Here is a 53,840-nt window from a genome sequence, read left to right as displayed (position 1 = left end):
GCCAGTTTCGCCAACCTGCCGATGGAGACGTCCTGGGAGAGCGTCACGTCGATGCTCCGCGAGGAGGGCGAGACGGCGCTGGCGGCCGCCGAGGACCGGGCGGTCGTCGACGGGGTCGTCACCTCGATAACGGAGGGGCCCCCCAGCCGCGAAATCGTCGACTATGCCCGCGAGAACGACTGCGACCTCGTCGTCATGGGCACCCACGGGCGGGGCGGGCTCAACCGCCTCATCCTCGGCAGCGTCGCCGAGCGCGTCGTCCGCGCCTCGGAGGTGCCCGTCCTGACCGTCCGCGTCGGCGAGGACGGCCGCTCGCGGGAGGCACCCTCCGACGAACAGCCCACCACCGCCGACCCCTCGATTTCGGAGGCGCTGGAGTAATCAGACCGGCCGCAGGTGCTCGCAGTCGCCCGCTGACACGCGTTTCTCTCCCTCGTCCGTCTCGACGACCAGGCTTCCGGGAAACTCCACGTCGACGGCCGTCCCGACGACGTCACCGCCGGGCGTCTCGACGCGGACGCGCCGCCCGAGCGTCGAGGAGAGGTCCCGCCAGGCCGGCAGCACCGCCTCGGTGTCGGCGCGCAACTCGTCGAACCGCTCCAGCAGGCGACGGGTCAGCGCCGCCCGGTCGACGTCGCCGACCTGCTCGCGTATCGTCGTCGCGGTGTCGGGCACCGCCTCGCCGTCGACGTTGGCGTTGAGACCGATGCCGACGACCACCCACGAGACGCGGTCGGCCTCGCCCTCCATCTCGGTGAGGATGCCGGCGAGTTTCCGCTCGCCGTCGTCGTCGGCGACCAGGACGTCGTTGGGCCACTTGATTCCGGCGTCGACGCCGACCTCGCGGACGGCTTCGGTCGTGGCGACGGCGGCCGCGAGCGTGTATATCGGCACCTGTGCGGGCGGGAGGTCGGGCCGACAGACGATGCTGAGCCAGACGCCGCCCGACGGCGAGGCCCACGCGCGGTCGAGGCGGCCCTTCGCGCCGGTCTGCTCGTCGGCCAGCACGACGACGTCCTCGGCGCCCGCTCCGGCCAGTTCGCGGGCGCGGTCGTTCGTACTGCCGATCTCCTCGTGGTACTCGACGTCGAAGGGCGCCGCCAGGCCGAACTCGACGGCCGCGCCGCCGAACTCCGGGGTCCCCACCAGGACGTAGCCGTCCTCGCGGCTCTCTATCTCGAAGCCCGCCTCCCGCAGCGCCTCGACGTGCTTCCAGACGGCCGCCCTGGACACGTCGAGTTCCTCGGCGATGGCCGGGCCACCGACCGGTCCCTCGGCCAGCGCGTCGAGCACTCGCTTTCGTGTCTCCTGCATACCGAGCGGTTTCGCGGCCAGCGGCTTAAGCGGCCGCGGTTGCGGGACGGCCCGGAGGCCCCGTCGCTCGCGGCAGCGGCGGCCGACCGGCGGACGGACGGCGCGAAAAAGCGGTCGAGAGCCGTTACAGCCGCTCGACGATGGTTGCGATGCCCTGGCCGAAGCCGATGCACATCGTGCTGATGCCGTACCGGCCGTCGCACTCCTCGAGCTGGTAGGGGAGCTTGCCGACCAGCGCCGACCCGGTCGCGCCGAGCGGGTGGCCGTGGGCGATGGCGCCGCCCCAGACGTTGGTCTTCTCCCAGTCGGCGCCGGTCTCCTCGAGCCAGGCGGCGACGACCGCCGCGAACGCCTCGTTGACCTCGAAGCGGTCGATGTCGTCGACCGTCATGTCGTTCTGCTCGAGAATCTCGTTCGTTGCCGGGATGGGACCCTTCAGCATCGTCACGGGGTCGACGCCGACGACGTGGGTGTCGACGATGCGGGCCATCGGCTCCCAGCCGTGTTCCTCGGCGGCCTCCTCGCTTGCGACGAGCAGTCCGCCGGAGCCGTCGACGATGCCCGAGGAGTTGCCGGCGTGGTGGAAGCCGTTCTCCGGACTCCGGAACGACGGCGGTAGCTGCGAGAGCTTCTCGACGGTCGTTCCGGGACGGGGGTGTTCGTCCTCCTCGACGACGACGGCGTCGTCGTCGAGTTCGGTCTCGACGGGGACGACCTGGTCGTCGTACTTGCCGGCCTCGGCGGCCTCGCCCCACCGCGACTGTGACTCGGCGGCGAGTTCGTCGAGGTACTCACGGGAGAAGCCGTACTCCTCGGCGATGCGCTCTGCGCCCTCGCCCTGGGTCGTCAGCTCGTCGAAGTGCTCGAAGTAGGTGTCGGTGACGCTGTTGCCGTCCGACCCCATCGGGACGCGGGTCATGTGCTCGACGCCGCCGGCGATGATGACGTCGTGGTGGCCGGCCGCGATCTGTCCGGCGGCGAAGTTGACGGCCTGCTGGCCGGAGCCGCACATCCGGTTGAGCTGGACGCCCGGGACGCCGTCGCCCCAGCCGGCCACCATCGGGGCGAGCCGGCCGATGTTGAGCCCCTGCTCGTCGACCGGGGTGACACAGCCGTAGATGACGTCCTCGATGGTCTCGGGATCGAAGTCGTTCCGTTCGCGGAGCGCCTCCAGCGGTTCCGCGGCGAGGTCCTGCGGGTGCGTGTCGCTGAACGAACCGTCACGCTTGCCGAACGGCGTCCGAACGGCGTCGACGATAACTGGCGTACTCATGAGACGGCATAACAAATGTGAAGCCCGCCCTTGTGCGTTGCGGTCCGAACAAACGGTCCCTTCAAGTGCGGCCACCGCGTCGGCTGTCGAGGGTCGAACGGCCGACGCCGGCGTCGGGGCGACGCACCGTTCCCGGCGTCTACTCCGAACCCGTCGCTTCCCCGTCCGCCAGCGGTCCGGGGTCGGCGTCCTCGTCGAGACAGGCGACGGCGTGGGAGACGCGCCCGTCGGCCGCGACCGTCGTTCGCACCCGGTGGACGTCACACAGGTCCGTGTTCCAGTAGCTCCGGGACTGGCTCCGGTCGGACAGTGTCACCGCGAGCGTGTACTCGCCCGCCGGGAACTCGTCGCCGAACCCCCGTCCCTCGCCCGGCCGGAGCGTGAACGACTGCTCGAAGACGGTGCGCTCGTCGGCGTCGGTCATGACCGCCCGGACGTCGTAGGGCCGGTCGTGGTCGTTCTGGACGGTCAGTTCCAGACGGTATCGGCGGGTCGGCGTTTCCCCGGCGTCGAACGGCCCGAAACAGCCGGCGGTCCCGACCGCGAGCGTCGTCCCGACGCCGGCGAGTACGGATCGGCGGTCCATACCGTTCGTTGGACCCGGGCGTTAATCTACGTTACACCGTTCCATCTGGCTCGGAGCCCCCTCCGTCGAACGGCCGTCGCGCGCCGGAAGCGAGACAATACCTTTTCCGCCGGCATCCGAAGTCCCGTCCATGACCACCGACACGGACAGTCACGCAGCGTCCGGTATCCCCGGGCGCATCGGCAGATACGTCAATCACGACGCCGTCCTCGTCCGGTTCGTCTCAATTTGGGTCGTCGTCGCGACGCTGTTCACGGTCGCGTGGGTCGGCAGCTACCTCCTGCTCCCCCGGGGCGTACTGCGTGGCGGCAATCCGGTGGCTTCCATGGAGTACGTGGGCAGCGTTCCCCGGGAGTTCCTCACGCTTTTCGCCTGGAACGTGGGTGTCTCCATCGTCGCCATCGGCGCGAACACGCTCCGGTCGGTGAACACGCCGCTCGGATACGTGATGCTGGCCGTCCAGGCGCCGGGATACGGCGCGGTGTGGGGAACGGGGTCGCTGGCCGTCGGCACCGGCGCGCGCGTCGTCCCGTCGCTCGCCGTTCTGGTCGAGCGGAGCGGGCCCCTCGAGATAACGGCGATGGTCGCCGTCGTCGTCGCCACCCGCGGTGTCATGCTCTGGCACCAGCGTGCCGGGCCGCGCTGGCGCGAGGAGTTCGAACGGGTGCGGTCGCCGCGGGACTGGTCGCTGAAGCGCAGCGAGTGGGCGCTGCTCGTCGGCGGCTACCTGCTGTTGGCGGTGGCTAACTACCGTGAGGCGCTCGCAATCGCGGCAATCGCGGGCTGAGGCCCCGGGGTCGGGACCCGCTCGCTCCGGCGCACCATCACAACCGCGACTACCGTCAGGCGAACCCGTACTCGACGTCAGTTATCCTGCCGCGCCAGTACGGAACCTCGCCGTCGGCCGTCTCCCAGCCCACCTCGGCCTCGGTGGGGATCACCAGCCCGTCGCGCTCGGCGTAGGCGGCGTAGCGGCCGACCCAGGGGGCGACCCCGTCCGTGTCCTGGCGGTACCGGTCGGCGGTGAGACGCCTGACGTACCCCTCCTCGTCGACGTGGAAGGTAGCCGAGGCGGTCACGTCGCCGTCCTCGATGCTCGCCCGGGCGGTCCGGTCGTCGATGCCCTCCCAGGCGGCGCCACCGGCGGGAAGCAGCGCCGTTGGGAACCACGGCGCCTCCGAGAGGTACCGCTGGAGTTCCGCCTCGTTCGTCCGGGGGTCGGGACCCGCACTTGCGACCGGGAGGGCACCCAGGACGTTCGCACGGAGCAGTCCCTTGCCGTCGAGGTAGGCATCCACGACCCGCACGGGGACGTGCGAGCGGAGTTCGACCTCGGCGTCCCAGACGTAGCCGGGCGGCGAGACGGTGTAGGTCTGCGTCGCGGTGAAGGGGTGCCAGGCAGCGTCGGCGCCGCCGAGTCGGAAGGTGCCCTCCTGTTGGAGCCGGACCGTCTCGACGTGCGGCTGGCCCGCCGACAGGACGGTCTCGAAGTACCGTCGGACCGGCGGCGGCGGCAGGTCGGCGACGTCGGCCGAGTCGTACGGTTCGGCGTCGACGGTGCGACGGCTCGCCCGAAGGCGGGACCGGTAGGCGTCGATTCGCTTCGACACCCGGCGCCGGCGGACGCCGACGGCGGCGGCCGTCACGGTTCCGGCGGCCGCCAGCGCTGCCATCGACTGCGCCCGGCTCCATCTGCCCATACCTCCCCGTAGTCGCCGGCAGGACAAAGGGGTGTCCCGGGAACGGGGGCGCTGGACGACCCCGGAACGTGGGAGCCGGGTCGCCGTTTTATTGTCGTCCGGCGTGACCCACGAACGGGAACGAAAGCGATGCATCTTCTCACGTATCTCCGCGAGGGCCGGTGGACGACGGCGTCCGGCTACCTGCTCTTCGTCGCGCTGATGGTCGCCGGCTACTACTACAACCTCACGTTCGTCCAGCTGGGGCTCATCGACCTGGGGACGCGACTGGTCGGCCTGTCGGAGACGGCCGTCTCGGGGTGGATGGCCGCGCTCGCGCTGTGTACGCTCGTGGTCGCCGTCGCTACGGGCGTGACGATGGACCGCCGCGGGTGGAGCAGGGACCTCCGCACGAAACTCCGCCTGCTGTTGGGCGTCGTCTGCGTCCAGTTCGCCCTGACCGTCGTCGCGCCCCACGTTCGGACGCCGGCGGCCTTCGGCGCGTGGATCGTCGCCTCGTCGGTCGGTCTCGGCGTCGGCTTTCCCGTCTCCTTCTCGCTGGCGGTCGAACTCGTGCCGGCGCCGGACCGCGGCTACGTCGCCGCTGCGATTACGGCCGTCGCGTACTTCGCCGCGAACGCGATTCCGCTGTCGTGGTCCGTCGGCGTGTTCAGTCGGGTGATGATCGTTGCGATGGTGCCGGGACTCGCCGTCCTCGCGGTGCTGTCCGCCGGCCGCGTCGACCGCGTCGAGACCGCCCTCTCGGAACTCGACGCCCAGCGGCGGGCGTTCGGCACCGGCCGGTTCTGCCATCCGGACCCCGTTCGAACCCGGAGTCTCGCATTCGCCGTCCCGGTCGTCCTGATGTTCGGCGTGTTCTTCGTCGACAGCCTCGGCTTCCTGCGCATCATCGACACGCCGGCGCTGCTGCTCAGTTCCTGGCAGTCACCGGCGCTGTCGACGCGACTCGCCATCGCCGTCGCCCACGTCGTCGGCGCTGTCGCGGCCGGCGTGATCTACGTCAACTACCCGCTGAACCGGATCTTCCTGTGGACCTTCGTGCTGTTCGCCCTGACGCACGTCCTCTACACGTCGGACCTGCGTATCGCGGCCGCGTTCCCGGCGCTCGTGCAGGGACCGTCCTCGCCGCTCAACCCCATCACGTACGCGGTGGCCGTGAGCTTCTACACGACGCTCAACTTCGCCCTCTGGCCCGACCTCTCGACGCCGGAGACCATCGGGACCCACGCGGCCGTCGGCGTCGGCGTCGCCGGGTGGCTCGCGACGTTCTCCAGCACCGCACTGGCGCTGTACTTCCAGGCGACCGAACTGACGCTGCTGTCGCATCTGAACGTCGTCCAGGCGCTCTCGCTGCTGTTGCTGTTCGGTCTCGGCGTCGGTCTCTACGTCCGCCGGATGGCCCGACTGCGACGGGAGGGAGCCGCCGCGTGAGCCCGACGGAAGCCATCCCGCTTTTGATCATCGTGTTGCTCCTCGTCTCGGTCGGCGGCGGCGACGTCGACCGGATGTCGGTGACGTTCCAGGGCGATCACAGTCTCGGGGAACTCGAAGACGTCCACGTCGTCGCCGGCGGCACGGCCAGCGTTCCCGCCGAGGCGACGACCGCGGGCGACCTCTACGTCATCGGCGGGACCGCACGGATCGAAGGGGAACTGGACGGCGACGTGACTATCCTCGCGGGGAACCTCACGATAGCCGACGGGGCGACGGTTACCGGCACGGTACAGCGGATCGCCGGCAACGCCTCGGTCGCCGAGGGCGCGACGGTCGGCGACGTGTCGGCGTTCGAGCCGGTCCCGGAACCCTCGCCCGCCCGCCGACTCGGTGGGTCCCTGGTACAGTTCCTCGTGGTCGGGGGGGCCGGCTGGTGGATCGCGGGCCGGCGACCGGAACTGCTGGAAACCGTCGGCGCCGCCGTCACCGACTACGCGCTGGTCAGCGGCGTCGTCGGGGCGCTGGCGGCCGCCACGTCGCTCGTCCTGTTCGTCTACATGGCGTTCACCATCGTCCTGATCCCGCTCAGCGTCCTCGGTCTCCTCGCCGAGGCACTGGTCGTCCTCTACGGACAGGTCGTCTTCGGTTATCTGCTGGGTACCCGGCTGCCGGTCGACCGCCCCGAGGTCGCAACGGTCGCGGGGATCGGTGTCTTCCTGGTCGCCGTCGAGATTCTCGGGGCGATTCCCTACGTCGGTGCCGCCGTCCAGTTGGGACTGATAGCCGTCGGGTTCGGTGCGACCGTGAACACGTACTTCGGACTTCGGCGGTTCGAGCCGGTGACGATTCCCGGACCCGGAGACCCCTGACGGTGCCCATCGGTCCGCCGGAGTCCGCCCTCACCGGCCGGTCGGTGATTCCCAGCGGGTGAGAAGCGCCGTGCGGCGTTATCCCTGCCAGAGACGTTCTGTCGGATATGAGAGACAGGTTCCTCCAGGGGAGTCTCGTGCTCCTCGTAACCCTGCTCGTGGTCCTGGCGGCGATGCCCGGACTGGCGGCCGCGGAGACGCGCACCGGCGGCTCCGTGGTCGTCGCCGAGGGCGAAACCGTCGACGGTCTCGAGACGTTCGCGGGGTCGGTCGTCGTCCGCGGGACGGTCGAGGGCGACCTCTCGGCGTTCGCCGGCGACGTCACGGTCGCCGAAACCGGCCGCGTGACCGGCGACGTCGCCAGTGCCGCCGGGAGTATCCGGATCGCGGGCGCCGTCGACGGCGACGTGAGCGGAGCCGCCGGCGATGTCACTGTCGCCGAGACCGCCACCGTCGGCGGTAATCTCGATGCCGGCGCCGGCACCCTCCGCATCGACGGGACAGTCGACGGCGACGTCACCGTCGGTGCGGAACGGATAGTACTCGGCCCGACTGCGAGCGTCGGAGGCGACCTCACCTACGACGGTCGGCTCGAAGGACCACGGAGTGCCGTCGCCGGCACCGTCGAGCGCGACTCGTCGCTGGGCGGTCCGGGCGTCTTCGAGCCGGTCGATCCGGGTGTTTCGGAGTGGGTCTTCGGCGTCTACGGCTTCCTCGTGAACCTCGCACTGGGCGCGATACTGCTCGCGGCGTTCCCGGGGTTCTCGCGGCGGGTCGCCGACAGCGCCATCGAGACGCCGGTCCAGGCGGGCGCGCTCGGTCTCGGGCTGGTGGTCGCCGTCCCGATCCTGCTGGTGTTGGTCGCGCTGACGATCGTTGGAATCCCCCTGACTCTCGTCGGGTCGGTGCTGTTCGCCGTACTCGTCTGGGTCGGGGCGGTCTACGGCCGCATCGCCGTCGGCACCTGGCTGACCTCCTACACGACCGTCGAGAACCGCTGGGTCGCGCTGCTCGTCGGGTTTCTGGTCGTCGGCGTCGCCGTCCGGGTTCCCTGGGTCGGCTGGATTCCCGAACTGCTCGTGTTCCTGCTTGGGTTCGGCGCGCTCGCGCTCGCCCTGAACGAGCGGCGTCGTCGCAGTCGCCGGACGGCCGAGGAGGGCGCTCCGGCCACGGATACCGACTCCGATACCACCGCAGCCTGACCGCCGTATTGATTCGACACGATATCACCCGAACTGACGTCACCACGAACGATGACCGACACCGACACCACGACGGACGCACACGAGACCGGTGCCGAGACTCGACGGAATGCGGCCGAACTCGCCCGGAACACGATCGAAGAACTCCAGCACAGCGCACACGCCGACCGCGTGTACGGCGACCCCATCGAGGTCGACGGCAAGACGGTCGTCCCGGTCGCCCGGATCGTCTACGGTTTCGGCGGCGGGTTCGGCAGCGGCGCCGCCGACGAGGGAGAGACCGGGAGCGGCGGAGGCGGCGGAGGCGGCGCCCGGGCCACCCCCGTCGGTGTCCTCGAGGTGACGCCCGAGACGACCCGGTTCATCCGGTTCTCGCGCGGGTGGCGCCTCGCGGCGTTGGTACTCGCGGCCGGGGTCGGCTACCTCCTCGGACGACTCACCTGGGAGTAAACTACCCGAGTCGGCGCCGCGTCGCGTCGGATTCCCGGCCGGAAGAACGGGACGACGGCCGACGACGATCGAACAGTAGGCCGAAGCGCGAACGTCCGACGACATGCGTACCAGTTTCAACACCACAACTTCGGAGGATGGATTCGATGCGTGCCTTCTATTCAGAAGAGTTGAGCCTGAATCGAGGATTGGCAACTGATTTCCCGCTTATTTAGACGCGGCCTCGGAGGAAGACTAGATCAGCGTCCTGTTTCGCGCGTTCATACTGGTCTGTCGCCCAGTCAAGTGCATCTGTGGTGTCATTCATGAGGATTCCACGCACGCCTTGATCCGTGAAGACGATGATACCTGCTTCGGCTGAATCGACGATCCAGAGCCCGAAACTGAACGGGATCGACGCAGTATGCAGACTCACGTTCTCGTCATCCAGCAGTTCATCCGTGAGTATTGGAAACGCGGCACGGGTACGCTCGAACACCTCTGGTGGGATGAGCAGTTCGAGCGAGTAGTTCTCACCACGACTCACGCACTCGTAGAAGTCTTCGGCAAAGCCAGTTACGACAACCGGTGTCGCAACGGTAACATCGTGCCCGCCTTCGACACTGTCGAGCAGTGTTTGCATGACTGCATCCGGCATCGATGGGTCGCTCTCGTGGACATCAGCTCCGATAACGAATGTACAGTCGACTGGACTCCCGGAAGAGAGTTCGTTGAGCAGTGGTGCCGCGTCAGTAAGATTCTCCAAGCGTTCGAGATACGCTTTTCGTGTCCGGTAGCTGTATCGTCCGAGGGGTGTAGGTTTCCACACCCCGTTTTCGTACGTCGCGAGGTCAGCATCGGCGAGTTCACGGAGTGCGCGGTCAAGTGTTGACCGTGACCCACCCAGCTCATCTTCAAGATTACACTTCGGGCTTGGTTGATCGATGAGAACGCGGAGGTACGAGTGACGCTTGACGAGAACGGAATCAAGGCAGTCATCGGGTGGGAGGGGCACGGGAGGAGGTAACAGACGGAATGGCCTTAAACTTCTCGCATCTATTTAACAATTTAACCAACGTCTCTCTACCCGGGAAAAACTCACATCGTGGGGGTTGGGATCAACTCGTGAGAGGAGGGGTTATGGACTGGAGTGGGATCGCAACCGATGTGGAGGGGGTCCCTGTCCCATAATGAATTCATTAGTCGGTGAGATGAATACAATAGCCGAGTGTATGCCAGGTGTGGTGTATCTACATGCCAGACGATAACCACGAGGTCGAACGTTACCAAGACGAACTGAGCAAGCAAGTAGATGATGGAGATGGGTGTGCTGAGATGTGGGAAGCACTCTCTGGTGAACGTGAATCTGGAGGGTCTTCTGTTAGGAGGCGGAGTTTCCTTGCTACGATCGGGATGGCGAGCCTTCTGCCAACAGGTGTCGTGGCAGGAAAAGAGGAGACTCCAAAAGTCAAGGAGTTAGGGAGAGATGAAGCAAAGAAAGTGGTCTCTCGAATGCGTTCAACTCAAGAGGCAAAGGCACTCATAGACCATTTCAAAGAGAAGGGCTATTCCCCAAACTACAAAAAGGCGAATGTTACACAGATCAACTTAGATAGTACAGATGCGTACGAAACGGTGGTACTTCCGTTCAAAATCACTGATGAAGATGTTTTAGAGGTTCGTCTCTTGTGGTCAAGTATTCGATCTGCCGCAAGAGGGTATTTAATCCGAGAATCGGGAGAATATGAACTAAATATCTATAGAATAGAAAATAATGGAATTACCACTCGTATACTGACTGACTCAGACCTGGAGATGGAGTCGACTCGGGGGGATCTCACAATCCAGCAATCATATAACTGTCCTCCCTATTGCCCAACTGCCCCGAGCGCGTTCTATTGCAGCGGCAGCGTGAATTGGGACTGTGTAGCAAATGTAGGGGGCTCAGCCGGAATCACATGCTACGCCTGCTATGTAGAACCTTCGAGATTAACTTGTATCCCTTGTATAGCAGGTATCGTTCTTCAAGGGTATAATTTCGTAGATGATTGCTGTGACGGCACTTGGGAACCAGTGTATTAAATAAACCTCGAGTACAGATAAACCGGCGTGATATATTCCATAACGGCTTTGCTCTCGTAGGTACTCAATTATCATAACAACAATGCAGCGATACACGACACACAAAAAAATCGCAGCATACGTTCTCATCCCAATCTTGATAGCATATACCGTATATTTCGTCTGGAATTTTAGTGAACTCGCTGAATCTGGCATTCTATCAATCATCGGCCCTGTCCTTGCCATAGTGATGGGTGCGTTTGGAGTATTAATGGTGCTTACAGGTCGATCAGCCAAGGAACTTCTCAGTAGGGGAAGTCAGAAAGAATAAGCGTTAAGCGCTGGTAAACCACTAGGCTGCATTGAGATTGTCCGTTAATTCGACTGTGTTTAATCTCAATAGTGCGTGGAATTTGCTGTGTTGCAGCTTTCTTGATCCAGCGGGGAACGTTATCGAGACAATAGGATTTCAACAGAGCCGAAATGCTCAGTCACAGACTACCCGTATGCCTTCGCCAAGCGCTCGAAGCATTGACTTTGATATCTCTGTCACAAGTATTGTATAAGTGATTCTGACGAATCTCGTTCTAAAGAGATTCCTCGTATGCGCTATCTGTGCGAAGCGTACCAGCTTGGGATCGTCATCCGGAACGATCTCCATGAGACCGACCTCGCCACCGCGTTCGAGAATATCGATCACTCGATTGATTCAGTCGAAGATAGGTATCCAGCGTGGCATCCTGCCCCGTTCTCCTTTCGCGCAATGGTCCTTTCGTTCATCTTCATGGAGATTACGGGGGATTCATACGCCGCTTTCACGCGACGACTCACACGACAACCCGAAGTCGCGACAGTCTTGGGATTCAACCGTGTCCCTGATGAATCGGCGTTTTCCCGAGCGTGGCGGAATCGATTCGACGACGCTGTCCAAGAATACGTGCAGACCGCGGCTCACTTCGTCGTCAAAGTGCTCTATTGAAAATGCGGTACGGGAGCGGGATCATAGCGTTTTGGCGAGCTTCTTGAGGTTGTTGAGCGCGAACAGGAGAACGATTTCACGGAACTGGCGGTACCAGAACCGCGAACGCAGGGCGGAGTCCTGCGTTCGCTTGACTGTCGAGTAGGACGTTTCTGCCATCCATCGCTGCGTGTAGCCCTTCGCTCGGATGAGCGCGTTATTCACAGTTGCCTTCGCTGTTGAACCGCGGTAGTGAACGAGGTACTCGATATCATGTGCGGCGATCTCGTACTCAGTGTGCCAGTCTTGGAAGCCGTTATCGGCGGCGACGGCCCGCAGGTCGTCCGCGTTCCGGCGGACGACCCGCGGGCCAGCCCTTGTATCGTGTTCCCGCTCGATACAGCAGTGCACATCCAGCACCGCCAACGCTTCTGTATCGGTTAGCGTCGTCGCTTTGATCGTCTTGACGCTTCGTCCCTGTCGCTGGAGGTAGTACTGTGAGGCTTGTTCTCGTTCAAAGAACGTGCTGTCCAGTGCGACGTGACCAGACTGCGGGTGTTGCTGCGCGGAAATGCGCAGCAACGCCCGCCAGACGTGCATCGCATACCGGTCGAAGGAGTGGTAGAACGTGGTTGGATCAGGCGGCGCGTCCGGGTGAATGCCGAGGCGGTCGCAGACCGCCGGCATGAGACTCAGCCGGTCTACGAGTTCGGCGTAGCTGTGTCCCTCTTCCTTGCGAATACAGTGAGCGACGATATGCGCCTCGCGGGCAAGCCCGCCGGAGTCGGGCTTGCCCGCTCGATTCCCCAACGCTTGTTTAGCCACACGTAGTGCTGTCTCAACGAGGTCGAGCAACGCGACGCCCATAATCGCCGTCTCGACCTCATTTCCTCAAACCGTTACGGAGTAATCACGTCGCCGTCTTCCATTTTCAATAGAGCACGTCAAAGAAGTCCACAATCTCGACATCCCTGCGCCTGAGGTTCAACCCAAAGCAGAGATCGTTGACGAGCCTCCAGTAGAGGAGGACTCAGCGAAGGATGAATCGTTCTCGCAGGATGAGATTGTCCAAACGACGCGACTCGCCCGTGATCACGCCTTCGGCCACTTCGACTCTGACCGGGCCGCGAACGCGTCCTACGCGGACACGCGGTTCTTCGAGTTGCAGACCTTCATGGGGATGGTTAGGTGCGGCACCGCACAAGGTGCTGCACGGTTCCAGTATCGGCGTGGCGAGGACTACGGCCCGCATGGCGATACCCACCTCCGTGCTGTCAAACAGTTCGCTCCCGAGGAACTCGTGGATGGATTCAATGAGACGACGGATCGCTTGCTCTGGGTCATCGCCTCCGAAGCGTCCTTCCGGTGGCCTGTTACTGCCGCCATCGACATCACGACGGGTCCCTACTACGGGGATGTTGCGGACATGCCGATGGTGAGCGGCACAAAAGACAGCGAGGGACGAGCGTTCAAGTTTGCGACCCTCTCGATCATCGGGCGGAACATCCCGCTCGTACTCGCAGTTGAGCCGGTGCGAGAGAGCTCGGCGTGGGACGAGAACCCACCGAATCAGATTCATCGTACTGTGCGGCGACTCGTTCGACGCGCGAAAGAACACGTCCCCATTGAGACAGTCCTCTGCGACCGCGAGTTCGAGTCCATGCGCGTGTTTCAGACCCTCTCGAATCTCGATGTGAACTACCTTATTCCGAAACGCATCACCAGTACTGAACGTAAGGTGATTGAGCAGATGGAAGAGGATGATCAAGAGGTGGCTGTTGAGTCGGCCTCCGTCCACGTCGAGGCGGGGTCACACCCGATGCGGTTTCTGTACGTCCCGTCGACCAGCGGCGAAGGAACGACGGTGTTCGCGACGAATCTCCGAGTTGAGCCAGATGACGCCGAGACATTCTGCCGACGGTATAGTCGCCGCTGGCAGATCGAGAACGAGTACAAGAGCATCAAGGGTGATTTCCTGGCGAAAAGGTCCTCAAAGGACTACCGTGTCCGGCTGTTCTACTTCGTGTTCGCCGTCCTCCTCTACAACATCTGGCGACTCACCGACTTCCTGCTGAAAGCAGGCGTCGATGGAGAGATGGACTACGTACCCGTGTTGACCGCGGGCGAATGTGTCGAAATCGTCGTCTCGGCGTTGATTCCGCCCGACTGACCAGCTGAACCCCCGCTGAGTTCGCTGCTCGAAAGTGACGACACTATCCAGTAACGCTAGAATTCACGCAATTTTGCACCTCTATCCGATAGTCACGGCCATAACAGTTCGATATCCTCCCTTGCCCGCCGAGAAAAACCACGAGTAGACGGTGGTCTAGAAATAGCCCATCCTCCGAATCTGTGCAACACCGGCGGCACAGTTCTGTATAGCGGCATACGATGTATCGTCCCGCGAACACCCCAGGAACCCGTCGCCGACGGACGCACGCCGGCAACCAGTAAACTACAACACCACCGCGGCACAACGCCCGAACATGAGCATGTCACTCCAGCGGGACTGCCCCGTCTGCGACGAATCGCGGGAGTTCTACCGGGCCGCCAGCATGAAGATCCAGCTCGGAACGAAGAAGAAGTGGCACTGCCCGGAGTGCGACTACGGGTTCGTCACCGTCGACGGCATCGACACCTCGGCGGCCGCCTCCGCGTAGCGCCCCCCGTTCGTGTACGTCGTTCCACACCGAAGGCCATCCTCCCGACCGCACGGTTCCCGACGCCTCGACCGTCGCTGTTGTTTCCGGTCCGGGTCGTCTCCTCGGACATTCGGAGTTCAATCCGGTCGTCGTGCTCTGTACGTCGTTCGGTGAGACGCCCCGGTCGCCGTTCTGGTGTAGCCCGAAGAACGCCTCGACGCGCTGGTCTCACTTTTCGGCGTGTCGGCGGCCCCCTGTCCTCGGTTCCCGCCCCGGCCGTTCCGCTCGGTACCGTCTCGCCATCCGGGCGGGCGGCTTCGACGCCTTCCGGGCTCGTCCACCCACCGACGGACGGGTAGAAATAGCAGATTTTTAACTATTTCCGACGGATCAGCGTGACGAGGGGCGAACCTGTAAACCGTATGTTGCAATAGCAAATCGGCGGTGGTCCCGCCGTGCGTCGGCTGTGGCTCCCGGCGTTTCCCGCGTCCCGACAACGTTTTTCAGGAACCGTCGCGTCGTCGGTCGCATGAAACCGGGATTACTCCTGCCGCCGGCGGACGTGATGGACCCGCTGGGAATCGCGACGACCGCCGAGCGCCTCGGCTACGGGTCGGTATGGCTGCCGGAACTGTGGGGCAGCGATGCGTTCGTCCAGCTCGGACTCGTCGCCCGGGAGACCGAATCGGTCACGCTGGGGACCGCCATCACGAACGTCTTCTCGCGGTCGCCGGCGAACATCGCGATGGCCGCGGCGACCGTCGACCGCTACTCGGACGGTCGGGCGTGTCTCGGCACCGGCGTCAGCACGCCGAAGGTGATTTCGGACCTCCACGGCCGGGAGTACGACCGGCCGGTTCGGCGCGCCCACGAGACCATCGAACTCGTCAAAGCCTACCTCGCCGACGACGAGGAGCCGGTCAGCTACGACGGCCAGCTGTTCGAGGTGTCGGACTTCGACGGGCTGGGTGCGGACGTGCCGGTCTACCACGCCGCGCTCGGGCCGGCGAACCGCCGGGTCGTCGGTCGCGTCGCCGACGGGTGGATACCCCACATGCTGCCCTTCTCTGAACTGGCGCCGGCCTTCGAGACGATACGGGAGACGGCGACCGAAGCCGACCGAGACCCCGGGGAGATTACCGTCGCGCCGTACGTGCCCGCCGCCGTCAGCGGGGACAGCGAGGCGGCCCGAAACGCCATCCGGGGCCACGTCGCCCACTACGTCGGCAGCGGCGAGGGCTACCGAAACGCCGTCGCCCGTCGGTTCCCGGAGGAAGCCGAGACGATTGCGAGCCTGTGGCAGTCCGGCGACCGCGACGACGCCCGGGCGGCGGTCACCGACGAGATGGTCGCCGACCTCGGGGTCGCCGGCACCCCCGACGAGGCGAGCGCGCGACTGGCGAAGCTACAGGACGGCATCGCCGAGTTGCCCATCGTCACGGTCCCGAAAACGGCGACCGACATGGCACTCGAGACCATCGACGCGCTGGCGCCGGAGTAACACGGTGGCGGACGGTCGCCCGCGACCCGGCCGTCACTCCTCGTCGAGTGCCTGCCAGGAGAGCCGCGGGTTCCGCGCGGCGGCGACCTGGTCGATGCGGCCGGCGGCGGTCCGCTCGGGAGCGGCCTCGAGCGTCGCCTCCTCGTCGGCCCGGGCGGCGTTGAACGCCGCCGCGAGCTGGTCGAGGGTGCGCTTGCTTTCGACCTCGGTGGGTTCGGTCATCAGCGCCTCGTCGACGATTTCGGGCCACTTCGTCGTCGGCGGGTGGACGCCGTAGTCAAGCATCCGCTTCGCCGCGTCGGCGGCGTCCTGCTCGCCGGCCGACGCGACGAACTCGTGGTGGAACGGGCCGAACGGCACCTCGTACTCCACCTGCTCGGCCAGGTAGTTGGCGTTCAGGACGGCCTTGGCGCTGGCGTCGGCCAGCCCCTCGTCGCCGAGGCGGGCGATGTAGGCGTAGGCCTTCACCAGCACGAGCCAGTTGCCGGCGTAGCCGTGGACCTTGCCGATGGAGTTCTCGGGCGCGTACCGCTCGTACCTCCCGTCCGACTTCCGGACGTGCGGGTCGGGGAGGAACTCGGCCAGTTCCTCGGTGACACCGACGGGGCCGGCGCCGGGGCCGCCGCCCCCGTGCGGCGTCGCGAACGTCTTGTGGACGTTGTAGTGCATGACGTCGAAGCCCATGTCGCCGGGGCGGGCCCGCCCCAGCAGGGCGTTGAGGTTCGCACCGTCGTAGTACAGCAGGCCGCCGACGTCGTGGACCATGTCGGCTATCTCCCGAATCTGCCGCTCGAACAGTCCCAGCGTGTTGGGGTTGGTGAGCATCAGCGCCGCCGTCTCCTCGGAGAGGGCCGCCTCCAGCGCCTCGAGGTCGACCCGTCCGTCCTCGCCGCTCGGGAGCGTCACGACGTCGTAGCCCGCCATCGCCGCCGACGCGAAGTTCGTCCCGTGGGCCGAATCGGGGACGATGACCTCGCTGCGCTCGTCGTCGTTGGCCCGGTGGTAGGCCCGCGCGACGAGGATGCCAGCGAACTCGCCGGCGGCGCCGGCGGGTGGCTGCAGTGTGACCGCGTCCATCCCGCCGATGCGGCCGAGGTAGTCCTGGAGTTCGTACTGGAGTTTCAGGGTCCCCTGGACGCTCTCGGCCGGCCGGTCGGGGTGGACTAGTCCCTTCGGGTGAACCGCGACGTCCTCGGTGAACTTGGGGTTGTACTTCATCGTACAGGAGCCCAGCGGGAAGGGACCGGACTCGACGCCGTAGTTCATCTCCGAGAGTCGGGTGTAGTGGCGGGCGAGTTCCGGCTCCGAGAGCGCCGGTAGTTCGAGGCTATCGCGGGTGAGGTCGTCGGGCAGCGGCGAATCGACATCGACCGATTCGGTGGACTTCTCCGAGAGCAGCGGCTCGTAGGTCCGCTCGTCGTCGGTCCACCGCGCCTGGTCGTAGCCGAGCGGTTCGTCGCTCATCGTGCGGCCTCCCGGAGCGCGGCGACGAAATCGTCGATGTCGGCGTCGTTCGTCTCGGTCACACAGACCTGTATCTCGTGTTCGCCGACGACGTGGACGGCGTACCCGTCGCCCCGGAGGTCGTCGGCGACCGCCGCCGCCGGCTGGTCGGTCCGTGCGACGAACTCCCGGAAGTGGTGGCGGTCGTGGACCGGCGCTCGAACGCCCGCGATTTCGTCGACGCGTGCGGCGAGGTCCCGGGCGCGCGTGACGCAGTCGTTCGCGAGGTCGACGAGACCGTCGGGACCGAGCCAGGCGGCGTGCATCGCCACCCGCAGAGCGACCCACGCCTGGTTCGTACAGATGTTCGAGGTCGCCCGCTCGCGTCGGATGTGCTGTTCGCGGGTCTGCAGCGTCAGCGTGTAGGCCCGGCGGCCGGTCGCGTCCTCACCGGTACCGACCAGTCGACCGGGAACCTGCCGGAGGAACTCATCGCGGCAGGCGAACAGGCCGATTCCCGTCCCGTAGGCGGCGGGAACGCCGAGCGATGCGGCGTCGCCGACGACGACGTCGGCGCCGACGCTCGCGGGTTCCTCCAGCACCGCGAGCGCGACCGGGTCCGACCCGAGGACGAACAGCGCGTCGTGTGCGTCGGCCAGGTCGCCGACCGCGCCGGCGTTCTCCTCGACGGTACCCCGAACCGTCGGGTTCTCGGCGTAGACGACGAGCGTCTCGTCGTCGACCGCCGATGCGAGCGCGTCGAGGTCGACGTTGCCGTCGTCCATCGGGTAGGATTCGACGGCGAGGTCGTGGCCGGCGACGTAGTTCTCCAGCGTCCGGCGGCGCCCCGACTGGAGCCGCTCGGGAACGAGGACCCGGCTGCCGGAGGTCTCACGGACCCGCGCCGCGAGCGTCGCCGCCTCCCCCAGCGCCGACGCGGCGTCGTACATCGAGCAGTTGGCGACGCCGAGACCGGTCAACTCGACCAGCATCGACTGGTACTCGAAGAGCGCCTGCAGAAAGCCCTGGGCGACCTCCGGCTGGTACTGGGTGTAGCTCGTCAGGAACTCCGAGCGGTCCGCGAGGTGATCGACCATCGAGGGGACGTAGTGGTCGTAGTGGCCGCGGCCGAGGAACTCCGCGAGGTCGCGGTTGGCCGAGAGCGTCCGGTCGACGAGCGTCCGGACCGCCCGCTCGCTGTGGGCGTCGATGCCGAACTCGCCGTCGAAGCGCACGCCGTCGGGGATGTCGAAGAGCGCCTCCTCGCTGTCCGCGCCGACCGCCGAGAGCATCGCCTCCCGCTCGGCGTCGGTGTGTGGCGCGTAGGGACTTCCGTGTGCTGTCATAGGAAACTGAGCGTACGCCGACTTGCGCTGCATCGGTAATGAGAGCCCCGGTTCCGGGTCGTTCGTGGGGCACCGGCGCTCGTGGGACCGGTTCGGGGCCGGAGCCGCTCGGCGCGCAGTTTTAAGTTGGTGGGTGGGCGACTCTCCGCACATGACGACGTATCTGGCAGCGACCGACAGCGAACGGACGAGCAACCGGCTCAGACGGTACCTGAGCGGGCGAGTGGAGGACGGCGACACCGTCTACGTCATCAACTCGCTGAAGGGCGGCGACGCCACGACGGAGAGGGACACCGCGGCTGGCGAGACGGCGATGGCGGAACTCACCGAGAACCTGCCGAACGCCGAGGGCCACCAGCTCGTCCGCGGGAACGATCCCGGGACCGACGTCAAGAAGTTCGCCGCCGAGCACGCCGTCGACGAGATCGTCATCGGCATCCGCCAGCGGAGCCGGACCGGGAAGATAGTGTTCGGCTCCACGGCGCAGACGGTGCTACTGTCGGCAGATATACCCGTCGTCGCCATCCCCCTAGACACATGAGCGCAGACGAACTCGAAACCGCACTGGCGGAGCTCCGTACCGCCCGCGACATGGTCGACGGGGAAGCCGAAGAACGGCTCGACACCCTCGTCGGGAAGGTCGAACGGGCCCTCGACGCCGGCCGCACCCTCGATCACGGGGCGCTGGCCCGGATCACCCGGACGCTGGAGGAGGTCGCCGAGGACGCCGACGAGGAGACGGCGAGCCAGTTACTGGACGCCAAGCAAGCCGTCTCGACGTACCGCGAGGGCGTCCCCGGCGCCTAGTCGTCGAACTCCGGGGCCCCCTCCTCGAGGAGTTCCTCGGCGAGTATCGGGACGAACGTCCCGATGTCGGTGACCATCCCGACGGCCTGTGCCGATCCGCGGTCGAGCAGTTGCGTCACGGTCGCGGGATTGATGTCGACGCAGACCACCCGCGTCGTCGACGGCAGGCAGTTGCCCACCGCCACCGAGTGCAGAAGCGTCGACAGCATCAGCACCATGTCTGCCTCGTGGGCCTGCTCGCGGATGGCGTTCTGTGCCTCGACGGCGTCCGTGATGGTTCCGGGCAGCGGGCCGTCGTCGCGGATGGAGCCGGCGATGACGTAGGGGACGTCGTTGGCGACGCACTGGTACATCACGCCGGAGTCGAGTTGCCCGGCCTCGACGGCCTCCTCGATGCCGCCGGCCCGGATTATCTCGCTGATGGCGTAGATGTGGTGTTTGTGGCCGTGGCGGGCGTGGTCCAGCGTCTCCGTGTTCACGCCCAGCGACGTGCCGTATAGGTCCCGTTCGACGTCGTGGACGGCGAAGCCGTTGCCGATGGAGAGGTAGTCGACGTAGCCGTTCTCGACGAGGCGAGCGAGGTCCTCGCGGGCGCCGGAGTGGATGAGCGCAGGCCCGGCGACGACCAGCACCTCGCCGTCCTCGCGTTTCGTCTCCTCGATGGCGCCGGCTATCTGCTCGATGGTCGACTCCGAGGGCCGCTCGGCGGAGACGCCGCCCTGCATGAACCCGAATGCGCCCTCGGTGTCGCGGGGCCGTTCCGGTGGCTGGACCCTGATGCCCGACTCGCCGGTGACGACCATGTCGCCCTCCTCGATGGCGTTGAGTACCTTCGTGTACGCACGAACGCCGTCGCCGGTTTCCTCCAGGACCACCGCACAGTCCATTTCGATGTTCTCGACGTCGACCCACTCGCCGTCGTGGCGGACCTGCGTCGGGTGGTTCGTCGTCGAGTAGAAGCCGTGCGGGACGACCCTGTCGTCGGGCGCCGGTTGCAGTTCGGCGTCGGAAGGGTCGGCGGGGTTGGCGCCCTGCTGGTGGAGGTCGTGGACGATGCGCTGGAGGTCCTCCTCGGTGTCGGCGGTGACGAGCAGGCGGGCGTACGACTCCTGGTCCTTCCGGCGGCCGATGTCGAACTCCTCGACGTCGAAGGAGCCGCCGTGGTCCATGACGGTGCCGAAGGCCGCCTGCATCATGCCCGAGTCGATGATGTGACCCTCCAGTTCGACGACGCGAGAGACTGCCATGGGGACGACCAGGGGGGCGCCGGATAAGTCGGTTGTGGGTCCCCGTTGGGCGAAGATATGTACGAAATTGGGTAAACGGCTATTATTACCTCTTCGGTAGCGGGTGACATGGCAGGTGCCACAACGACGCAGTCGGAGGTACAGACCGCAGGCGGCCAGCAGAAGACCATCGCGCTCGTGTTCGGGTCCGTCTTCGCCCTCGTCGGGATTCTCGGGCCGATACTCGGCGGTGCCAACGGCGACCTCATCGTCTTCGGCCGGAACTACCTCCACGACGCCATCCACCTGGCCAGCGGACTGGCGGGGCTGGCGGCCGGCGCCTACGCGGGCGGGAAGTTCGCCGGCGACTACCTGAAGGCGTTCGGTGCCATCTACCTCGTCGTCACCGTGGCCGGCTTCGCACTGATGGGCGTCTTCGCGGAGCTGATCGGCCTCAACATGGCGGACAACGTGCTCCACCTCGTGCTCGCCGTCGCGCTGCTCGGCGCCGGGTTCGGCCTGGAGTAGACCGGCGACTCGCTTCCTTCTTTCGACCGATTACGTCGGGAGCGGCGGCGCCCGGGAACGGCGCCGGCCTCACTCGCCGTCCCGGTACCCCACCGACCACCCGTAGTCGGTGGCGTCACACAGTCGCTCGTAGAGACGACGCAATCCCGGCGGTTCGGTCGCCGGAAGGACGTGGAACTCGATAGCGCCGTCGCGGACGGCCACGCGGAACGTGTCGCCGGTGTCGTCGTCGTGGACGACGAACAGCGGCATCGGCAAATCGAACCAGTCGCCGTAGCGGTAGACCTCCGCCGCGAGCACCGACTCCAGCAGGTCCACGAGCGCTGCCTCGTCGGGATCGGCGTCGGGGGCGAGGACGAACACCGTCTCGCCCTCGTACTCGACGCCGCCGCGGCGCGGGTACCGCCGGGTCGGCCGCTGCCGGATGGCGAACGCGGGCGTCTCCTCGTCGGCCACGGGAAGGCTACGGCGCCATATCGTTTAAACTCGTGGGCGTCAGGGGTCGACCGGACAGCCTGCCACCTGCCCGCCGCGCATCCCGTCGGCCACCCAGTGGATGGACAGCAGGAGTGCGACCAGCGCCAAGAGCGCGAACTCCAGACCGTCCAGCGGGAGGAAGAGCACCGACGTCGAGACGCCGAAGAGCGACAGAATACCGACCAGGAGTGCCGACCCGCAGGCCGCACAGCCGGCACCCAGCGCGCCCAGGACAGCCCCGACGGCGCTGCCACCCCCGCCCGACAGCGAGAGGCCGTGCTTCCGGAGGTGGTAACTCACCATCGCCACGTCGACGCCGAAGAGCGCCGCGACGGCCACGAGGAGTCCCCCCTGGACGGGACTGAAGGCGGACCCGACGAACGGGTAGAGCCGCGTCAGTATCGTCACCCGCGCGCTCGTCGGCAGGGTGCCGGTGACCGCCAACTCGACGAGCGGGAGGTTCAACGAGAAGACGAAAAGCGAGAGCCCGACCGCCGCCGCCAGCACCGCGACGACGGCGTAGGCCGGAACCGACAGCACCAGCCTGACCGTCCGGCCCATCAGCCGCCAGTCGTCGGTCGAACTCGGCAGCGTCGGGAGGTGCGACCGAACGTTCATGGCTCGAACCCCAGCGCGCTGGCGAACACCTCGAAGTCCTGCGGACCCGACACCTGCGTCCGGAACTCGTCGTCCCGGAACAGGAAAAACTGCGGCGTCGAACCGACGCCGGCGGCCTCGGCGGCATTTCGGTTGCGCTGAATGAGGGCGTCGTGTTCGCCGTCGCGGGCCGCCTCGACGACCGACGCGGCGTCGACCGACGACACCCCCTCGAGGTACGACTCCGACAGTTCGAAGACGTTGTCGGAGTCGAACTCCGGCTGTCGTTCGTAGTAGTAGTCCTTCAGCCCCCAGAAGGCGTCTGTGTCGGCGTCGTACGTCGAGGCCATGACCTGGCTGGCGGGTTCGCTCCAGGGGTACGTGATGTCCAGCGTGCGGTAGACGAAGGCCGCGTCGCCCGGCTCGACCAGTTCGGACTCGATGGAGGGGAAGGTCTCGGTTTCGAAGCGCCGACAGGAACTACAGGAAGGGTCCTCGAAGGCGACGATGGCCGCCGTCGCGTCGAGAGAACCGAGCGTCGGCTGGCTCTCGACGCCCGTCGTCGCGGGGTGGGCGTCGAACGACTGGGTGTCGTCGCCGCCGAGACAGCCGGCGACTGCGGTGGCCGCCGCCCCCGCCGTGCAGGCGAGCAACGACCGCCGGGAGTGGTCCATGTCCGTGGGTTTCGCGCCCGAGCCATATCGATTCGTCGGACGTGTGCCCCGACCGCACGAGCGTCTCACAGGAGTCTGACGCACATTTATACGACCGCCAGGCGCAGAGACCGGTATGGTAACGCTCGAACGACCCACTCCGGACCTGGGGACGGAACGGGACGTCGTCGGCAAGCGCGTTCTGGCCTTTCTCATCGACGCCATCGGGGTCGGCGTCGTCCTGAGCATCGTGACGAACTTCGCGTTTCTGGTCTCGGAATCGCTGGGGTTCCTGTTGAGCGGCCTCGGAACGGTCGCCTTCTTCGCTTACTTCATCTACCTCGAGGCCGAGTACGGACAGACCGTCGGGAAGATGCTGATGAACATCGTCGTCGTCACCGACGACGGCGAGTTCATCTCCTACCGGGAGTCGGCGATACGGACGCTCCTCCGTCTCGTCGACGCTCTTCCGTTCTTCTACATCGTCGGTCTGGCGGCCATCTACGTCACCGACCGCAAACAGCGGGTCGGCGACATCGTCGCCGACACGGTGGTCGTGAAGACGAAGGACAAACCGGACCCGCTGTAGGCAGGCCGGTCATTCAAATACCAGCACGCGACCAGACGCCCCGTGACCTGACGGGAGACCGGCGGCAGGTCCGGACCGGAGCGTGGGACGCCGCCGCCGGACGGAGACGTTCCACCTGTTCGCTCACCCTGCGTCACCTATATCGAACCCGAAGCCGTAGGGCCGTTCATGTGCGGCCGCTACACGCTCTTTGCGCCCCCGGAGGAACTCGAAGAACGCTTCGACGCGCGGTTCGACTTCGAGTTCGAACCCCGGTACAACGCCGCCCCGAGCCAGGAGTTACCCGTCGTCACCGGCGACGAGTCCGACGTCATCCAGCGCCTGGAGTGGGGACTCGTTCCCCGGTGGGCCGACGACGACACCGACCGCCACATCAACGCCCGCGCGGAGACGGTTGAGGACAAGCCGGCGTTCCGGCAGGCCTACCGGGGCGCCGACGGGGACGGCGAGACGGCCGGGGGACGGTGTCTCGTGATCGCCGACGGCTTCTACGATTGGGCCGACACCGGCGACGGCAAGCGACCGTACCGCGTCGCCCTCGAGGACGACCGCCCCTTCGCCATGGCCGGTCTCTGGGAGCGGTGGACGCCGGACACCGTCCAGACCGGACTCGGGACCTTCGGCGGGGATGGTCCCGACGAGGAACCGAACCCCGTCGAGACGTTCACCGTCCTGACGACGGAGCCGAACGCGGTCGTCGAGCCGCTGCACCACCGGATGGCGGTGGTGCTGGACCCCGGCGAGGAGGCGGCCTGGCTCGACGGCGGGGAGGTCCCGCTGGACCCGGCGCCCGCCGATGAGTTCCGGGCCTATCCGGTCTCGACGGCCGTCAACGACCCGTCGAACGACCGATCGGAACTCGTCCGAGAAGTCGGCGGCTGACGAGCCGAACGCATAAACCGACGGGCGACGACGGTACGCTCGATGAGTCTCACCGACCGCCTGCCGCTCGTCGGCGGCGACGGAGAACCCGAGGTCGGGCCGTTCCTGGACCGGGCCGCCGCGTGGGCGACGGACCTGACCTACGACGACATCCCGCCATCGGTCCGACGGGCGGCGAAGGCCCAGCTGACCAGCACCGTCGGCGCGGCCGTCTGGACCCTCGACCATCCGCTCGGTGGCAGCATCCTCGAAGCCGCCACGGCGCGCGACGACGGCGACGGTGCGACCCTCGTCGACGGCGAGACGCTGTCACCGACGGGTGCAGCCAGGGGGAACGCCGCCCTCTCGATGGCGCTGGACTTCGACGACACGGTGCTGGGCGGTCACACGGGCCACAGTAGCGTCTTCGTTCCGCTGGCGTACGCCGAAGCGACGGACGCAAGCGGTCGGCGCGTCCTCGTCGCCCACGTCGCCGCGAACGAGGTGGCGGCGAGGCTCGCATCGGCGGCCGCCATCGGCCCGTTCCGCGGCCAGCAGACGGCCTACGTCCACGCCGTCGCGGCCGCCGTCGGGCGCGCGGTCGTCGAGGACGACGAAGCCGGAACGCTGGCTCACGCGCTGGGGACAGCACTGCTGCAACCGCCGTGGCCGCTGGAGCCGCCGTTCCTGGGTGCCGACGCGAAGGTCTGGAGCGCGAGCGAACCGATCGGCACCGGTCTCGCAGCGGTCGACAGCGCCCGAGCGGGTCTCACGGGGGCGCCGAACCTCACCGAAGCGGAGGGCGGCTTCCTCGAGGCGTTCTCCGAGTACCCCCTCGGGGAGTTCCTGGGCGGGTTCGGCGAGCGCTGGCACACCCGCACCCTGACGGTCAAGTCGGTCCCGGGCTGTGCCTACGTGACGGCGCCGATAGAGGCCGCCCTCGAGGCCAGGGGTCGGTTGGACCGCGGCCGGACGACCGTCGGTCGCGTCGACGTCTACGGCTCGCTGTTCACGACCGAGGTCGACGAGCGCGCGGCGCCGTACGTCGACGGCCCGGACAGCCCCGTCGCCGCCCTCTCGTTTACCGTCCCGTTCAACGTCGCGGTCGCGCTGATAGACGGCGAGCACACCCCTCGACAGGTCGGCGAACGGAGGACCGACGAGGACGTCTGGCGACTGGCCGACCGGGTGTTCCTCCACCACGACGCCGACTTCACGGCTTCGGCGCTGGACTCGGAGGTGCCGGTCGGGGCAATGCTCCGTCGCGTCGGCGTGCCGGTCGTCGGCTACGCCGCAAAGACGGTCGGTCCGCTGGCTGCACTGCAGCACCTCCCGACGCTGGCCGGGTTCGTCCGCAAGCGACCGTTGCTGACGGACCTCTCGGATGCGGACAAGCGGATGGGTGCCCGCGTCGAGGTGACCACGACCGGGGGGCGGACCGTCGAAGCGACGGTCGAACACCCCTCGGGATTCGCCGGCAAGCCCCTCTCGGAGGTCCGTGCCGTCGCGCGCAAAAAGTACTGGAGTGGGCTCGTGGCGGCGGGGCTGCGCGAGTCGACTGCCCGCCATCGCGCCGGCGAACTGCTGGCGCTCGACGACGCCGAACGCGTCTCGCTCGCGGCCCTGACCGGGCTTGGAGAGGCGAGATGAAGCCGGACCGCGTCGGCGCGGTCGTCAACCCCCACGCCGGCAGCGGCGACGCCGCCTCCCTGTTCGTGACCCTGGCGGAGTGTTTCCCCGACGCCGAGGTCGACGCCGAGATCACGACGGGGCCGGACCACGTCCCGGTCGCAGCAGTCGAGCAGGCCGCCCGGTCCGACCTGATCGTCGCCGTCGGCGGGGACGGGACGCTTCGGGAGGTCGCCGCGGCGCTCGTCGAGGCGGAATCCGAGACGCCGCTGTTCGTGGTTCCCGCCGGTCGCGGTAACTCCACGTACCGTCACCTCTACGGTGACGACGACTGGCGCGAACTGGCCCGGGGGCTGTCGACCGGTATCGACGCCCGACCGCTGGAGGTCGGGCGGATAGAGAGCACGCCACCCGTCTCACAGACTCACTTCGTCCTGGGGTTCACGGCGGGGCTCTTCCGCAGCGCGCTCGATACGGCCGAGCGGTTGCGGGGACTGCCGGGACCGGTCGCCTACCTGCTGGCGACTGCAGGTGCTGCCGTGGCCGACGACCCGGTCGACGTCTCGGTCGCCGTCGACGACGAGCCACTCTTCGAGGGTCCGGCCAGGCTCGTGGCCGTCGGCGGCGGACGCTATCGAGGCAGCGACTTCGAGTTGCTCCCGGAGTCCCGGCCCGGAGACGGGACGCTGCACGCGCTGGCCGTCGAACCGACCGACCTCCGGGACTCGCTTGCGCTCCTCCGGTCGGCCCGGGCCGGACGGCTCCTCGAGCATCCCGCCGTCAGCTACCGAACCGGGACGACGGTTACCGTCGAGTCCGAGGCCGCCGTCCCGGTCGAGGTCGACGGGACGCCAGTCGACACCCCGCTGGAATCGGCCCGTCTCTCGGTCGTCCCCGCGGCCGTGTCTGTCGCCTACCCGACGGACGGCGGGTGAGTGCCGCGTGTTCGGCGGCGTCCGAAGCACCCGGCGGACGCCCCGGCAGGGATTTCTCGGCCACGGAACGACGGAAAGAGATTTATGTTTCAGGCGTGTCTAATGTTCACAAATGTCGTCGGAGTCGGGCCTGCCGGAAAAGGAACAGCGTCGAGAGGAGATTTCGGTCGTGTACGTCGACGACTACGAGGAGCTGTGTGAGCTGACCGCCGAGGGTCTCGAGGAGGCCAGCGACCGACTGGCCGTCGAGACGACGACGGACCCGTCGGCGGTCACCGACCGCATCGAGGCGGTCGACTGCGTCGTCGCCGACTACGCCATGCCCGAGATGGACGGCCTGGAACTGCTCCGCCGCGTCAGGGTCCGCAGCGAAGACCTGCCGTTCATCCTCTACACGGGGAAGGGCGACGAGGCCGTCGCCAGCGAGGCCATCTCGCTGGGCGTCACCGACTACCTCACCAAACGCGGCGGTCCCGAACGCTTCGTCCGACTCGCACACCGCATCGAGAACGTCGTCGACGCACGCCGCGCCGCCGACGAGGCCGAGAAGACCCGGTCGATAGCCCGGACGGCAATCGAGCGCGAGCGGACGCGGCTCCGGGCTCTCCTCGAGTACTCCCCCACCGTGACGGGCGTTCTCGACGGGACCGGTCGCTTCGAGTTCCTCAGCCCCTCCATCGAGGAAATTACGGGCTACACACCCCGCGAGCTGCGCGGCGAAGTGGCCTTCGAGTACGTCAACGACGACGACCGGGAGCGCGCCGAGCGGGCGTTCGCCCGGGTACTCGAGTCGCCCCGGACCACCCTCTCGGTAGAGGTCCGCTTTCGGGAGCAGAGCGGCGGGTGGCGCCACGTCGAGGTCCGGGGGACGAACCACCTCGAGAATCCGGCCGTCGAGGGAGTCATCATCAACGCCCGCGACCTCACCGAGCGAAAGCGGACGGACGAACGGCTCCGCCGCGAGCGGGACCTGACTGAGCGGGTGTTCGAGGTCACGCCGAGTCCGCTCTTGCTCATGGACGAGGACGGCCACATCCGCCGGATGAACGACCGCGCTGCGGAGGTGTTCGGAATGGAGCGGTCGGCGCTGCAGGGACACGCGCCGTCGGAGTCGTCCGTCTCCTTCCGGAACGCGAGCGGGGAGGAGATCGTCGACGCGGAGAACCTCTGGGAGGTCGTCTCCCACGCCAACCGGACGGTCCACGACGCCGAATGTGAGGTGTCGCTCCCGAGCGGCGACTACGAACTGGAGGTCAGCGCCGCCCCGCTGCCGGAAGTCGACGAGGGGTTCGTCGTCGTCGCGGTCGAAACCGCCGAACGGCTGTCGTAATCACCGGGACGACGGCCACAGGATTTAATACAAACTTGCCGCATCTTTCGGCGAATGGTAACGCCGGGTGAGAGGGGCGAAACGAGGAGACGGCGCGCCGAGCGTGCCGAGTCGATCTCCGTAATCTACGTCGACGACTACGAGGAGCTGTGTGAGCTGACCGCCGAGGGTCTCGAGGAGGCCAGCGACCGACTGGCCGTCGAGACGACGACGGAGCCGTCGGTGGTCACCGACCGCATCGAGGCGGTCGACTGCGTCGTCGCCGACTACGCCATGCCCGACGTGGACGGCCTGGAACTGCTCCGCCGGGTGCGGGAAATCGACGAAGACCTGCCGTTCGTCCTCTATACGGGGAAGGGCGACGAGGCCGTCGCCAGCGAGGCCATCTCATTGGGCGTCACCGACTACCTCGCCAAACGCGGCGGACCCGAACGTTTCGTCCGCCTCGCACACCGCATCGAAAGCGTCGTCGACGCACGGCGGGACACCGAGGCTGTCGAGCGGACCCGCCAGCGAGCACGGGCCACCGTCCGGCGGGAGCGGGCGCGGTTCCGCGCACTCGTCGAACGCTCGCCGGCGGCCACGGTCGTGCTCGACGAGACCGGTCGCTTCGAGTTCCTCAGTTCCTCCATCGAGAACCTGACGGGCCGCAAGCCGGAGGAACTGCAGGGGGAGTCCGCGTTCGCGTACGTCCACGAGGCCGATCGGGAGGGGGTCGTCGAGGAGTTCAGACGGAGCCTCGCCGATCCCGCCTACCGGCCGACCGTCGAGTACCGGTTCCGCCACGCCGACGGCGAGTGGCGCCACCTCGAATCGAGTGGCGTCAACCGACTCGACGACCCTGCCGTCGAGGGGTTCGTCGTGAACACCGAGGACGTCACCGAGCGCAAGCGAACCGAACGGCGGTTCCACCGCGAACGTGGCCTCGCCGACCGCTTGCTCGGAATCGCGCCGTCGCCGGTCCTGGTCGTCGACGGCGAGGGGGAAATCGTGCGGGCAAGCGACCGGGCGGCCGACCTGCTGGAGACGACCGCGGACCGACTGCTGGGACTGTCGGGATCGACGTTCGACGTCGCGGTCCGGGACGCGGGCGACGGCGACCCGCCGGCAGACGAGCGCCTCGGTGCGGTCGCCGACGCGACCGGGCGGGCGGTTCGCGGCGTCGAGTACGAGGTCGGCGTTCCGAGCGGGTGGTTCCGGCTCCGGGGCGACGCCGCGCCGCTGACGGAGGGCGACGGTGCGGTCGTTGCCGTCGAGGCCGTCGAGTCGCTCGGACGACGCCGATAACAACACGTAAGGGGGCGGCGGCCGGCGGCCCCGACATGAAACTGGCGCGCATCGAGACCGCCGATGGCCTCCTCGAAGGCGAATACGAGGACGACGGTACCGTTCGCACCGACGAGGGCGTCTACACGCCGGAGGAGTACGACCTGCGCCCGCCCTGTGAGCCCTCCGTGTTCTACTGTGTCGGCCGCAACTTCGGCGAGAAGGTCGACCAGATGGACTACGAAGTGCCCGACGAGCCGGACTTCTTCATCAAGCCGCCGGTGTCGCTGCACCCGCCGGAGACGCCGATCCCGTACCCGACGTTCTCCTCGGAGCTGACCTACGCCGGCGAACTCGCGGCTGTCATCGACACCCACTGCAAGGCCGTCACCGAAGAGGAGGTCGACGACGTGGTGCGCGGCTACACCATCCTCAACGACCTCGACTGTCTGGACCAGGAGCGACGTACCGCGCGGAAGGCCTTCGACGCCTCGGGTCCGCTCGGCCCGGTCGTGGCGACCGACGTCGACCCGGTCGGACTGGAGATGGAGACTCACATCAACGGCGAACGGCGCCAGCACGACAACACAGAGAACATGTTCATCAAGCCGCGGGAGGTCATCTCGTTCCTTTCGGAACGGTTCACGTTCACGCCCGGCGACGTCATCTCGTTCGGTAGCCCCGCGAATCCCGGCCTGCTCGAACCCGGCGACGAAATCGAGATTCGCTACGAGGGGATCGGCACGCTTCGGAACACCGTCGAGTGAGGTCGCCGGTCGCGGGACGCGCCCCGCCAGTGGCCGCTACTCGGTGCCGATGTCGACGACGAGCAGCGGCCGGTCTGCGGCCTTCACGACGCGTTCGGTCGTGCTCCCGAGGTTGAGTCGTTTCTCGCGTCCGGTCCGACCGTGGGTCCCGAGCACGAGCAACTCGACGCCGGCCCGCTCGGCGTAGGCGAGTATCTCGCGGTGGGGGACGCCCTCGGGGGTGGCCGTCGTCGTCTCGACGCCGGCCGAACGCGCCCGCTCGGCCAGTTCCTCGACCGCCTCGGTCGCCTCGTCGGTGAGTTCGGTGCGGACGGACTCCTTCTCGTCGGCATCGGCCGCGAGGACGACCCTGTGGTCGACGACGGAGACGACGTGCAGTGCGGCGCCGTAGGCGTCGGCGGCGCCGATAGCGTGTTCGAGGGCCTCCGCGGCGCCGTCGCTGCCGTCGGTCGGCAGGAGAACGGTGTCGTACATGTCCACGGCTCGCACCCCCACCCACTTGAATCGCGCCATCGCCGGCCATGGGGGAATGACGGCGGCCGCCGACGGCCGGAAACCCTTTTGTACCGCGGTGCACCATTCAACCCGTGGACGAAGACCGGAGCATCGAGGACATCCTCGACACCATCGGCGACCGACACGCCCGGACGGTGCTGGCCGCGATCAGCCGAGAGCCCCGCTCGGCGAAGGAGCTCAGCGAGGAGTGTGACCTCTCGTTGCCGACCATCTACCGCCGGCTCGAACTCCTCGAGGAGCACGACCTGGTGACCGAACGGACGACCGTCGCCGAGGACGGTAACCACTACAGCATCTACGAGTGCAAGTTCGACAGCACGGTCATCCGGCTGGAGGACGACGAGTACAACGTCCGTATCTACCGCAAGGAGAACCTCCCGGACCGGTTCACCCAGCTGTGGGACGACCTCAGCGCCGAGTGACGGTCGCCGCCACGTACTTTTAATACGTCCCCAGGGGTTCCCGGCACATGGTCAACGTCCTGCAGGGGGTCCTCATCCTGATGCGGCTCATCCTCTTCGGACTCTCGCTCGGGCTGACGCTCATCAGCTTCCAGGCGTACTCGAAACGGGAAAGCGAGCGCCTGCAGTACGCCTTCATCGGCTTCGCCTTCGTCAGTATGGGCATCGCGGTGACCAACCTCACCACCCAGGTCGCCGTCGGCGGGAACCTCGGCCAGCAGCTGTACTACCTCCAGATAGCCGAGACGGTGCCGTTCATCGTCGGCTTCGTGATGATCTACCTCTCGCTGTACCGCTAGGGCCACGTCTCGATTGCCACGGCGCCGGACCCACAGAAGAGACAGGAGTCGTCGTGCCGCAGCGCGGCCAGCTGGCGGCCGCAGTCCAGACAGTGCAGCAGTTCCCGGCGCCCCGAGCGGAGTTCGGCGCGGATGGCGTCGGTCTGCGGCGGGATGGCGTGGTCGGGCCGGCGCAGGTCTCGGTCCTCGGACACGGGGCTCCTACGGACCCCCGAGGTAAGTAGCTCACCCCACCGGCGGTCACCGGATCGGCCAGTCACGACCCGCGGCGGGACGGCCCGACTCACCGCTCGATACGCCCCGGACTTACAGGTGAGGACGCGGACAACCGTCTGTATGGCCACCGACCACGCCACGCCGGTCGACAGCGAGACGGCCGACGCCGAGACGACGGCCTACGTCTCTCCGGCAGTCGATTTCGTCCTGTTGTTCGCGTCGGCCCTGGCGGTTCTCCTCTCGACCGCCGTCGTTATTGTACCCTGAGACGTTGGCGGGTGTGTGGCCGAAGACGACGCAGTGGGAACGAACGGAGGGGTCGAGACGGTCGTCGAACGCCAGCACCTGCTGTGGATTTTCGCCGTCCTGCTGTACGGCGTCGGGGACACGGTCACGACGCTGTGGGGGCTGTCGACCGGCGGCATCGCCGAAACCGGCCCCGTCGTGGCACCCTTCCTCGAGACGTACGGTCGCTACGCCCTGGTCGCGGTCAAGCTGGTCGTCTTCGTCGGCTTCTATCTCGTCTGGCGGCTGCTCCGGAGTCCGGGGCGGGCCGCAGTGCCGGCCGCGCTGGCCGTCGTCGGCGCCGCCGTCTCGACGTGGAACCTCCTCGTAATCGCCGGACAGGTGTGACTGCTGGAGGTCACGCGACGGCTACAGAACGAGACCGACGGCCGTGTAGGCGACGCCGGCCGCGAATGCGGCGAGGAGGACGAGCGTCATGAGGACGACCACGGGCGACAGCTGTTTTTCGTCTTCGACGATGAGCCGGTCCATGGGGGCAGCGAGGAGGCCGGGTGGAAAAAGGGTTGCGTCCTCGCGCGGACGGAAACGTTCATCCGTCCGACCGCGCTGTACCCTCGTAGATGTCCCCGAACGGCCGTCGACCGGGTGGTGACGCGGATGGGTGATCGAGCGGAGACGACCGCGACCCTCGTCGTGGTCTGTGGGCTGCCCGGAGCCGGCAAGTCGACCGTCTCGAGGACCATCGCGGAGCGGGTGGACGGCACCGTCCTGCGGACCGACGTCGTCCGCAAGGAGATGGTCGACGACCCCGACTACACCGACGAGGAGACGGCGGCCGTCTACGACGAACTCCTCGCCCGGGCGGGAGAGCGACTCGCGGACGGCGAGGCGGTCGTCCTCGACGGGACGTTCAAGCGCCGAAACAGGCGTATCGAGGCGCGCGAGGTCGCCGAGGCCGTCGGCGCGGGGTTCCGGCTGGTCCGCGTCGAGTGTGAAGAGCAGGTCGTCGAGCGCCGTATCGCCGAGCGCGACGGCGTCAGCGACGCCGACCTCGAGGTCCACAGGCAGTTCCGCGAGCGGTTCGAACCCGTCGAGATGGACCACCTCGCGGTGGACAACTCGGGGACCGAGGCGGCGACGCGGGAGCGAATCACGGAGGCCTTCGGTTCGGGCGAGCGGTGAACCGGTCGGAACGACCGGCAGGAAACGCTGGAGCCTACTGGAAACCGATGCGGCCGCCCTGCCGGCGACTTGCCTCGGCACCGCCGCCGCGGAAGTCGTCCTCGACCTGCTCGTAGTAGTCGCGGATGTCGTCGGTGATGGTCGGCCGGACGGAGTCCAGCGCCTGCCGGAAGTGCCGCATCTCGACCACCTCGGCGTCGTCGTCCTCTCGCAGCGCCTCGATTGCGGCCTCGCGGGCGATGGACTCGAGGTCCGAGCCGACGTAGCCGTCGGTGATCTCGGCCAGTTCGCGCAGGCTGACATCGGGCGACAGCGGCGTGTCCCCGGTGTGAATCTCGAGGATGCGCTCGCGTCCCTCGACGTCGGGTTCGCCGATCATCACCAGCCGGTCGAACCGGCCCGACCGGATGAGCGCCGGGTCGATCATGTCCGGGCGGTTCGTCGCGCCGATCACCATCACCTCGTCCATCTCCTCCAGCCCGTCGAGTTCGGTGAGCAGCTGGTTGACGACGCGCTCGGAGACGTTCGAGCCGGTCTCGCCGCCGCGGCCCGGGGCGAGGGAGTCCAGTTCGTCGAAGAAGATGACCGTCGGCGCGACCTGGCGGGCCTTCCGGAAGGTCTGGCGGATGGCCTTCTCGGACTCGCCGACCCACTTCGAGAGCAGTTGCGGGCCGCGCACCGAGATGAAGTTGGCGTTGGTCTCGTTGGCGACGGCCTTGGCCATCAGCGTCTTGCCGGTGCCGGGCGGGCCGTACAGCAGGACGCCGGCGGGCGGCTGGATGCCCATCCGGGCGAACTTCTCGGGCTGGTTCATCGGCCACTCGACGGACTCCTTGACCTGGTTCTTCGGCTCGTTGAGGCCGCCGACGTCGTCCCAGGAGACCTTCGGTAACTCGACGAGCACCTCCCGCATCGCCGAGGGGTCGACCTCGTTCAGGGCCCCCCGGAAGTCGCTCCGCTTGATTATCATGCGGTCGATGAGGCTCGGCGGGATGTCCTCCTCGTCGAGGTCGATCTCGGGGAGGTACCGCCGCAGCGCCTTCATCGCGGCCTCCTTGGTCAGCGACTCGATGTCGGCGCCGACGAAGCCGTGGGTCTCGTCGGCCATCCGGTCGAGGGTGACGTCGTCGCTGAGCGGCATCCCGCGGGTGTGGATCTGGAGGATCTCCTTGCGGCCCACCTCGTCGGGGACGCCGATCTCGATCTCGCGGTCGAAGCGGCCGGGGCGCCGGAGGGCGGGGTCGACCGAGTCGACGCGGTTGGTCGCCGCGATGACGATGACCTGGCCCCGCGATTCGAGGCCGTCCATCATCGTCAGCAACTGGGCGACGACGCGGCGCTCTACCTCGCCGGTGACGTCCTCGCGCTTCGGTGCGATGGAGTCCAGTTCGTCGATGAAGATGATAGAGGGGGACTCCTCGGTCGCGTCCTCGAAGATCTCGCGGAGTTGCTGTTCGGACTCGCCGTAGTACTTCGAGATGATCTCCGGGCCCGCAATCGAGAAGAACGAGGCGGACGTCTCGTTGGCGACGGCCTTCGCCAGGAGCGTCTTGCCGGTGCCGGGCGGACCGTGCAACAGCACCCCCTGGGGCGGTTCGATGCCGAGTTTCTTGAATATCTGGGGGTGCTTCATCGGGAGTTCGACCATCTCCCGGACGCGCTGGATCTCGTTTTCGAGACCGCCGATGTCCTCGTAGGTGATCCCGCCGCCGGTCTTCTCGAAGCCGGAGATGGGTTCCTCGCGGAGTTCGACCTCGGTGTCCTCGGTGATGAGACAGACGCCGTCGGGGTCCGTCTCGACGGCGATGAGCGGGATGGCCTGCCCCGGCGACCGCATGAACGGGTGGTTGGTCGAACTCATCACGGGCACGATGTCGCGCTCGACGACGGGCCGCTTGAGTATCTGCCGTTTGACCATGCCGGCGGCGTCCGAGCCGAACTGGACGGAGGCCTCCTCCGGCGGCGCCAGCACGAGTTTGTCGGCCTTCGTCGCCTCGGCCTTCCGGATTTCGACGCGTTCGCCGATGCCCACGTCGGCGTTCTGCCGCGTGAACCCGTCGATGCGGACCGTGTCGGTGTTCCAGTCCTGGCGGTCGGCCCGCCAGACCTTCGCCGCGGTGGTGTCGGCGCCCTCGATTTCGATGATGTCGCCAGGCGACAGTTTCAGGTGCAGCAGCGTGTCGGGGTCGAGACGCGCGATCCCACGCCCGGAGTCGTTGGGATACGCCTTCGCAACCTCGAGTTGGACCTCGTTCATTTCGATATACAGAGTCGGGTCCGCCCGGAGATATGTTTTTTGCCGTGGCGACGCCGACGACGCCTCGAGAACGGAACGGCCGGCCGGGAGGCAACCGTCGGTGCGGCCGTACCCGCCAACCGAACCGCACCGCACGCTTTTTCGCGCCGGACCCCCGACTCGGAGGTATGACCACGCTCGCGTTCGACGGTCGAACCGGCGCAAGCGGCGACATGATACTGGGGGCGCTCCTCGCCGCCGGCGCCGACCGCGACGCCCTCGCCCCCGTCGAGGACGCCCTCGACGTCGAGTACCGAACCGAGCGAGTCACCAAGAACGGCATCCGCGCGACGAGCGTGGACGTACTGCTGTCCGACGACGGCGAGGCGGCCGACGAGCACGAGCACGGAGAGGACCACCACCACGAACACGACGAACACGGTCAGGGCCACGGTGAGGACCACCACCACCACGAACACGACGAACACGGTCAGGGCCACGGTGAGGACCACCACCACCACGAACGCGACGAACACGGTCAGGGCCACGGTGAGGACCACCACCACCACGAACACGACCACGCCGAAGGACACGGTCCGCACCGGACCTACGCCGAGGTCGTCGAGGTTCTCGAGGGGATGGACCTCCCGCCGGGCGTCGAGGACGACGCGAGGGCCGTCTTCCGGTTGCTCGGGGAGGCCGAAGCGCGGGTGCACGGCACGGCCCTCGAGGAGACGGCCTTCCACGAGGTCGGCGCCGACGACGCCATCGCAGACGTCGTCGGCGCGGCGCTGCTCGTCGCGGACCTCGACGTCGACCGGGTGGTGACGACGCCCGTCGCAGCCGGCGGCGGCGAGGTGGCGATGAGCCACGGCACCTACCCGGTGCCGGCGCCCGCGGTCACATACGTCGCCGAGGCCGCAGCCTGGCGACTGGAAGGCGGCCCGCTGGAGGCGGAACTGCTGACGCCGACCGGCGCGGCGATACTGGCGCACTTCGCGGAGGGCGTCGACTCGCTCCCCCCGATTGACGTCGAGGCGTCGGGCTACGGTGCGGGAACGAAGTCCTTCGCGGACTACCCGAACGTGCTCCGGGCGACCGTCGGGCGGACCGAGGCCGGACTCGTCCGCGACGACGTCCGCGTGCTGGAGACGAACCTCGACGACGCGGCCCCGGAGGTGCTCGGCGGCCTTCAGGACCGGCTGACAGAGGTCGGCGCGCTCGACGTCACGATACTGCCGACGACGATGAAGAAGTCCCGGCCCGGCCACCTCGTGAAGGTGATCGTCAAACCGGAGGACGCCGAGAGGGTCGCGAGACGACTGGCCGAGGAGACCGGGACGCTCGGCGTCCGGGAGGCGGCGGCAGGTCACCGCTGGATCGCCGACCGGGGCTTCGAGACGGTCGACGTCGAGGTCGGCGGCGAGAGTTTCGAGGTGACGGTCAAGGTCGCGGCCGACGCCGACGGGACGGTCTACGACGTCAGCGCCGAGTACGACGACGCGGCCCGCGTGGCCGACGACGCGGGGGCGCCGGTCCGGGAAATCATCGCCCGCGCCGAGGCCGCCTACCGGGAGCGGTAGGCGCGACCGACCCTGCTGAAACCCATCGCTGGTGGTGGTTTTGGCGGTCGTGCCCAATACGGGGTGCGTATCCATCGACACGAGACGGTTCTACGTGAGGGACTTCAGCGAGCTACCATCCCGAGATACAGGAGGAGTATGGCGATCAGATACAGTGTCATCCCGCCGACGACGCCCCACGTCAGTACGTTCGACGGGTCGAAGTTATCCCAGGCACGGACGACGCCGATCAAGACCAGCGTGAAGCCAAGTATTTGGCTCTGGACCAGTATTCGGGCGGCGCTCCAGCGTGGGTCGAGGACGACGACGCCGTTGACGACACCGAAGAGTGCGAACCACCCCGCCAAAATCCGGGCCGTCAAAGGGGAGACGGTCCAGGGCCACACATCGATCATGAACACCGGGGCGACGAACAGGGCGATGGCACTGACCGTGACGATAACTCCGATGCCACCACCGAGCACCCGCACCGCTCGTGGAAGACGGGGGTCGCCTCCCGTCGGTTCCCCGGAATCGGTCCGTCGATTGAGTGCCCAGATAGCCGGAATGAGGAGAGGGGTGACTGCGTAGAGGAAAACCCAGAGGCCGAACGTGAAGTGACTGTGGTTGAAGTTTTCCCAGTGGAGCACGGTGGCGATAGCCATCAACCATGTGAAGGTAGCGATCCCGAGGAAGACCGGGGCGACCGTGTGCCAGTCGTCGACGGTAGAAACCCGATAGAAGAAATACACCCCCGCCCCGTAGCCTGCGCCCATGATGAGCGGTGTCATATCGGGCCTGATGGTCCACGCGAAGTACGTGGTGGTCCGACCGGGCAGTCCGTAGAGGACCAGAGACGCCGCGGCTAGAAACGGGATGATGAAACGCGCGACCCACCGGGTAATCGGGAGGACCCGTCCGTCACGAGTCGGGGTACCCATCCATCTCCGAAGAACCGTTCTTGGCTTGGTCATTGTTACCACTCATATCACACACTCGTTCGGCGGACGAGAGTATATGCGTTCCCTCCCAGTTGGTTGATATACGCCCTGTGTCTGGGGGTTGACAGCTCACCCGATTCGGATATCCGCGGCCCGTTCCCTCCTGTGTGATCACTTGTGGTAGTGGAAAACCGATACTCGGAGGGAGACGGGCTGCGAAGACGCGAGTGAAAACCGACGGACGCGCCGAGATAGAAAACTGGACGTGGTGCTCCCTCGCTTCGGGTGACGAGTAGCCGTCCGTAGGTACGATTCGAGGGGTAGACCTGTACGGTGTCAGTCTGCGCTGGCGGCAAGATCCAGATACGGAAGCACATCCGTGGCCCGGTCGCGTAGATCAACGACCTCCCGCTCCTGGTCGTACTCGACGATGCCGGCGTCGGTCAGTTTCGGGAGGTGGTTGTGGACGAGGCTCGTACAGATGCGCTCGTAGTGCTCGTGGGTATGCTCGCCTTCGAGGAGTGCAATCTGGTCGGCCAAGTCACTCACGGAGGTAGTTCCAGTCTGCGTGGCGAGGTACTGTATCGAAATTCGGCGGCGATGGTGAGACAGTAACTCGAACACCGCCGACACAGCTGGTTCGGTGTCGACGCTTTCGGGTTTTCTGTCGTCGGCTTTGGTCGGCATAGGGATTTCATACTCCGCCGTTCGTCACGATGGTTCGACTGGTTCCATCCAGTACGATTGCAGCGGCGTACGATCGCCTCTACGGAACGGTGTAGCTTAATCCTATCTTAGGACGTCACGATGCTAATTCAACGTTTGGAGTATCTCTGAGCCAGTTACAGATGTGTTGCTCAGTGCTTCTCGGCAGCCAGCGTCATTCGTCGACGAAGTCACCACCGTTGTCGGGCGGGACACTTCCGGTGGTTTTCTCGACGACGACCCGCCAGTCGGGTACCAGATCCGATGGCGAGGTAATCTCCCATGTGCCTTCAACCTCCGTTCCCCTGGCGAAGGAGTCCCTCAACAGCGTAGCGAGTGTCTGCTCGAACGCCTCCGATGGGGACTCCGAACATCCACTGTTCGATGATGCAGTCATTGTAGTAGTGGGCACGACCAGCAGGATAGCGAACTATGACTCCCGGCGCCCGTGCCGCCCTCTAGCCATCGTGAATATTTAAACTTCGCTGCCGGGAGCCTTAATTCGACCTGGCATCACTCCCCGGCGGAAGTGAGCAACCGCGCTGGGAAGTCGTTTCACTCACTATAGAACGAAGCAACCCGTTTTTGCTGAACTGAGGCTCTGTATTCGGCAGTCCGTTCCTCTCGGAGTTACGGACATCGCCTCGCCATGTGAAATAGCGGGCCCTCGTTCCAGCTCGTGAACGACGTACTTCGATAACGAGTGCGCGAAACTGCTTCCGCCAGAGGCGTGACTGCACCGAACTTCCGTTCGATTGCCGCGTTGACGGGGTCGTTCACGTTCCGGCCCCCCGGCCGACGGGTGCGGTAGGTACCCGTTTCCCCGGATAGGCGCCGGATTACTATCCCGTCGAGTAACCCATTTCGGCCCGAATGTCGAGCAGCGTCGTCAGTCGCGTCATCCCGCCGGGGATGGCGCTTTCGGTGCCCCGTGCGGTGGCGATGACGGTCGCCGAGGCCGCCGCCGTCGCCGTCTACATCGTCGTCATCAGCTCCCAGCAGGGAATCGGGGGCGTCTACACGACGCTCGCGGTCGGCGGCGGCGCCGTCCTGCTCGTGGGGCTGTTCCTCGAGGACGCCATCGCGCTCGCGGGCACCGGCGAGTGGAACGTCTGGTACGCCGTCGGCCTGGCCGTGACGGAGGTGGTCGTCTGGACCCAGTGGGCAAACGTCGTCACCGGCGGGCTGTGGTCGGCCCGCGGCATCGGCCCCGCCTTCGTCGTGCTAGCGACGCTGCTCGTGTTGCAGCACGGCGTCGAGAACGCACTCATGGGCACGGAACCGCCCCTCCGACCCCGTCATCTCGTCACCGCGGCGGTCGAGGCCATGGCCGCGACCGTCGGGTGGGTGCTGATCGTCGAGGGTGCGCTGCTGGCCGGCGTCGGGGCGCTTTTCGCGCTGTTCGTGGTCGAGCACATGATCCGGCTGACGGCGCCCCCGTACCTCGACGGCCCGAGCGCCGGGTGACGGCGTCGTCGGGGCCGCCGGACCGCTACCGGTGCCGTTCGAGCGCCTCCGCGATGGTCAACTCGCCCGTGGCCACCCGGCGGGCCAGTTCCTCGTCGATGCTCCGGTCGTCGTCGCTTCGCTCCCGCGAGCGGTCCTTGATGCGCTGGAGTTCGCCGGCAGTGGGCTCGACGTCGCGCTCCTCGATGCGCTCGCCCTCGATGCGGGCGATGTTGACCGCCGCGAGCACGTCGCCCATCCCCCGGGCGCCGGTGCCGAGGTGCGGCGTGGTCCCGGTCTCGTCGACCAACTCGACGGGGACCGCGAGGTCGTCCACTATCTTCGCCCCCTGCAGGCGGGCGCCGTCGCCGATCCGGACCAGCGGATCGGCCGCGTCGTCGACTTCCTCGGCGACGAGATCGGCGGCCTCCTCGGCCGGCACCTGGAAGGCTGCCACGACGGCCTCGCCGTGGAGGACGGCCACGCCCGGCCGGTCACCGGGGTCGATTCCGACGACGGTGCGGCCGTCCTCGCCGCGGAGCAGCGCGACCGCCTCCTCGACGGCTCGCCGTGGGTCGGCGGGGTCGGCCCGAACAGTGGGCACGTCGGGGTGTTCGTCCTCCGGACCGACGACGGCGACGCGGGCGTCCCCGGGCAGTTCCGCGCCCGGTTCGACGGTGGTGAACCGGACGTCCCGGTCGCGGAGTTCGGCGACGACACCGTGGTAGACCTCGAAATCGTCGGTGGCGACGACTATCACTACCCGTGGGTCGGTCCGTGCTGGCTTGAGCCTGACGCCCGCTCGAACTGCCGGGGTTTATACCAGAACGCGGCCAACCCGTCGGTGTGAGCGAGCCGATCCCGACGGGGTGTGAGACGGTCGACGACCTGCTCGGCGGCGGCTTCGAGCGCAGCGCCGTCACCCAGCTGTACGGCCCGCCGGCGGCCGGGAAGACGAACCTGGCGCTGTCGGCCGCCATCGAAGTCGCGGCCGGCGGCGGCACGGCGCTGTACATCGACACCGAGGGGCTGTCGGTCGAACGGTTCGAGCAACTCGCCGAGGCGAAGGCCGCCGACGTCGACGGCACCGTCGAGGACATCGCCTCCCGGGTCATCATCACGGACGCCCTGGACTTCGCCGAACAGCGGGAGGCGGTCCAGGACGCCGCCGACCTCGCCGAGGGGGTCGATCTCGTCGTTCTGGACAGCGCGACGGGTTTCTACCGGCTCGAACGGGTCGGCGACGACGACGGCGGCGAGTCGCTGCGCCGGGTCGCAAAGCAGGTGACCCACCTGCTGTCGCTCGCTCGCCGCCACGATCTGGCCGTCGTCATCACGAATCAGGTGTACTCTGACCCCGAGTCCGACTCCTCGAGGGCCCGGCCCCTCGGCGGGCACACCCTGACCCACTGGTCGGGCGTCGTCCTCCGTCTGGAACGGTTCCGGGCCGGCAACCGCCGGGCGACCCTCGAGAAACACCAGTCGAAGGCCGCCGGCGACACCGCCCGGTTCCGCATCACCGAGTCCGGGATCGAAGGCATCGAAGAAGACAGTATGTAGGATCGGATCGCGTCCCCGGACGCTTGGCTCATTAAAGGGTACCGGTGAAGTGGCTGCTTTACCACTCAATGCAGTTCAAGTATACATTCAGTACTGGGTGTCGTCTACGACGATAGAGTCGTCCTGTTCAATTTTCACGGTGTGATTTGGGAGTTCGAACTGGAGCCTCCATGACTCACTCTCGTGCTCGTTTAAATCTCGGATGGCGCCTGTAGGAATGTGATCTTCGAGCATAATCTCCAGTTGGTCTGCCTCTTTGTCCTTCGCGTCCGCAACCGCCTCAATAAGTGCCTTTAAACCGCTCATTTGTGATCGTTACTGTTCCGCAGTCCAAGTACGTTCTACCGGGTATATACGGCGATATAAATTCTTATCAGCAGATCTCGAAACGGAGCCTCTAGGGATGTTTCCAAGAGAATTTCTCCGCTCAAACGTGGATTCGTTCAATTTGCAGCCTCGGCCTTGCAGTTGTGTCGTACCCACGCTGGAACAAAAACCGCATCGGTAGCTACTACCGCTCCCGTCGCCGCCGGTCTCCGGTTCCAGCGGTCGTCGCACTCGCCAGAGCACCCTTCAGGACGGCGTCCTCGCCGAGCGCCGCCAGTCGGATCTCGGGGACGTTCGAGACGACCAGGTCGGGGACGCGTTCCCGCAGCGGCCCGACGACGAGGTCGGGGTTCTTGAGGGCGACGGCGCCCCCGAGGGAGACGACGGCGGGCGCGTAGGCGTCGACGACGGTGGCGACGCCGAGGGCGTTCCACTCGGCGACCGCCTCGATAACCCGGTCGGCGAAGGCGTCCTCGCCCGCGGCGGCGAAGACGTCCGCCGCGGAGAACTCCGGCGCCGACAGCGGCAGGTCGGTCGCCTCGTCGCCATGGAGGTGGCGGGCGTAACGGGGGATTCCACGCCCGGAGCAGTACGCCTCCCAGTGTCCCCGGCCGCCACAGCCACACGCCATCTCGCCGTCTGGGTCCAGCGTGAGGTGACCTACCTCGCCAGCGTTGCCGTCGACTCCCGAGAGAACGTGTCCGTCGACACAGACGCCCGCGCCGATGCCCGAGGAGACGGTCAGGTACACCACGTCGTCGAGGTCGTTCGCGGCGTGGAACCGCTCGCCGACGACGCCGGCGGTGGCGTCGTTGTGGAGCGAGACCGGGGCGTCGAGGAGATCCCCGAGGGGGTCGATCAACCGGACGGTCCCGACGGAGTCGGAGAGGTTCGCGGGGTCGGTGACGGTCCCCGCCGAGCGGTCCAGCGGGCCGAAGCTACCGACCGCGGCAGCGGCGACCTCGGTCGGGTCGACGCCGGCCGCCCCGCAAGCCGCTCGCACCGCCCCGAGGACCGCCTCGGTGACGTCGACACCGGGTCCCTGCGGCGTCGGGCGTCGGTCCCGCCCGAGGACGGCCCCGTCATCGCCGCCGACTATCGCACGGACGTTCGTCGCGCCGAGGTCGACGCCGACGTAGCGGGCCATCGACCGGGTGGCGGGCGCGGTCGGACTTAACTGGTCGGACTCGCGTGAGACCGAGGCGGGAGGTCAGCGGCCCGTGATGTCGGACTCGTAGACGACGCCGCGGTCGCCGTCGACGGTGACGACGGTGCCGGCCGCGACGTCGAGGGCGGCGTCGCCGACCATCGGCACGCCGAGTTCCCGGGCGACGACCGCGGGGAGGCTGGTGGTGCCGCGGTCGGCGGCGACGACGGCACCGACGGCCTGGAGGTCGCCGGCGAACTCGTCGTCGAACGGCTCCGGCAGGACGACGACGGCGCCGTCGGGACAGTCCGACAGATCGCCGTCCGGCGCGAAGAAGACGGGGCCGGCGGCCCGCCCCGGGCTGACGCCGCGACCGATGGCCAGTGCCTCCGCCGCCAGGTGGACCTTGAGCGTGTTGGTGGTGTCCGGTCCCTCGAGGTCCGTCATCATGCCCGCCAGGACGACGACGGTGTCGCCGCTCGCCGCGACGCCGGCCTCGACGCTCTCGGTCGCGGCGCGCTCTATGAGTTCCGCCGCGTCCTCGTCGACGAAGGGCAGACACCGCGGCTGGATTCCCCACCTGAGCGCAAGCCGGCGGCGGACGCTCTCCTCGGGTGTGACGGCGACCACCGGTACCGAGGGGCGGTACTTGGCGACCTTGTCGGCGGTGTAGCCCGACTCGGTGACGGCGACGACGGCCGTCGCGCCGACGTCGCGGGCGAGGTAGCGCGCCGACCGGGCCAGCGCGTCCGTCCGGGTGTCGCCGGCCGCCGGGACGCGCTGCTCGCGGGACTCGGCGTACTCCTCGCTGGCCTCGACATCGCGGACGATGCGGGCCATCGTCTCGACGACCCGGACGGGGTGGTCGCCGACGGCCGTCTCCGCCGAGAGCATCACCGCGTCCGTGCCGTCCAGTACCGCGTTGGCGACGTCGGAGGCCTCCGCACGCGTCGGCCGGCGCTCGTGGACCATCGAGTCCAGCATCTCCGTGGCCGTGATGACGGGGATGCCGGCGGTCGTCGCCTTCCGGATGGTGCGCTTCTGGATGAGCGGCACCTGTTCGAGAGGGCACTCGACGCCCAGGTCGCCCCGGGCGACCATCACGCCGTCTGCGGCCGCGACGATGGCATCGAGGTTCTCGACGGCGTCGGCGCGCTCGATCTTGGCGACGACCGGGACATCGGCACCGAACGATTCCAGCGTCTCGTTGACCGCGTAGACGTCCTCGTCGGAGCCGACGAAACTCGCGGCCACGAAGTCGACTCCTTTCTCGGCGGCCATTCGGAGCTCCTCGCGGTCGGCGTCGGTGACCGGGTCGAGTCCGAGGTCGACGCCCGGGACGTTGACGCCCTTCCGGCCGCCGAGTCGGCCGCCGGAGTCGACTCGGACGACGACCCCCTCCCCGTCGACCGACCGGACGGTCGTCTCGATGCGGCCGTCGTCGAAGAGCACCCGGTCGCCGATCTCGACGGCCGAAAGCGAGGTCGAGACCCCGAGGGTGTCCGCCTCGACGACATCGCCCTCGACGAGACGGAGGTCCTCGCCCGCCGACAGTTCCAGCGGCTCGTCGGTCGGGGCGGTTCGCACCTCCGGCCCGGAGATGTCGACCATCGTCGCCACGGGATCCTCGACCCGTTCGCCGACCGCCCGGACGCGGTCGACGGTGGCCGCCCGCTCGTCGGGCGTGCCGTGGCTGGCGTTCAGCCGCACAACCGACATCCCCGCCTCGATTAACTCGCGTATCGTCTCGCTGTCGTCGGACGCCGGCCCGAGCGTACAGACTATCTTGGCCCGCCGCATGTCGGGTCGTACTGCCCCACACGCTACGAAGGCTTCGGTGGTAAGCGGCGTTTTCTCACCAGAGCGTACGCGATTCACGCCCATCGTGAACGGCGGGCTTCTCTCGCTGTATCAAGATAGAGCGGTGTGCTGACGGACGTTCCCGACCCACTCGACTCACTGAGACGGCCGCATCCCCCGAGTTCCTTCGGACCTCGACGGTCGAAGGGACCGCCGCCGGTCTCACTCGGGCGTCCGGGTCGTCAACTCGAGGGCGTGAATCTCGGTCGTCATCGCGTCGCCGAGGGCGTCGTAGACCAGGTCGTGCTGTTCGACGAGCGAGCGGCCCTCGAAGGCCGGCGAGACGACCGTCGCCGCCAGGTGGTCGTCGTCATGCTCGCCGCGGGCGCGTTCGACGGTCGCCTCACAATCGGCTATTCTGCCTTCGATTTCCGCCTCGACCTCTTCGGGAGTCATGTTCGTGGGTGGGGGCGGTACCGACAAAAGGCCGCCGACCGAGTCGCTTTACCGGCGCGACGACGAGACGGCGGTATGGACTGTGCCGTCGTCAGGTACGGGGAGGTGGGCACCAAGAGCCGCTCGGTCCGGGCGCGGATGGAGAAACGGCTCCGCGAGAACCTCGCGGCGGCACTGGACGACCGCGGTCTCGGCGGCAGCGTCGAGCGACTGGACGGCCGCCTCCTCGCACGCGGAACCGACCCCGACGCCGCCGTCAGCGTCGCCGCCGAGTTGCCGGGCGTCGTCTCCGCCAGCCCCGCCCGCGAGGTGCCGGCCGAGACCGACGCCATCTACGGGACGATGGTCGAGTTGGCCCGCGAGCGGTCCTTCGACAGCTACGCGGTCCGGGCGTCTCGCGCCCGCGACGACCACGCCTTCACCAGCCCCGAACTCGAACGGGAGGGCGGTGCGGCGGTCGGCGAGGCCGTCGACGCCGCCGTCGACCTCGAATCCCCCGACGTGACCTTCGAGGCCGACGTCCGCCCGGACCGGGCGTTCGTCTTCGCCGAGCGCCGCGAGGGACCGGGCGGCCTGCCCGTCGGGAGCCAGGCGCCGCTCGTCGCGCTGGTGTCGGGCGGCATCGACTCGCCGGTCGCGGCCTTCGAGGCCATGCGCCGCGGGTCGCCGGTCGTTCCCGTCTACGTCGATCTGGGCGACTACGGCGGCGTCGACCACCGCGCCCGCGCAATCGCCGCCTGCGAGCGACTGGCCGAGCGCGCGCCGGGCTTCGACTGCCGACCCTACGTCGTCGAGGGTGGCGAGACCGTAGCGATACTCGCCGAGCGCCTCGACCGCGGCCGGATGCTCGCGCTCCGGCGGTACTTCTTCGCCGTCGCAGCCGCCATCGCCGAAATCGAGGACGCCGCCGGCGTCGTCACCGGCGAGGTCATCGGCCAGAAATCCAGCCAGACCGCACGGAACCTCCGGGCGACGTCGGCGGCCGTCGACGTGCCCGTCCACCGGCCGCTGTTGACCGTCGACAAGCCGGAGATAACGGAGCGCGCCCGCGAACTCGGCACCCACGAGACGGCGGAAATCGAGGCCGGCTGCAACCGGCTGGTGCCGGACAATCCCGAGACCGAGGGACGGCTGGAGGGCATCTCGCGGGCCGAACCAGACAACCTGCTGGAACGGGCTCGTGAGGACGGTCTGGCAGCCGAGCGGGTCGACGTCTAATCACCGGACTGTCGTACTGCCTCGCGCGCCGCCGCCAGCGCCCCCGCCGTGGCAGCGGCGAAGAACGACAGCGAGCCGCCCTCGGCCTCGGTCGCCGTCGCGGTCGAGGCGTCCCCGTCGCCGCCCGCGTCGTCGTCGTCAGTCCGGGTCCGAGTCGGGGGTCCCTCGGGTGTCGCCGTCGGCGTCGGCGTCGGCGGCGCGATATCGCCCTCGAGGGCGACCAACTCACGCCCATCGACGTAGACTTCGCCGTCGGCGACCGCGGGCGTTTGAACGTTGTCGTCGCCTTCGAAGCCGTACTGCCACAGCGGTTCGCCGGAATCGGCCTCGAGCGCGTAGAGCGCGTCCCCGGGAGCAAAGACAACCCCGTCGGCGACGACCGGGGCGTTGACCCTGCCGTCGGTCTCGACAGTCCACCGCTCGGTGCCCGAGTCGGCCTCGATGGCGTGTAGCGCCCCCTCTACGTCACCGACGTAAACGATTCCATCGGCGACGGCCGGCGTGTGAAAGCCGATGAGCCCTCCGGTTTCGTAGGTCCACCGCTCGGTGCCCGAGTCGGCCTCGAACGCGTAGAGGCGGCCGTCGTTGCAGGCGACGTAGACCGACCCGTCGCCGACTGCCGGGTCGGACCTGACCTCATCGCCGACCTCGGCACGCCAGCGCTCGGCCCCAGAGGCCCGGTCGATCGCGTAGACGACGCCGTTCATCGAGCCGGCAAACAGCGCGTCCGTGCCGACCGTCGCGGCGGTCCCCAGTTCTCCGCCCACCTCCGAGACCCACAGCTCCTCGCCGGTCGACGGGTCGAGTGCGTAGGTCCGACCGTTGGCGTAGATGGTCGCGGCGTAGACGGTCCCATCAGCGGCCGTCGGCACGCCGTAGAAGGCGTAGACGTACTCGTTGTGCCACCGCTCGCTGCCGTCCTCGGTGTCGACCGCGGCCACGTAGGACTCGGCGCGGCCGCCGTCGCCGGTGACGTAGAGGGTCCCGTCGTAGAGGCTCACCCGCTCCGGCTTCCCCCGGTCGTACCGCCACTCGATTTCGCCGGTGGCCCGGTCGATGGCGTACATCTCCTCCTGCCGTGTCCCGTAGATTCGACTCTCGTCGACCGCGAAGAACGGGAGGGTGCCGCCGTCGACAGACGCACGCCAGCGTTCTGAGACGTCCGATTTGGGTGCGGTGTTTCCGGGTGCGTGCCCCGTCGACCCGCTGTCGTATGCGTGGCGTGGCCACGTCTCCTCGAACTCCGTGCCCTGTGCGACCGCCCGTCCGGTGACAGCGGCCGCCAGCGTGCCGCCGGCGACACACCACAGGTATCCTCTTCGCGTTGACTCCATACGCCTCGGGGTGGCGCCACAGCCACTTAATTGACGGACCGGAATCGACGGATGTGGCCGCCGCGACGGTCACAGTTCCCGAACGTGGCCGCACTGCCGACACTCCCAGACGCCGTCCTCGAGTTGCTCGAACTGGGCCTTCTGGAAGCTCCCGCCCAGACTGTTCTCACACTCCGGATTCGGACAGCGGTCCGAGATACGCTGCATGCTACCATCTACCAGCCGATACCGTATATGTTCACCGTCGGGTCACTACCCGGACCGCGGGAGCCACGTCTCCAGGAGCGCACCGACGGCCGCCAGCACGACCGTCAGCGGCGCCGAAGCGAGGTACAGCAGCGCCGTGGCGCCCAGCACCTCCCGTCCGGACAGGTCGCCGAGCGCCGCCGACACCACCGCGAGGGCGGCCACGAGACCGGCGGGAATCCAGGCCGCGAGGAGACCACCCCACCACGGGCCGTGCCGCGACGGCCCCAGCGCGACCCACCACAGGGGCAGACCGACCGCAGGGACGGCGACGGCAGTCCCGAGGAGGAACGGGAGCAGTGGCGACTCCGTGCCGCCGAGGTGGGAGAGACTCCCCCGGACCAGCACCGCCCCGACGGTCCCGCCGACCAGAAAGCCCACCGCGCGGCCGGCCCAGGGGAGGCCCGTCCCGCGGCGAGGTGGTGCGGTCATCCGACGGCGCCTCCCGCGGCGAGCCGGTCCCGAATTTCCCGCGCCGTCACCGGCGGGAGCGTGTCCGGGCGGCGCACGTCGGCGCCGCGGCGCCGCTCGACGGTCGCCGCGAGACCGTCCGCAGTGGCCGGTCGCGCGGTCGCGTTCGTCACGTAGGGCCGCCCATCGTCGAAGGCGATTCGGTAGGTCAGCGTCGCGTTGTCGCCGGCGACCGAGAGCGGCCCGGGGGCGGTCCGGGCGTCGTCGAGGCGGACCGTCACCGTCCCGTCGTCGCTGGTCCGCTTTCGGATGCGGTCGGCGAGGCCGGGCGTCGGGAAGAAAATCCGGGACGTGGTCGACTCGAAGCGGGCGTGCCGGCTGCCGTCGTAGGTCCAGTCGTCGCCGGCCCGCCTCCAGCGACCCCACGGCGTGACGTAGGCCCCCTCGGTCGGGACCGGCGCCGACGAGTACCCGTCCGGCACCCGGAGTCGGGCGCGGCCGGCCCGCGGGTCCGCGGCGACGCCGACGCGGGCGACGGTCGTGTCGTTCGCCGGGTGGTAGAGGCGGATTTCGCTCGTCATTGGGAGGACGGCGTCGTTGTGTGCGGCCGCGAACAGCAGCGTCTCGGCGTCCGCGGAGGGGTCAGCCGTCTCGGCGGGCGGCGTCGAGACGGACCCGCCCTCGACCCACAGCACCCCGGCCGCGCCGGCGTGGAGGACGACCAGGAGGGCACAGAAGACGGCGAACTCGCTGGCCCGTGGCGGCATGGGTGGTCGTCCCTGTTCGCCCTGGTGAATAAATCCGGGGGCCGGCCGGTCAGGTCCACCGGTCGAGGCCGGTCTGGACGACCGAGGCCTCGATGCGCTCGAAGCCGCGTTCGACCTCGCCGGCCGGAATCTCCCACTCCTCGGTGACGTAGCGTTTCGCCGCCTCGACGTCGGGGTCGACGTCGGGGTCGAACTCGTAGTCGTCGGTCACGGTCGGGTCGAGGAACATCGCCCGGATGCGGTCGGCGTGCAGGATGGTCTCCTCGCGGGCCTCGAGGACTGCGAAGAGGTCGCCGTGCTCGTGGACGAGGTCGACGGCGGTCTTCGGACCGACCCCCGAGATGCCCTCGTTGAAGTCGGTGCCGACGAGGACGGCCGCGTCGACCAGTCCCTCCCAGGTGAGGTCGTGACGCTCCAGGGTTGCCTCGAAGTCCATGCATTCGGGGTCGCCCTTGCTCGTCAACTGCCGGAGCGTGTACGGCGCGCCCAGAAGGAGCGCGTCGTAGTCCTCGGTGCCGACGTAGTCGGCGTCGCCACGGCGGGCCATGTGGGCCGCCTGCGCCTCGCCCTCGGCGGGCGCCTCGATGTAGGGCACGTCGAGCAACCCGAGCAGTTCGCGGGTGGTCTCCTGAATGGTCTCGGTGAGCCGCTGGGTCCGCGACTCCAGGGTCGCTATCTCTGCTGCCTCGGCGTCCTCCCGTTCGCGGGCCGCCTCCAGTTGCTCCTCGTAGGTCTCCCGTTGCTCGCGGCGCTCGTCGAGTTCGTCCTCCTTCAGTTCCGTGACGCCGCCGTCGAAGACGAAGACGGGCGTGACGTCGTTCTCGAAGAACTTCGGCAGCCCCTGGACGACGCCGACGAGGTTGGCCACCTCCTCGCCGGACGCCGTGGTGTAGACGTCGCTGTTCGTGAACCGGACCGTCGTCGTGAGATAGCGGTACAGCCAGTTGTGGGCGTCGACGGCGACGACCGAGCCACTCAATTCCGCGAAGGGCCTGGGCTCGATGACCGCCAGCTGTCGCAGGTCCGCGTTTCCCATTGGCGGCGGTAGGCCCGCGGACGGCTTCAAACCCGCGGGGTCACGCCAGCGGCGGTGGCCGCGCACCCGCCTTCCGCCGGAGGAACGCCCGCTCGTCGGCCGACAGGTCCCGCGCACGGAACGACTCCAGGCCGCGCCGGTAGCTCTCGGCCGACCGGGGCGCGGGCTCGCCGGCCGGCCGCTCCAAGACGAGTTCCGCCAGCCCCGTCTCCTCGCCCGTGTAGGCGAAGCCCGCGCGGTACAGCGCCTCGTAGGCGAAGGGGTTGTTGACCGCGATGCGGACCCGCTCGTAACCGCGGTCGGCCGCTCGGTCGACGACGAACGCACAGAGCCGCGGACCGAGTCCCTCCCCGCGGCGGTCGGCCCGGACGGTCACGTAGCGGAGCCAAAGCGTCGCCGGGTCGGTCCGGTCCTCGTTGAACGCGACGGCAGCCAGGACCGCGTCGTCGTACTCGCCGTCGGTGGTCTCGCTCGCGTCGCGGACGACCGCCTTCCCCGTGTTCGACATGACGAACTTGCCGGCGTAGCTGAACCGCCGGTGGTCCAATCTGAGGGTCGGCCCGTCCGGTGGCCACCCGACGAGGAGACGCTCCATACCGCGGGTTGGGGGGCAACGGTGTTATGCCCGGCGCCCGAGCCTCCGGGTATGCGATGGGACGTGGCAGCCTTCGACGTCTTCGCGCCGGTCTACGACCTGTTCATGCCGGCGGCCGACCGGACGGCCCTCCGGAAGGGACTGGCCTGTGCCGACCGCGAACTCGAGCGCTGCGTCGAGGTCGGCGGCGGTTCCGGCCGGGTCGCACGGGAGGTCGGTGCCGCGGTGGTCGACCCCGCCCGCGGGATGCTCGAACGGGCCCGGGCGCGCGGCCTGGAGACGGTGCAGGGCAGCGGGGAAGCGCTTCCCCTGGCGGACGAGTCGGTCGATGCCGTGCTCGTCGTCGACGCGCTCCATCACTTCCCGGACCAGGCGGCGGCGCTCGCGGAGGCCGCCCGGGTGCTGGCGCCGGGCGGCGTCCTCGTCGTCCGCGAGTTCGACCGCTCGACGCGCCGGGGGCGGTGGCTCGCACGGAGCGAACGACTGGTCGGCTTCGACTCGCAATTCCTGACCGCCGCGGAACTGGAGGAAGGCATCGACCGCGCCGGGCTCGACGCCCGCCCCGTCGAGTACGGCTTCGGGATGACCGTCGTCGGGGTCAAGGTGTGAATCGGTCGCGGGAGGCCGGCGTGCCGATCACCTCCGGCAGGCGTGGATGCGAGCGAAGCGAGCGAGGAACTCCGTCGAAGAGCCGCTACCGACGGGCGAGTAGCCCCTCGACACCGAGCCCGATGACGCCGAGCGAGCCAACCACGAGGAGGAAGATCTCGAAGGCGCCGACCCAGAAGGGGAAAACGAGTCCGGCCCACGAGCCGACGACCGACCGGGCCTCGGCGATGGTGTTGGCACTGGACCGCCCCTCGAGGTTCCGGCCGGAGGGGACCTCGGCGTACTCCTCGGGGAGGTAGGTCGCGGCCTCGGGACGGGAGACCCGGTCGGCCTCGTAGACGATACCGCCCTGTTCGGCCAGGGAGTACCGCCAGACGACCGAGCCGTTCTCGTCGATCTCCAGCACCCGGTTGTTCCGGGAGTCCGTTATCAGCGTGTTGCCGTTCGGGAGGCGGTCGGCGTCGCGGGGCCACTGGAGCTTCTTGCCGGAGCCGGTGCCGTCGTAGACCCAGACGATCTCGTCGGTCTCGGCGTCGACCTCGACGACGCGGTCGGCGCCGGTGGGACCGCCGTGGGAACTGTCGGCGATGAGCACCGTCCCGCCCTCGACGTACATCGGGTTGTGCTGCTCGTTCATCACCGTGTGGTTGCCGGGTTCGCCGACGACGTTCGCTATCTCGTCGGTGTCGGGGTCGACCTCCAGCAGCACGTCGAAGTTGCGGATCGACAGCAGGAGGTTACCGTTCTCCAGGCCATCGATGTCGTTCATGTGGGTCCAGTCGGACTCGGGACCCTGTCGGCGGAACTCGTCTTGGCTGTCCCCGGGGACGTGTTCCTCCCAGAACGGCGTCCCCTCGGAGATGTAGTTGGTGGCGTTCCACTCCCAGGTGATGTCGCCCGACTGGTCGACCGTGAACGCGCGGTCGTTGCCCATGTCGACGATGGCCGTCTCGCCGTTGGGGAGGCGGTCGGCGTCGTGGACCTCGTGGTGGGTCGGGAAGGCGTCGTACCAGGCGTACTCCCAGACGACGTCCTTGGTCTCGAAGTCGACTTCGACGACGCGGTTGTGGACACAGCGGAAGGGCCCGGGTGTCCCCTCCTCGGGCGTCCCGCCGTACTTCTCGGGGCACTCGACGCCGGGCGCCTGGGCGCTTTCGCCCATGGCGACCAGCACCGTCCCGTTCTCGGTGAGTTCGGCGTCGAACACCCACGCGTTCGGCGGGTCGTACGTCCAGACCGTCTCACCCTTGGGGGAGACGAGACGGACGTCACCGTTGTCGTTTCGAAACCCGTCGTACGACTGGGTGGCCACGAGCGTGTGGCCGGGATAGACGGCCCCTTCCTCGGCGTCGGGGATGGGGCGCGACTCGCTCGCGGTCAGCGCCTGCACCCCGAGCAGGGAAACCGAGAGGAGGACGACGGCTGCGAGGACCTGGATGCGGCGGCGGCGCTCCATACTACCCCGCGTGTCGTGACAGCGCATAGAACTGTCGGTCCGGGGCGGCGCGACGCGTCCGGCCGGCGTTCGTTCGGGCGACCGGGGGCGGGCGGCCCGATCGACCCGGCAAGTTATAAACTGCCGGATGAATCCGTCGATATTTATTCTCTGTCCGGCCGAGTAGCGTCTACCGATGGCAACCCGGACGTCAGGTCCGTCCCGAGGAGTACCGGCACAGGACGACGCCCGAACCGTCGCCCTGGAGGGAGAGCGACGGCTCGCCTACGCGGAGTACGGCCGCGCCGACGGCGACCCCGTGGTCTTCTTCCACGGAACGCCGGGGTCCCGTCGGCTGGCGTCGCTGTTCGAGACGACTGCCCGCGAGCGGGGGGTCCGGTTGCTCGCGGTCGACCGCCCCGGATACGGGCGCTCGGACCCCTGGCCGGCGCACTCGGTGGCCGACGCGGGGGCGGTCGTCGAGGCGGTGCTGGACGACGTCGGCGCAGCGACCGCCGGGGCGGTGGCGTTCTCCGGCGGTGCCCCCTACGCGCTGGCGACGGCGGCGACGCGGCCGGACCGCATCGACCGGGTCGATATCGTCGCCGGAGCGACGCCGCCCGACGTGGGCGAGGAGACGCCCGCTGTACAGCGGCTTCTCGGGGG

61 protein-coding genes and 2 pseudogenes (2 of these 63 cut by a window edge) are annotated in these 53,840 nt (G+C 67.7%); 32 read left to right on the top strand and 31 right to left on the bottom strand.

Translation table 11 applies throughout. From position 1 onward, the window contains the following. Positions 1-381: the 3' portion of a universal stress protein gene (locus NLF94_RS07380; RefSeq protein WP_254840822.1), read on the top strand. It extends 123 nt beyond the left edge of the window; 381 of the gene's 504 nt are visible here — the last part of the coding sequence; its start codon lies beyond the left edge, outside the window; its stop codon occupies positions 379-381. On the opposite strand, the gene NLF94_RS07375 is transcribed toward NLF94_RS07380, so the two are convergent. The 3 genes from NLF94_RS07375 to NLF94_RS07365 all read right to left on the bottom strand — a co-directional run bounded on the left by NLF94_RS07375 (position 382) and on the right by NLF94_RS07365 (position 3,173). Next, on the bottom strand, positions 382-1,314 hold the full coding sequence (locus tag NLF94_RS07375; RefSeq protein ID WP_254840821.1) for a biotin--[acetyl-CoA-carboxylase] ligase: 933 nt from the start codon (positions 1,312-1,314) through the stop codon (positions 382-384). Positions 1,315-1,438: 124 nt separating this feature from the next. Then, positions 1,439-2,587 carry a thiolase family protein gene (locus NLF94_RS07370; RefSeq protein WP_254840820.1) on the bottom strand — a complete coding sequence of 383 codons (1,149 nt, stop codon included), beginning with the start codon at positions 2,585-2,587 and terminating at the stop codon, positions 1,439-1,441. Between the two features lie 139 nt (positions 2,588-2,726). Continuing rightward, positions 2,727-3,173: an Ig-like domain-containing protein gene (locus NLF94_RS07365; protein ID WP_254840819.1), complete on the bottom strand. Its 447-nt coding sequence runs from the start codon at positions 3,171-3,173 to the stop codon at positions 2,727-2,729. Between the two features lie 130 nt (positions 3,174-3,303). Between NLF94_RS07365 and NLF94_RS07360 the strand changes: the two genes are divergently transcribed. Then, a complete protein-coding gene (locus tag NLF94_RS07360; protein ID WP_254840818.1) occupies positions 3,304-3,960 on the top strand; it encodes a hypothetical protein in 657 nt (218 codons plus the stop codon). A 55-nt stretch (positions 3,961-4,015) separates the two neighbouring features. Here the strand turns inward: NLF94_RS07360 and NLF94_RS07355 are convergent, their stop codons facing one another. Continuing rightward, a complete protein-coding gene (locus NLF94_RS07355) occupies positions 4,016-4,873 on the bottom strand; it encodes a DUF6920 family protein (RefSeq protein ID WP_254840817.1) in 858 nt (285 codons plus the stop codon). 129 nt (positions 4,874-5,002) lie between these two features. Here NLF94_RS07355 and NLF94_RS07350 point away from each other — a divergent pair, with 129 nt between their 5' ends. The 4 genes from NLF94_RS07350 (at position 5,003) to NLF94_RS07335 (ending at position 8,828) form a co-directional block, all read left to right on the top strand. Then, entirely contained in the window at positions 5,003-6,304 is a 1,302-nt protein-coding gene (locus NLF94_RS07350) for an MFS transporter (protein ID WP_254840816.1), read from the top strand. Continuing rightward, positions 6,301-7,176 carry a polymer-forming cytoskeletal protein gene (locus NLF94_RS07345; protein ID WP_254840815.1) on the top strand — a complete coding sequence of 292 codons (876 nt, stop codon included), beginning with the start codon at positions 6,301-6,303 and terminating at the stop codon, positions 7,174-7,176. The genes NLF94_RS07350 and NLF94_RS07345 overlap by 4 nt, the downstream gene beginning before the upstream one ends. A 107-nt stretch (positions 7,177-7,283) precedes the next feature. Then, positions 7,284-8,378: a bactofilin family protein gene (locus tag NLF94_RS07340; RefSeq protein ID WP_254840814.1), complete on the top strand. Its 1,095-nt coding sequence runs from the start codon at positions 7,284-7,286 to the stop codon at positions 8,376-8,378. Positions 8,379-8,429: 51 nt separating this feature from the next. Further along, entirely contained in the window at positions 8,430-8,828 is a 399-nt protein-coding gene (locus NLF94_RS07335) for a spore germination protein GerW family protein (RefSeq protein WP_254840813.1), read from the top strand. A 211-nt stretch (positions 8,829-9,039) separates the two neighbouring features. Here NLF94_RS07335 and NLF94_RS07330 read toward each other — a convergent pair whose 3' ends face one another. Further along, positions 9,040-9,822: a helix-turn-helix transcriptional regulator gene (locus tag NLF94_RS07330; RefSeq protein WP_254840812.1), complete on the bottom strand. Its 783-nt coding sequence runs from the start codon at positions 9,820-9,822 to the stop codon at positions 9,040-9,042. Positions 9,823-10,061: 239 nt separating this feature from the next. Between NLF94_RS07330 and NLF94_RS07325 the strand changes: the two genes are divergently transcribed. Next, on the top strand, positions 10,062-10,889 hold the full coding sequence (locus tag NLF94_RS07325; protein ID WP_254840811.1) for a hypothetical protein: 828 nt from the start codon (positions 10,062-10,064) through the stop codon (positions 10,887-10,889). Positions 10,890-11,472: 583 nt separating this feature from the next. Next, positions 11,473-11,844, top strand: a pseudogene (locus NLF94_RS20930) (transposase); the annotation flags it as partial. A gap of 24 nt (positions 11,845-11,868) precedes the next feature. Here NLF94_RS20930 and NLF94_RS07320 read toward each other — a convergent pair. Continuing rightward, positions 11,869-12,693, bottom strand: a complete 825-nt coding sequence (locus NLF94_RS07320) for a transposase (RefSeq protein WP_254840810.1) — start codon at positions 12,691-12,693, stop codon at positions 11,869-11,871. 76 nt (positions 12,694-12,769) lie between these two features. Here NLF94_RS07320 and NLF94_RS07315 point away from each other — a divergent pair. From NLF94_RS07315 to NLF94_RS07305, 3 genes and pseudogenes are all read left to right on the top strand, one after another. Beyond that, positions 12,770-13,996: pseudogene (locus NLF94_RS07315) on the top strand (transposase); the annotation flags it as partial. A gap of 316 nt (positions 13,997-14,312) precedes the next feature. Beyond that, complete coding sequence (locus NLF94_RS07310) at positions 14,313-14,486, top strand: DUF7838 family putative zinc beta-ribbon protein (RefSeq protein ID WP_254840808.1); 174 nt, start codon at positions 14,313-14,315, stop codon at positions 14,484-14,486. A 511-nt stretch (positions 14,487-14,997) separates the two neighbouring features. Next, positions 14,998-15,969 carry an LLM class flavin-dependent oxidoreductase gene (locus NLF94_RS07305; protein ID WP_254840807.1) on the top strand — a complete coding sequence of 324 codons (972 nt, stop codon included), beginning with the start codon at positions 14,998-15,000 and terminating at the stop codon, positions 15,967-15,969. A 33-nt stretch (positions 15,970-16,002) separates the two neighbouring features. On the opposite strand, the gene gcvPB is transcribed toward NLF94_RS07305, so the two are convergent. Beyond that, on the bottom strand, positions 16,003-17,433 hold the full coding sequence (gcvPB, locus tag NLF94_RS07300) for an aminomethyl-transferring glycine dehydrogenase subunit GcvPB (protein WP_254840806.1): 1,431 nt from the start codon (positions 17,431-17,433) through the stop codon (positions 16,003-16,005). Continuing rightward, on the bottom strand, positions 17,430-18,758 hold the full coding sequence (gene gcvPA / locus NLF94_RS07295; protein WP_254840805.1) for an aminomethyl-transferring glycine dehydrogenase subunit GcvPA: 1,329 nt from the start codon (positions 18,756-18,758) through the stop codon (positions 17,430-17,432). Before gcvPA ends, gcvPB begins: the two co-directional genes overlap by 4 nt. Positions 18,759-18,909: 151 nt before the next feature. On the opposite strand from gcvPA, the gene NLF94_RS07290 reads away from it, so the two are divergent. Further along, on the top strand, positions 18,910-19,299 hold the full coding sequence (locus NLF94_RS07290; RefSeq protein WP_254840804.1) for a universal stress protein: 390 nt from the start codon (positions 18,910-18,912) through the stop codon (positions 19,297-19,299). After that, positions 19,296-19,565 (top strand): DUF7553 family protein, encoded by a 270-nt coding sequence (locus tag NLF94_RS07285; RefSeq protein ID WP_254840803.1) that lies wholly within the window; start codon positions 19,296-19,298, stop codon positions 19,563-19,565. The genes NLF94_RS07290 and NLF94_RS07285 overlap by 4 nt, the downstream gene beginning before the upstream one ends. Here the strand turns inward: NLF94_RS07285 and NLF94_RS07280 are convergent. Next, positions 19,562-20,812 carry an ornithine cyclodeaminase, nickel-pincer nucleotide-dependent gene (locus NLF94_RS07280; RefSeq protein ID WP_254840802.1) on the bottom strand — a complete coding sequence of 417 codons (1,251 nt, stop codon included), beginning with the start codon at positions 20,810-20,812 and terminating at the stop codon, positions 19,562-19,564. The two genes, NLF94_RS07285 and NLF94_RS07280, sit on opposite strands and share 4 nt — an antisense overlap. Before the next feature lie 108 nt (positions 20,813-20,920). Between NLF94_RS07280 and NLF94_RS07275 the strand changes: the two genes are divergently transcribed. Then, a complete protein-coding gene (locus NLF94_RS07275) occupies positions 20,921-21,319 on the top strand; it encodes a DUF4383 domain-containing protein (protein ID WP_254840801.1) in 399 nt (132 codons plus the stop codon). A 69-nt stretch (positions 21,320-21,388) separates the two neighbouring features. On the opposite strand, the gene NLF94_RS07270 is transcribed toward NLF94_RS07275, so the two are convergent. From NLF94_RS07270 to NLF94_RS07260, 3 genes are read right to left on the bottom strand one after another with little or no spacing between them, the layout of a single operon-like run. Then, the gene (locus NLF94_RS07270; protein ID WP_254840800.1) at positions 21,389-21,775 is read right to left on the bottom strand and encodes a hypothetical protein; all 387 of its coding nucleotides are present in this window, start codon (positions 21,773-21,775) and stop codon (positions 21,389-21,391) included. Positions 21,776-21,814: 39 nt separating this feature from the next. Continuing rightward, positions 21,815-22,414 carry a hypothetical protein gene (locus tag NLF94_RS07265; protein WP_254840799.1) on the bottom strand — a complete coding sequence of 200 codons (600 nt, stop codon included), beginning with the start codon at positions 22,412-22,414 and terminating at the stop codon, positions 21,815-21,817. Next, positions 22,411-23,067, bottom strand: coding sequence for a DsbA family protein (locus NLF94_RS07260; RefSeq protein ID WP_254840798.1), 657 nt, complete (start codon positions 23,065-23,067; stop codon positions 22,411-22,413). The genes NLF94_RS07265 and NLF94_RS07260 overlap by 4 nt, the downstream gene beginning before the upstream one ends. 115 nt (positions 23,068-23,182) lie before the next feature. Here NLF94_RS07260 and NLF94_RS07255 point away from each other — a divergent pair, with 115 nt between their 5' ends. The 7 genes from NLF94_RS07255 to NLF94_RS07225 all read left to right on the top strand — a co-directional run bounded on the left by NLF94_RS07255 (position 23,183) and on the right by NLF94_RS07225 (position 30,423). Continuing rightward, the gene (locus tag NLF94_RS07255; RefSeq protein ID WP_254840797.1) at positions 23,183-23,635 is read left to right on the top strand and encodes an RDD family protein; all 453 of its coding nucleotides are present in this window, start codon (positions 23,183-23,185) and stop codon (positions 23,633-23,635) included. A 168-nt stretch (positions 23,636-23,803) separates the two neighbouring features. Beyond that, the gene (locus NLF94_RS07250; RefSeq protein WP_254840796.1) at positions 23,804-24,517 is read left to right on the top strand and encodes an SOS response-associated peptidase; all 714 of its coding nucleotides are present in this window, start codon (positions 23,804-23,806) and stop codon (positions 24,515-24,517) included. Between the two features lie 42 nt (positions 24,518-24,559). Next, positions 24,560-26,146 (top strand): MmgE/PrpD family protein, encoded by a 1,587-nt coding sequence (locus tag NLF94_RS07245; RefSeq protein ID WP_254840795.1) that lies wholly within the window; start codon positions 24,560-24,562, stop codon positions 26,144-26,146. Next, positions 26,143-27,060: a diacylglycerol/lipid kinase family protein gene (locus NLF94_RS07240; protein ID WP_254840794.1), complete on the top strand. Its 918-nt coding sequence runs from the start codon at positions 26,143-26,145 to the stop codon at positions 27,058-27,060. The genes NLF94_RS07245 and NLF94_RS07240 overlap by 4 nt, the downstream gene beginning before the upstream one ends. 112 nt (positions 27,061-27,172) lie before the next feature. After that, positions 27,173-28,390, top strand: coding sequence for a PAS domain-containing response regulator (locus tag NLF94_RS07235; RefSeq protein WP_254840793.1), 1,218 nt, complete (start codon positions 27,173-27,175; stop codon positions 28,388-28,390). A gap of 54 nt (positions 28,391-28,444) precedes the next feature. Then, a complete protein-coding gene (locus NLF94_RS07230) occupies positions 28,445-29,677 on the top strand; it encodes a PAS domain S-box protein (RefSeq protein ID WP_254840792.1) in 1,233 nt (410 codons plus the stop codon). Positions 29,678-29,712: 35 nt separating this feature from the next. Then, the gene (locus NLF94_RS07225) at positions 29,713-30,423 is read left to right on the top strand and encodes a fumarylacetoacetate hydrolase family protein (protein ID WP_254840791.1); all 711 of its coding nucleotides are present in this window, start codon (positions 29,713-29,715) and stop codon (positions 30,421-30,423) included. 36 nt (positions 30,424-30,459) lie between these two features. Here the strand turns inward: NLF94_RS07225 and NLF94_RS07220 are convergent, their stop codons facing one another. Then, positions 30,460-30,897, bottom strand: a complete 438-nt coding sequence (locus NLF94_RS07220; protein WP_254840790.1) for a universal stress protein — start codon at positions 30,895-30,897, stop codon at positions 30,460-30,462. Positions 30,898-31,010: 113 nt separating this feature from the next. On the opposite strand from NLF94_RS07220, the gene NLF94_RS07215 reads away from it, so the two are divergent. After that, a complete protein-coding gene (locus NLF94_RS07215) occupies positions 31,011-31,361 on the top strand; it encodes an ArsR/SmtB family transcription factor (RefSeq protein WP_254840789.1) in 351 nt (116 codons plus the stop codon). A 47-nt stretch (positions 31,362-31,408) separates the two neighbouring features. Next, complete coding sequence (locus tag NLF94_RS07210; protein ID WP_254840788.1) at positions 31,409-31,699, top strand: DUF7521 family protein; 291 nt, start codon at positions 31,409-31,411, stop codon at positions 31,697-31,699. On the opposite strand, the gene NLF94_RS07205 is transcribed toward NLF94_RS07210, so the two are convergent. Beyond that, positions 31,696-31,893, bottom strand: a complete 198-nt coding sequence (locus tag NLF94_RS07205) for a hypothetical protein (RefSeq protein ID WP_254840787.1) — start codon at positions 31,891-31,893, stop codon at positions 31,696-31,698. The two genes, NLF94_RS07210 and NLF94_RS07205, sit on opposite strands and share 4 nt — an antisense overlap. 142 nt (positions 31,894-32,035) lie before the next feature. Here NLF94_RS07205 and NLF94_RS07200 point away from each other — a divergent pair, with 142 nt between their 5' ends. Further along, positions 32,036-32,182 (top strand): hypothetical protein, encoded by a 147-nt coding sequence (locus tag NLF94_RS07200; protein ID WP_254840786.1) that lies wholly within the window; start codon positions 32,036-32,038, stop codon positions 32,180-32,182. 15 nt (positions 32,183-32,197) lie between these two features. Further along, positions 32,198-32,548, top strand: a complete 351-nt coding sequence (locus tag NLF94_RS07195) for a DUF5658 family protein (RefSeq protein ID WP_254840785.1) — start codon at positions 32,198-32,200, stop codon at positions 32,546-32,548. 21 nt (positions 32,549-32,569) lie between these two features. On the opposite strand, the gene NLF94_RS20770 is transcribed toward NLF94_RS07195, so the two are convergent. Continuing rightward, entirely contained in the window at positions 32,570-32,692 is a 123-nt protein-coding gene (locus NLF94_RS20770) for a hypothetical protein (protein ID WP_256558719.1), read from the bottom strand. Between the two features lie 126 nt (positions 32,693-32,818). Between NLF94_RS20770 and NLF94_RS07190 the strand changes: the two genes are divergently transcribed. Continuing rightward, positions 32,819-33,343 (top strand): P-loop nucleotide/nucleoside kinase family protein, encoded by a 525-nt coding sequence (locus tag NLF94_RS07190; protein WP_254840784.1) that lies wholly within the window; start codon positions 32,819-32,821, stop codon positions 33,341-33,343. Positions 33,344-33,377: 34 nt separating this feature from the next. On the opposite strand, the gene NLF94_RS07185 is transcribed toward NLF94_RS07190, so the two are convergent. After that, on the bottom strand, positions 33,378-35,600 hold the full coding sequence (locus NLF94_RS07185) for a CDC48 family AAA ATPase (protein ID WP_254840783.1): 2,223 nt from the start codon (positions 35,598-35,600) through the stop codon (positions 33,378-33,380). A 167-nt stretch (positions 35,601-35,767) separates the two neighbouring features. Between NLF94_RS07185 and larC the strand changes: the two genes are divergently transcribed. Continuing rightward, a complete protein-coding gene (larC, locus tag NLF94_RS07180; protein WP_254840782.1) occupies positions 35,768-37,162 on the top strand; it encodes a nickel pincer cofactor biosynthesis protein LarC in 1,395 nt (464 codons plus the stop codon). A gap of 104 nt (positions 37,163-37,266) precedes the next feature. Here the strand turns inward: larC and NLF94_RS07175 are convergent, their stop codons facing one another. The 3 genes from NLF94_RS07175 to NLF94_RS07165 all read right to left on the bottom strand — a co-directional run bounded on the left by NLF94_RS07175 (position 37,267) and on the right by NLF94_RS07165 (position 39,184). Next, positions 37,267-37,932, bottom strand: a complete 666-nt coding sequence (locus tag NLF94_RS07175) for a hypothetical protein (RefSeq protein WP_254840781.1) — start codon at positions 37,930-37,932, stop codon at positions 37,267-37,269. Positions 37,933-38,418: 486 nt separating this feature from the next. Next, positions 38,419-38,769: a DUF7344 domain-containing protein gene (locus tag NLF94_RS21080; protein WP_434085388.1), complete on the bottom strand. Its 351-nt coding sequence runs from the start codon at positions 38,767-38,769 to the stop codon at positions 38,419-38,421. Between the two features lie 193 nt (positions 38,770-38,962). Further along, positions 38,963-39,184, bottom strand: a complete 222-nt coding sequence (locus NLF94_RS07165; RefSeq protein WP_254840779.1) for a hypothetical protein — start codon at positions 39,182-39,184, stop codon at positions 38,963-38,965. 476 nt (positions 39,185-39,660) lie between these two features. Here NLF94_RS07165 and NLF94_RS07160 point away from each other — a divergent pair, with 476 nt between their 5' ends. Continuing rightward, positions 39,661-40,254, top strand: coding sequence for a hypothetical protein (locus NLF94_RS07160; RefSeq protein ID WP_254840778.1), 594 nt, complete (start codon positions 39,661-39,663; stop codon positions 40,252-40,254). A 25-nt stretch (positions 40,255-40,279) separates the two neighbouring features. Here NLF94_RS07160 and NLF94_RS07155 read toward each other — a convergent pair whose 3' ends face one another. Further along, on the bottom strand, positions 40,280-40,993 hold the full coding sequence (locus tag NLF94_RS07155) for a hypothetical protein (protein ID WP_254840777.1): 714 nt from the start codon (positions 40,991-40,993) through the stop codon (positions 40,280-40,282). Between the two features lie 86 nt (positions 40,994-41,079). Between NLF94_RS07155 and radB the strand changes: the two genes are divergently transcribed. Further along, positions 41,080-41,793, top strand: coding sequence for a DNA repair and recombination protein RadB (radB, locus tag NLF94_RS07150; protein WP_254840776.1), 714 nt, complete (start codon positions 41,080-41,082; stop codon positions 41,791-41,793). Between the two features lie 87 nt (positions 41,794-41,880). Here radB and NLF94_RS07145 read toward each other — a convergent pair whose 3' ends face one another. The 4 genes from NLF94_RS07145 to NLF94_RS07130 all read right to left on the bottom strand — a co-directional run bounded on the left by NLF94_RS07145 (position 41,881) and on the right by NLF94_RS07130 (position 45,523). Beyond that, entirely contained in the window at positions 41,881-42,099 is a 219-nt protein-coding gene (locus tag NLF94_RS07145) for a HalOD1 output domain-containing protein (RefSeq protein ID WP_254840775.1), read from the bottom strand. Positions 42,100-42,304: 205 nt separating this feature from the next. Continuing rightward, on the bottom strand, positions 42,305-43,267 hold the full coding sequence (locus NLF94_RS07140) for an ROK family protein (protein WP_254840774.1): 963 nt from the start codon (positions 43,265-43,267) through the stop codon (positions 42,305-42,307). 63 nt (positions 43,268-43,330) lie between these two features. Next, positions 43,331-45,067 (bottom strand): pyruvate kinase, encoded by a 1,737-nt coding sequence (gene pyk, locus NLF94_RS07135; protein WP_254840773.1) that lies wholly within the window; start codon positions 45,065-45,067, stop codon positions 43,331-43,333. Between the two features lie 222 nt (positions 45,068-45,289). Continuing rightward, positions 45,290-45,523, bottom strand: a complete 234-nt coding sequence (locus NLF94_RS07130; protein WP_254840772.1) for a BolA family protein — start codon at positions 45,521-45,523, stop codon at positions 45,290-45,292. Positions 45,524-45,598: 75 nt separating this feature from the next. On the opposite strand from NLF94_RS07130, the gene NLF94_RS07125 reads away from it, so the two are divergent. Next, a complete protein-coding gene (locus tag NLF94_RS07125) occupies positions 45,599-46,741 on the top strand; it encodes a tRNA sulfurtransferase (RefSeq protein ID WP_254840771.1) in 1,143 nt (380 codons plus the stop codon). Here the strand turns inward: NLF94_RS07125 and NLF94_RS07120 are convergent. The 6 genes from NLF94_RS07120 to NLF94_RS07095 form a co-directional block, all read right to left on the bottom strand. After that, a complete protein-coding gene (locus NLF94_RS07120; protein ID WP_254840770.1) occupies positions 46,738-48,075 on the bottom strand; it encodes an outer membrane protein assembly factor BamB family protein in 1,338 nt (445 codons plus the stop codon). The genes NLF94_RS07125 and NLF94_RS07120 overlap by 4 nt on opposite strands. Before the next feature lie 69 nt (positions 48,076-48,144). Next, complete coding sequence (locus tag NLF94_RS07115; protein ID WP_254840769.1) at positions 48,145-48,282, bottom strand: hypothetical protein; 138 nt, start codon at positions 48,280-48,282, stop codon at positions 48,145-48,147. Between the two features lie 45 nt (positions 48,283-48,327). After that, positions 48,328-48,753 (bottom strand): hypothetical protein, encoded by a 426-nt coding sequence (locus NLF94_RS07110; RefSeq protein WP_254840768.1) that lies wholly within the window; start codon positions 48,751-48,753, stop codon positions 48,328-48,330. Next, positions 48,750-49,499, bottom strand: a complete 750-nt coding sequence (locus tag NLF94_RS07105) for a hypothetical protein (RefSeq protein ID WP_254840767.1) — start codon at positions 49,497-49,499, stop codon at positions 48,750-48,752. Before NLF94_RS07105 ends, NLF94_RS07110 begins: the two co-directional genes overlap by 4 nt. A gap of 49 nt (positions 49,500-49,548) precedes the next feature. Then, positions 49,549-50,535: a flap endonuclease-1 gene (gene fen, locus NLF94_RS07100; protein WP_254840766.1), complete on the bottom strand. Its 987-nt coding sequence runs from the start codon at positions 50,533-50,535 to the stop codon at positions 49,549-49,551. Positions 50,536-50,575: 40 nt separating this feature from the next. Next, positions 50,576-51,130, bottom strand: coding sequence for a GNAT family N-acetyltransferase (locus NLF94_RS07095; RefSeq protein WP_254840765.1), 555 nt, complete (start codon positions 51,128-51,130; stop codon positions 50,576-50,578). Between the two features lie 51 nt (positions 51,131-51,181). On the opposite strand from NLF94_RS07095, the gene NLF94_RS07090 reads away from it, so the two are divergent. Further along, positions 51,182-51,739: a class I SAM-dependent methyltransferase gene (locus NLF94_RS07090; protein WP_254840764.1), complete on the top strand. Its 558-nt coding sequence runs from the start codon at positions 51,182-51,184 to the stop codon at positions 51,737-51,739. Positions 51,740-51,824: 85 nt separating this feature from the next. Here the strand turns inward: NLF94_RS07090 and NLF94_RS07085 are convergent, their stop codons facing one another. Next, a complete protein-coding gene (locus NLF94_RS07085) occupies positions 51,825-53,195 on the bottom strand; it encodes an aryl-sulfate sulfotransferase (RefSeq protein WP_254840763.1) in 1,371 nt (456 codons plus the stop codon). A 175-nt stretch (positions 53,196-53,370) separates the two neighbouring features. Between NLF94_RS07085 and NLF94_RS07080 the strand changes: the two genes are divergently transcribed. Then, positions 53,371-53,840, top strand: the 5' portion of a protein-coding gene (locus NLF94_RS07080; RefSeq protein WP_254840762.1) for an alpha/beta fold hydrolase. It continues 418 nt past the right edge of the window; 470 of the gene's 888 nt are visible here — the first part of the coding sequence; its start codon is at positions 53,371-53,373; its stop codon lies off the right edge, out of view.

This window comes from Natronomonas marina, from assembly GCF_024298905.1.
GTDB lineage: Archaea > Halobacteriota > Halobacteria > Halobacteriales > Haloarculaceae > Natronomonas > Natronomonas marina.
The sequence above is the reverse complement of the archived record's forward strand: the minus strand, read 5'-3'. Positions and strand labels throughout refer to the sequence as shown.

Coding starts and splice junctions, on each gene's coding strand:
- NLF94_RS07375 (WP_254840821.1), bottom strand. CDS start 1,314: ATGCAGGAGACACGAAAGCGAGTGCTCGACGCGCTGGCCGAGGGACCG.
- NLF94_RS07370 (WP_254840820.1), bottom strand. CDS start 2,587: ATGAGTACGCCAGTTATCGTCGACGCCGTTCGGACGCCGTTCGGCAAG.
- NLF94_RS07365 (WP_254840819.1), bottom strand. CDS start 3,173: ATGGACCGCCGATCCGTACTCGCCGGCGTCGGGACGACGCTCGCGGTC.
- NLF94_RS07360 (WP_254840818.1), top strand. CDS start 3,304: ATGACCACCGACACGGACAGTCACGCAGCGTCCGGTATCCCCGGGCGC.
- NLF94_RS07355 (WP_254840817.1), bottom strand. CDS start 4,873: ATGGGCAGATGGAGCCGGGCGCAGTCGATGGCAGCGCTGGCGGCCGCC.
- NLF94_RS07350 (WP_254840816.1), top strand. CDS start 5,003: ATGCATCTTCTCACGTATCTCCGCGAGGGCCGGTGGACGACGGCGTCC.
- NLF94_RS07340 (WP_254840814.1), top strand. CDS start 7,284: ATGAGAGACAGGTTCCTCCAGGGGAGTCTCGTGCTCCTCGTAACCCTG.
- NLF94_RS07335 (WP_254840813.1), top strand. CDS start 8,430: ATGACCGACACCGACACCACGACGGACGCACACGAGACCGGTGCCGAG.
- NLF94_RS07325 (WP_254840811.1), top strand. CDS start 10,062: ATGCCAGACGATAACCACGAGGTCGAACGTTACCAAGACGAACTGAGC.
- NLF94_RS07320 (WP_254840810.1), bottom strand. CDS start 12,693: ATGGGCGTCGCGTTGCTCGACCTCGTTGAGACAGCACTACGTGTGGCT.
- NLF94_RS07310 (WP_254840808.1), top strand. CDS start 14,313: ATGAGCATGTCACTCCAGCGGGACTGCCCCGTCTGCGACGAATCGCGG.
- NLF94_RS07305 (WP_254840807.1), top strand. CDS start 14,998: ATGAAACCGGGATTACTCCTGCCGCCGGCGGACGTGATGGACCCGCTG.
- gcvPB (WP_254840806.1), bottom strand. CDS start 17,433: ATGAGCGACGAACCGCTCGGCTACGACCAGGCGCGGTGGACCGACGAC.
- gcvPA (WP_254840805.1), bottom strand. CDS start 18,758: ATGACAGCACACGGAAGTCCCTACGCGCCACACACCGACGCCGAGCGG.
- NLF94_RS07290 (WP_254840804.1), top strand. CDS start 18,910: ATGACGACGTATCTGGCAGCGACCGACAGCGAACGGACGAGCAACCGG.
- NLF94_RS07285 (WP_254840803.1), top strand. CDS start 19,296: ATGAGCGCAGACGAACTCGAAACCGCACTGGCGGAGCTCCGTACCGCC.
- NLF94_RS07280 (WP_254840802.1), bottom strand. CDS start 20,812: ATGGCAGTCTCTCGCGTCGTCGAACTGGAGGGTCACATCATCGACTCG.
- NLF94_RS07275 (WP_254840801.1), top strand. CDS start 20,921: ATGGCAGGTGCCACAACGACGCAGTCGGAGGTACAGACCGCAGGCGGC.
- NLF94_RS07265 (WP_254840799.1), bottom strand. CDS start 22,414: ATGAACGTTCGGTCGCACCTCCCGACGCTGCCGAGTTCGACCGACGAC.
- NLF94_RS07260 (WP_254840798.1), bottom strand. CDS start 23,067: ATGGACCACTCCCGGCGGTCGTTGCTCGCCTGCACGGCGGGGGCGGCG.
- NLF94_RS07255 (WP_254840797.1), top strand. CDS start 23,183: ATGGTAACGCTCGAACGACCCACTCCGGACCTGGGGACGGAACGGGAC.
- NLF94_RS07250 (WP_254840796.1), top strand. CDS start 23,804: ATGTGCGGCCGCTACACGCTCTTTGCGCCCCCGGAGGAACTCGAAGAA.
- NLF94_RS07245 (WP_254840795.1), top strand. CDS start 24,560: ATGAGTCTCACCGACCGCCTGCCGCTCGTCGGCGGCGACGGAGAACCC.
- NLF94_RS07240 (WP_254840794.1), top strand. CDS start 26,143: ATGAAGCCGGACCGCGTCGGCGCGGTCGTCAACCCCCACGCCGGCAGC.
- NLF94_RS07235 (WP_254840793.1), top strand. CDS start 27,173: ATGTCGTCGGAGTCGGGCCTGCCGGAAAAGGAACAGCGTCGAGAGGAG.
- NLF94_RS07230 (WP_254840792.1), top strand. CDS start 28,445: ATGGTAACGCCGGGTGAGAGGGGCGAAACGAGGAGACGGCGCGCCGAG.
- NLF94_RS07225 (WP_254840791.1), top strand. CDS start 29,713: ATGAAACTGGCGCGCATCGAGACCGCCGATGGCCTCCTCGAAGGCGAA.
- NLF94_RS07220 (WP_254840790.1), bottom strand. CDS start 30,897: ATGTACGACACCGTTCTCCTGCCGACCGACGGCAGCGACGGCGCCGCG.
- NLF94_RS07210 (WP_254840788.1), top strand. CDS start 31,409: ATGGTCAACGTCCTGCAGGGGGTCCTCATCCTGATGCGGCTCATCCTC.
- NLF94_RS07200 (WP_254840786.1), top strand. CDS start 32,036: ATGGCCACCGACCACGCCACGCCGGTCGACAGCGAGACGGCCGACGCC.
- NLF94_RS20770 (WP_256558719.1), bottom strand. CDS start 32,692: ATGGACCGGCTCATCGTCGAAGACGAAAAACAGCTGTCGCCCGTGGTC.
- NLF94_RS07190 (WP_254840784.1), top strand. CDS start 32,819: ATGGGTGATCGAGCGGAGACGACCGCGACCCTCGTCGTGGTCTGTGGG.
- NLF94_RS07185 (WP_254840783.1), bottom strand. CDS start 35,600: ATGAACGAGGTCCAACTCGAGGTTGCGAAGGCGTATCCCAACGACTCC.
- larC (WP_254840782.1), top strand. CDS start 35,768: ATGACCACGCTCGCGTTCGACGGTCGAACCGGCGCAAGCGGCGACATG.
- NLF94_RS07175 (WP_254840781.1), bottom strand. CDS start 37,932: ATGACACCGCTCATCATGGGCGCAGGCTACGGGGCGGGGGTGTATTTC.
- NLF94_RS21080 (WP_434085388.1), bottom strand. CDS start 38,769: ATGCCGACCAAAGCCGACGACAGAAAACCCGAAAGCGTCGACACCGAA.
- NLF94_RS07165 (WP_254840779.1), bottom strand. CDS start 39,184: ATGACTGCATCATCGAACAGTGGATGTTCGGAGTCCCCATCGGAGGCG.
- NLF94_RS07160 (WP_254840778.1), top strand. CDS start 39,661: ATGTCGAGCAGCGTCGTCAGTCGCGTCATCCCGCCGGGGATGGCGCTT.
- NLF94_RS07145 (WP_254840775.1), bottom strand. CDS start 42,099: ATGAGCGGTTTAAAGGCACTTATTGAGGCGGTTGCGGACGCGAAGGAC.
- NLF94_RS07140 (WP_254840774.1), bottom strand. CDS start 43,267: ATGGCCCGCTACGTCGGCGTCGACCTCGGCGCGACGAACGTCCGTGCG.
- pyk (WP_254840773.1), bottom strand. CDS start 45,067: ATGCGGCGGGCCAAGATAGTCTGTACGCTCGGGCCGGCGTCCGACGAC.
- NLF94_RS07130 (WP_254840772.1), bottom strand. CDS start 45,523: ATGACTCCCGAAGAGGTCGAGGCGGAAATCGAAGGCAGAATAGCCGAT.
- NLF94_RS07125 (WP_254840771.1), top strand. CDS start 45,599: ATGGACTGTGCCGTCGTCAGGTACGGGGAGGTGGGCACCAAGAGCCGC.
- NLF94_RS07120 (WP_254840770.1), bottom strand. CDS start 48,075: ATGGAGTCAACGCGAAGAGGATACCTGTGGTGTGTCGCCGGCGGCACG.
- NLF94_RS07115 (WP_254840769.1), bottom strand. CDS start 48,282: ATGCAGCGTATCTCGGACCGCTGTCCGAATCCGGAGTGTGAGAACAGT.
- NLF94_RS07110 (WP_254840768.1), bottom strand. CDS start 48,753: ATGACCGCACCACCTCGCCGCGGGACGGGCCTCCCCTGGGCCGGCCGC.
- NLF94_RS07105 (WP_254840767.1), bottom strand. CDS start 49,499: ATGCCGCCACGGGCCAGCGAGTTCGCCGTCTTCTGTGCCCTCCTGGTC.
- fen (WP_254840766.1), bottom strand. CDS start 50,535: ATGGGAAACGCGGACCTGCGACAGCTGGCGGTCATCGAGCCCAGGCCC.
- NLF94_RS07095 (WP_254840765.1), bottom strand. CDS start 51,130: ATGGAGCGTCTCCTCGTCGGGTGGCCACCGGACGGGCCGACCCTCAGA.
- NLF94_RS07090 (WP_254840764.1), top strand. CDS start 51,182: ATGCGATGGGACGTGGCAGCCTTCGACGTCTTCGCGCCGGTCTACGAC.
- NLF94_RS07085 (WP_254840763.1), bottom strand. CDS start 53,195: ATGGAGCGCCGCCGCCGCATCCAGGTCCTCGCAGCCGTCGTCCTCCTC.